Below are 55,478 nucleotides of genomic sequence, written 5' to 3'. Positions count from 1 at the left end.
GTGCGGACTGCGACATGCGTGGCTTACAGGTGCGGGGATGGGCGCGCGATTCGGGCAGGGCCGTCCCGGGCCAGTGCGGCGCGACGTGGCGTGTCGCCCGGCCGAGCCCGCGACGTGGCGTACGGTGCCACCAGGGTGTTCAGCAGTACGTGCGAGCGCCTGGCACGGCTGTCCTCGCCATATTGCGCCGGTTGCACGTCAGCGGATCGCGCCGATCACACGCTTCCGCACCGGGTGGCGGGCGAGGTGCCGGGAAAGGTGCCGGGATGACGGTCGATGCAACCTGCACGGGGCAACCCTGCGAACGCATCGCAGACGATCAGGGCCGTCAGCGTCACCCGCTGGCAGGGGTCAGGGTTGATCCGCCCCTGCGGCGCAAGGGCAGCGCCGCCTCCGCCTGATGCTCCAGCGGTCGTGGAAATCCGCTGGCCCCGCTTCAAGCGGAGGCGGACCCGGCAATGCACGGCTAGGGCGCCTCGAACCCGTGTTCGAAAATCGAATCCCGCTGCAGCACGTTGACCGGCACCGTGCGGTTGGTGGTGGTGTAGTCGCCGAGCTGTCCCGAACCGTTGCCGCCCCAGCAGCGCATCTGTCCGTCGGGCCGGTCGGCACAGGTGTGGTGGTGGCTGCTTGCGAGCACGGCCACGCCGCTGGACAGGCCTTCGACGTTCACCGGCGTGGTGCGCATCGTGGTCGTCGTGTCGCCGAGCTGGCCGGCGTTGTTCTGGCCCCAGCAGCGCACCGCGCCGGTCGACGTCGCGGCACAGGTGTGGAACAGGCCGCTGGCGATGAGGCGGCCACCGCTGCTGAAACCGCTGACATTCACCGGCGTGAGCCGCAACGTGGTGCTGCCGTCGCCGAGCTGGCCGTCCTGGTTGTATCCCCAGCAACGCACGCCGCCCGCGACCAGGACGGCGCAGGTGTGCAGGCCACCGGCGCTGATCGCGCGCACGCCGCTGGACAGGCCGCTGACATCGACGGGTGACGTGCGAGGGGTCTGCGTACCGTCGCCGAGCTGGCCGAAATCGTTGCGGCCCCAGCATTTGACGCCACCGCCCGTCGTCATTGCGCAGCTGTGGTACGAACCGGTGGTGATGGCGCTGACGCCGCTGGACAGCGAGGCCACGTTCGACGGTGTCGGTCGCAGTGTCAGCGTGTTGTCGCCAAGTTGGCCGTCGCTGTTCAGGCCCCAGCATTTCACGCCACCGCCGCTGGTCAGCGCGCAGCTGTGGAAGGCGCCGGCACTGACAGTCGCGATGCCGCTGCCGAGGCCGGTGACCGCAACGGGTTCGCCCTGGTCGAAGGTCGATCCGTTGCCGAGCTGCCCGGACGCGTTCCGGCCCCAGCAGTACGCCGCACCCGCCATGACCGCGCAGGTGTGATCGGCGCCCGCGCTGAAGGCGGTGACAAAGCCGCCCAGCGCACGCACGCGCGCCGGCAACGGCTGCATCGGTGCGCCGCTGCCGTCGCCGACCTGGCCGGCGGCATTGTTGCCCCAGCAGACCAGTGAACCGCTGGATAGCCGGGCACAGGTGTGCGTGCCGCCGGTGGCCATCGCCTCGACGTTGCGCAGCGGCGTCAGCACGAGGCCGCGTCCGGCATCCATCCAGGGATCCGACTCGGCTGCATCCACATCCACGGTCACCGCGACAGCCACGGCGGTCCACGTGACGGCGGCGGCGACGCGCGACAGCAGGCGACGTCCCGGCGGTTGCCGGCGTCCGCCATCGAGGCTGCGCAGGAATCCGGGTTTCGCGGGCTTGGAAGGAGACGGGCGCATCGAAACATCCTGTGTGGACGGCCGGGCGGCCAATGCCAGTCCAGACGCAAAAAACGACGCGTGACCGTCAACCGTCCATCATCCGTGGCCTGCCGGAGCCAGCCGCTGCTGGCGTTGCATCGCAACACGCCAGCGCGCGCCAGGACGATGGCGCCGCGCGACGCGCGCGTCCTGCCAGCCTTGCGGCTTCCGGGCTATGATCGCCGCGTCATCGGGCGCCACCGCCGTCCGCACAGGGAGAGCGAAACATGGGGATGCTGGCCAGACTGACCCGGCACAAGACGATTGAGCAGTTGCAGGCGGACCTTGGCGGTCGCCGCGATTTCCGCCGCGTGCTCGGCCTCTGGCAGCTCACCAGCATCGGACTGGGCGGCATCATCGGCGTCGGCATCTTCGTGCTGGCCGGCCAGCAGGCGGCAGCCAATGCCGGCCCGGCCGTGGCCCTCGCCTTCATCATCGCGGGCATCGCCAGCGCCGCGGCGGCGCTGTGCTACGCCGAGTTCGCCGGCATGATTCCGGTCACCGGCAGCGCCTACACCTACGGTTATGCCGTGCTCGGCGAGTTCGCCGCCTGGCTGATCGGCTGGGACCTGCTGCTGGAGTACGGGCTGATCGTCGCGGCCGTCGCCAGCGGCTGGTCCGGCTACGTGCAGGACATCCTCGAGCGGGTCGGCCTGGGCCTGCCGGTCTGGGCGCAGGGCGCCTATGGCACTGGCGAAGGCCGGTACTTCAACGTGATCGCCGCATTCGTGGCGATGGCGATCGCCGTGCTGCTGACCATGCGTACCGAGATCGGCGCGCGCCTGAACACGCTGGTCGTGATCGTCAAGATCATCGGCGTGGCACTGATCATCGGCGTCGGCGTGTTCTATGTCGACCCGGACAACTGGGTCCCCTTCATCCCCGAGCGCATCGTCGATGCCGATGGCGTCGGCCGCTATGGTTTCTCCGGTGTCGTCACCGCTGCGGCCGTGGTGTTCTTCGCCGTATTCGGCTACGACACGCTGACGACCGCGGCCGAGGAAGCCAAGGATCCGCAGCGTGACCTGCCGCGCGCGATCCTGCTGTCGCTGGGCATCTCCATGGCGCTGTACCTGACCATCTCCATGGTGCTGACCGGTGTCGCCCACTACTCGACGCTGGGCAACGATGCGCCGGTCGCCAATGCCTTCACCTCCATCGGGCTGACATGGGTGAGCGCGGCAATTTCGGTTACCGCCATCACCGGCATCATCTCGGTGGTGTTCGCCTTCATGCTTGCCGCGGCGCGCATCTGGTTCGCGCTGGCGCGCGACGGCCTGCTGCCGGCGTGGTTCGCAAAAACTCACCCGAAATACGGCACGCCGTATCGTCCGACGCTGCTGCTGGGTGTGCTCACGGGGCTGGTCGCCGGTGCGCTGCCGCTGGGTGAACTGGCCGAACTGGTCAACATCGGCGTGCTGGCCGCCTTCATCGTCATCTGCAGCGCCATAATGGTCCTGCGTCGCACGCGTCCCGACGTGAAGCGCGGCTTCCGCACGCCGTTCGTGCCGCTGGTGCCGATCATCGGCATCGGCTTCTCGATCTGGCTGATCTCCGGCCTGCCGTGGCAGACCTACGAGCGCTTCGGGATCTGGCTGCTGATCGGCCTGGTCATCTACTTCGGCTACGGCATGCGCCACAGCAAGCTCAACCGCGAAGGCTGATGCACGATGTCGGCCCGCCTCAATAAGCGGGAACGGCTGCGCCTCGAAGGGTGGTGCTTCTTGCCGGGTTCGCCATTGCGCTTGTTCGGGTCGTTGTCGTTGCATTGTTGCCGTCAAAACGCGCAGGCGTCCTTTCTCCACCGGCTGGTCAGAACCGGCCAGTCTTGGGCATGGGCATCAATCCGTGCAGCGGGTACGACGGGTCCTGGGCAAAGGTTGAGGCCTCAATCGATAGTCACGTTCCGGGCGATGCACGACTGTCGATAACCGGAATGCACACGAATACGCTGGAGGCCATGGGTTATCGCCTGGTCGATGACCGGCTATTCATCGTCAGGCTGGACGGCGCATTGTGGAGAACCTGATGCGGGGCGAAGCAGAGCCGGACACATCGCCCGCTGGCCAAGGCGAGATCATTCATGGGGTCGATTTGAACCCACGATTGGCAAACGATCTTGTAAAGGTGGTTACAGAAGGCATCCGGCATGCAACGTCCGCACCGCACGACTACGGTGTTCTGGATGCGCCACTGATCAAGCTTCGCATATCGGGCTGGCTGTGCGGGGAGTTGGATGTGACGGCGGATGGAGTGGCTGCCGAGACTTTTCGCAGATTGGTGACCGAGGTCTTTGCGCTCGCCAAGCCGGATCGTCAGGATGACGCCGGGCAGGCTCTGGACGCCGCTGTCGGGCGGATGGTTGCGATTCTCGAGGCGCCATAGGCCGGACGACATCAAACCACCGTTTCACTACCTGGCGCGGGTCAGCGTGTCGCGTTGATTACGTTTTCGGCGGTGCATGTAACTGTCCCGGGCGCGCTCCGCTTACCCGGGCTACTTCCGGATGCCCGCAGCGCGATCAGCGCTCGTGGAGGGCAGGGTGCGCGAGGATATCCACGCGCAGGCCGGGGAAGCGTTCAAAGTCGCGGTCGAAAGTGCCCAGCGTCGCGCTGTGCTCGATGGCCAGTGCGGCCAGATGGGCATCGGTTACCAGGTCACCGCCACGTCCAGCTCCGATCAGCAGGCGCGCCAGCACCGCGGCATGACGATCGGTCGGATGCAGCAGACGCGCGCGTGGATGGTGCAGCCATGTATCCACCTGGCCCAATGCCTGATCCAGCGACAACGGGTTCGGGTAGATCCCGCGCCGTGTCGCGATGCGCACGAAGCCGAGCAGCGCGACCCAGGCGAACGCGATGCCGCCCGATTCGTCGTAGGCCTGTTCAAGCCAGCGCGTGGCGATGGCCTGCTGTGCGCAGTCGGCATTGACGGCGTAGAGCAGGATGTTGACATCGGGTGTTCTCATGGGCGGTATCGCGCCAAGGTGTCCTGATCGTCCAGTTCTCCCGCCAGCGCCAACGCTTTTGTCAGGTCGGTTCGCGGACGTCCCATGGAGAACACCTGTTGCCGGAATGGCGGTGGCGGACTCGCGGGCGTCGCCAGTGCCGACCGCACCGCGTCGTTGAGCACCTGCTTGAACGGGCGGCCCTGTTCGCGCATTGCCTGTTTCAGCAGCGCTTCGACATCCGGATCCAGAGTGATTGTGGTTCGCATGACAGCAATGGCATCAAAAACGGAATCATCATGATGCTACCGGGTGGCTACTGGATCAAGCCATTGGCTGCCCGTCACTCAGGAAGGGGGCAGGGTGCGACAACCCAGGGCGCTGAGCAGGTCGTGCAGGGCCGGGACGTGAATCAGCCAGGGGGCGAAGACGGTGAGGCTGCCGGCGGCGATGACCAGGGCACCGAGGCTGCGGCGCAGGCGTGGTTGCGCGAGGCGGCGGGCGAGGCGGGCGCTGCCCCAGGTGACGGGTACCATGGTCAGCAGTGTGCCGGTGCCGAAGGCGGCCATGGTCAGCGTGGCGTTGAGCGGATCGACGGTGAACAGCGCCACCAGCAGCATCGACCATGACAGGCCGCAGGGCAGCCAGCCCCACAGTGCGCCGAGGACGAGTCGCTTCCAGGCGCGGTCGGCGGGCAGCAGGCCGCGGCCGAGTTTCTGCAGCGTCGGCCAGATCGCGCGACCGATGCGGCCGACGGCACCCAGTCGGTCGCGGCCGCCGAGCAGGCGCAGGCCAACGAGTATCAGGACCAGGCCGACCGCCAGGCGCAGGGCGAACATCAGTCGCGGCAGGTCCAGCCCTTGCACCAGCACGGTGCCGAACACGCCGACCAGCAGACCGCCGATCGAATAGCCGATGACGCGGCCGATGTTCAGCGCCAGCGCCGCGTTCAAGGCGGCGCGACCGGTGACGGGCGCATCGCCTGGAGCGCGGCTGGCGGCGGCCAGTCCGGTGGCGACGCCGCCACACATCACCAGGCAGTGCACGCCGCCGATCAGTCCGGTAAGCAGCGCGGCGCCGAGGGTGATGAGGTCGATGGGCACGGTTCAGTCGCCGCGCTGCGCGCCATGGCCATCGCGCCTGCTGTCGCCGCTGGCGCGTTCGTCGTCGTCGCCCGGCTTGGGCATTGCGCCGCTGCCCAGCGGCGGCGGGTCTTCTTCGAGAATGCGCAGCGCCGGGGTTTCCAGATCATCGAACTGGCCATGGTTCACTGCCCAGAAGAACGCCCATACGGCGAAGCCGATGAGAAGCAGGCTGACCGGGATCAGCACCAGCAGGATGTTCATGCCGCGGCGCGCTCCGTAGCTTCGTGGCCCGATGGTAGGCGCGCCATGGTGACCGCAGGTGAACGCGACAGGCGCAGCGCGTTGCCGGTGACGATCAGCGACGACGCGGCCATGCCCAGCGCGGCGAGCCACGGCGTCACCAGGCCAAGCGCGGCGATGGGCAGGGCGATCAGGTTGTAGGCCGCGGCCCAGGCGAGATTCTGGCGGATGACACGGCGGCAACGGCGGGCGATATCGATGGTCTGCGGCACGCGCAGCAGCGAATCACCCAGCAGCACGATGTCGGCGGCGCGATGTGCATTCGGCGCGCCGTGGCCAAGGGCGATGGAGACGTCAGCGCCCGCCAGCACCGGCGCATCGTTGATACCGTCGCCTAGCATCGCGACGACGTGGCCTTCGTCCTGCAGTGCACGCACGGCGTCGAGCTTGTCCTGCGGCCGCTGACGCGCGCGCCGGTCGGCGATGCCGAGACGCGCGCCGACATCGGCGACGGCGGCGGGTCCGTCACCACTGAGGATGACCAGTTCGAGCTGCTGCGCGCGAAGTCGTGCCATGGCGTCGGCGGCGCAGGGACGCAGGTCGTCGCCGACACGGAAGCCGGCCAGCGCCGTCGGCGTGTCGTCGTTGTCGATGCGCGACAGCCAGATGCGGTCGCCATCGACGCGTGCGGCCGGACCCAGTGCGAAATCGGCGCGGCCGAGGCGGTAGTGGACGCCCGCAATGCGGCCTTCCAGGCCGGCGCCGGGCGTGATCGTCACGTCGCCGGCACGCAGCGGCGTTGCGCCTGCGTTGGACGTGAAGGCCGAAGCGATGGGGTGGCTGCTGTGCCGCTCCAGCGCGGCGGCGATCGCCTGCACCTGCGTCGCGTCGAGATCGCCCCGCGTTTCGATGTCGTCGATGCGCTGGCGGCCGGTGCTCAGCGTCCCCGTCTTGTCGAGCACGATGATGTCGGCGCGTGCCAGCGTGTCCAGCCCTTCGTTGCCCAGCACCAGCACGCCCATGGACGCCAGGCGCGCATGGCTGGCGGCCAGCGCGGCGGGAATCGCCAGCGACAGCGCGCAGGGGCAGGAAATGATGAGCAGCGCCAGCGTCACCTCAAGCGCGCGATCGGGCTGGTGGAAGCGCCAGGCGACGGCAATCACCACCGCCGAGAGCAGAAGTCCGAGTACGAAGCGGCTGGCGATGGCGTCGGCGACCCGCGCCAGTTGCGGCCGCTGCGCCTGGGCCTGTTCGACCAGTCGCACAAGATCGGACAGCACCGTGTCCTGGCCGGTGCGCTCGACGCGAAGTCGGGCCGGACTGTTCACCGCCAGGCTGCCGGCGAGGACGGTGTCACCGGGCTGGTGCAGCACCGGCCGTGATTCGCCGCTGAGCAGCGCCTCGTCGAATTCGCCGGGCGCTTCGAGCAGGATGCCGTCGGCCGGTACGGTATCGCCGGCACGCACGCGGGCGATGTCGCCGATGGCCAGCGCGTGCAGCGGCACCTGTTCACTCTGGCCGTCATGCGTTTCCCGCCAGGCCAGCGCCGGACGCGCGCGTGCCAGCGTGTCGACGGCCGCCTGCGCGCGTTGTCGCGCCATGCGCTCCAGGTAGCGGGCGACCAGCAGGAACAGCACGAACATCACCGCGGCGTCGTACCAGACGTGCGGTCCGCCGCGGAACGTTTCCAGCACGCTGGCGGCCCAGGCGATGAGCACCGAACTGGCGATCAGCGTATCCATGCCAAAGCGACGCAGGCGCAGCTCGTTGGCCATGCCGCGCAGGAAGGGTTGCCCGGAATAGAACACCACCGGCGTCGACAGGGCGAAACACAGCCAGCGCATGAAGTCGCGGGTGGCGACCGGCATGGTGTTGTGGAAATCCAGGTACAGCGCCTCGGCCATCATCATCGCCTGCACCGTGCCCAGGCCGGCAACCAGCAGGCGCTTGAGCAGGTCGCGGCGTTCGGCGCGGCGGGCCTGTTCGGTGGCTTCACCGGTGGCGAGGTGCGGCCGGTAGCCGAGGCTGGCCAGGCGCTGCAGCAGCACGCTCAGCGCGGTCTTTTCCGGCTGCCAGCGCAGCTGCAGGCGACCGGTGACGGCGTTGGCTTCGGCTTCGACGACGCCGGGCATCGGCGACAGCGCGCGGCCGATCAGCCAGGCACAGGCGGCGCAGCGGATGCCTTCGACCAGTACGGTGATCCCGCGTTCGCGCTCGTCGCCGCGCGCATGCGCGGCAAGGACGTCGGCACGATCCCAGGCCGAGAAATCGCTGTCCGCCACGTCGACGCGCAGGCCGTCGGCGCTGCGCAGGCGGTAATAGTCGTCGAGCCCGGCGTCGCTGATCCAGCTCGCGGCGGCGGCGCAGCCGCTGCAGCACATCGGGTGGTCGTGGTCGCCGATGCGGACGACGACCGGCGAAGCGGGCAAGGGTTCGCCGCAATGGAAACAGGAAGCCGTATCCATGCCGGCCATGCTAGCGCTCATGGCTGGCGGGGCGCGGTCCAGTCAGCGAAACGCGGGCTGTTCACCGCCCCAGCGCGGGTCGCAGGTCGGCGCTGTCCTGGTCCTGCACCAGACGGCCCACCAGTCGCCAGCTGCCGTCGGCGGGCGCCAGCTGCACGTTCCAGTCGTGGCTGGCCTCGATGATCGCTTCGGCGCTGAAGACACGGTCGTCCGTGCGTACCAGCGCGATGGACTGGTCCATGGAGCCGGCGATGGGATGCGCCAGCGTCAGTGTCAGCGCATCGACGGGCGGCAGCGCGCCTTCGACGCGCACGACCACGTTGTCGCCATCGGCGGTGCCCCGCGACAGTGTGGCGGCCAGGCCGAACGCCTGCGTGCGGCGGTCGGCGGCGAGGTCGCGTTCCTGGATCTGCGCCGTGCGTTTCACCGGATCGATGACGGCGTCGCTGCTGCCGGAGCCGAGCGCGATGAACAGCGTGGTGACGCCGGCGACCACCGCCATCAGCGGCAGGACGACGACCATCCAGGCGAGCACGCCGGCATCGCGGAATCGGGAGCGCTTGCCTGTAGTCATGGCGGTGCGAAGAAGGCGGTGGTGTGGTCGACGCTGATGGCGTCGTCATCGCTGCGCACGACGCGCAGCAGGATTTCGGTGCGACCCTGGCCGCGGCCGGCGTCGGCCTGCAGCGTCAGCGGCAGTTCAAGCGTGGACTCGGCGCCGATCTCGCGCTCCAGCGGCGCACCAACCAGTTCGACGCCGTCGGCGCCGACCAGTTCGATGCGGAAGCTGCGCGGCTGCACGTCCTTGTTGGAGATCTTCACCGTGTAGGCGTTCTCGACGCGGTCCTCCACGACCCGGTACAGCGCGTTGCGGTCGCGCAGCACATCCACGATCAGCGGCGTGCGCTGGCTGATGCTGATCGCCCAGGCCGTGAAGATGCCGACCAGCAGCGTGGCATAGACGAGGATGCGCGGGCGCAGGACGCGCGTCGGCTTGCCGTCGAGCGCGTTCTGCGTGGTGTGCCGGATCAGGCCGCGCGAGAACCCGACCTTGTCCATCACCTCGTTGCAGGCGTCGATGCAGGCGGCGCAGGCGATGCACTCGTACTGCAGGCCATTGCGGATGTCGATGCCGGTAGGGCAGACCTGGACGCAGATCGTGCAGTCGATGCAGTCGCCGAGTTCGGCCGGCGGCACCGTGGTCTGCTCCGCCTCGCGGGCCGCGGCGGCGAGATCGGGCTGGTCTTCCAGGGTACGTTCGAAGAAGTCGCTGGTCAGGCGCACGCCTTCGCGGCCGTATTTCGCGCGCGCCTTGTCGTAGGCGGCGACCACCCAGGCCATCGCCTTGTCCAGCGGCAGCAGGCCGCGACCACGCGCAAAGACGTCGCCAAGGCCACGCTTGCGTGGGCCGCGCGGTTCGCCGCGCATCGGGTCATAGGCGATGATGAGCGTGTTGCGGTCGAACATCGCGCTCTGGAAACGCGCGTAGGGACACATGTACTTGCAGACCTGCTCGCGCAGGAAACCGGCATTGCCCCACGTGGCGAAGGCGTAGAACAGCACCCAGAAGGTTTCCCAGGCGCCCCAGTCGAACGGCAGCAGGCGCGCGCCGAGGTCGCGGATGGGCGTGAAGAAACCGACGAAGGTGAACCCCGTCCACAGCGCGAAGATTACCCACAGGCTGTGCTTGGCGCCCTTGCGCAGGATCTTCTCGCGGTTCCACGGGCCGGCGTCGAGCTTCATGCGCTCACGGCGGTCGCCTTCGGTCCAGCGTTCCATCCACAGGAACACTTCCGTCCACACCGTCTGCGGGCAGGCGTAGCCGCACCACAGGCGTCCGGCGAGCGCGGTGAAGAAGAACAGCGACAGGCCGGCCATCACCAGCAGCAGCGCCAGGTAGATGAAGTCCTGCGGCCAGAAGGCGAGGCCGAAGACGTAGAACTTGCGCGCCGGCAGGTCGAACAGCACCGCCTGGCGGCCGTCCCAGGACAGCCACGGGAATGCGTAGAACATGCCCAGCAGCCAGAATACCGCGGCCACGCGCAGCCGCTGGTAGCGACCACTCACGTCACGCGGATAGACCTTGCCTTCACTGGCGTAGGGCGAGTCGTCCTTCTCCAGGACGACGTCGATAGCCTTGCTCATTGTCTTGACCGAATCAGGATGACCGGCCGATATCGCGTCCGGGTCCGCGGTTGAAGCGGCTGCGTGGCCGCAACAGCCACCAGGTGAACAGACTGGACAGGCCGGTGGCCAGCCAGAACATGAAGAAGCCGATGGTGTATCCCGCCTCGCGGCTGACGGCCCAGTCCACGGTGCTGATGTCGCGCAGGTCGATCGGGTCGACGAAGGCGAAGAACACCATCGTCGACACGCCGGCGGCAAAGAAGCTTGGCCACAGGATCGCGCCCAGCCGCTGCGCCAGCGGGCGCGGCGGATGGTCTATGTCTTGCGCGATCCTGTGGTCGGTCATGGCGTTGCTGCCGTTCCTTCGGGTTGCGACTGGGCCCAGACCCATGCGGCGACGAGTCGGGCACGAACCGGACCGATGATATCGCGGTGCGCGGGCATCTGCCCGTGACGGCCTTCATTGATCGCCTTGCGGATGGCATCGAGGCTGCCACCGTACACCCAGATGTCGTCGGTCAGGTTCGGTGCGCCGAGGGCCTGGTTGCCGGTGCCGTCGGCGCCGTGGCAGGCGATGCACAGGGTGTCGTAGCGACGCTTGCCGGCGGCGGCCATGGCCGGATCGACCTTGCGGCCGGACAGGCTCTGCGCGTACACCGCCACTTCGGACACCGCCAGGTCGGAACCCAGCGCAGCGGCCAGCGGTGGCATCAGGCCTTCGCGACCATCCAGCACCGTGGCGAGGATGTCGTCGGGCGTGCCGCCCCACAGCCAGTCGGAGTCGGTCAGGTTCGGGAAGCCGATGGCGCCACGGGCGTCGGACCCATGGCACATCGCGCAGTAATTGCCGAACACCGAGCGACCCAGGCGCAGTCCGTCGGGATCGCGGGCGATCTGCTCGATGGGCATGTTCTCGAAGCGGGCGAACAGCGGCGCCAGCCGGGCTTCGGCCTCGTCGCGCTGCGCGTCATGCTCCTTGGCCGAGGTCCAGCCGCTGAGACCGGCGAAGTTGCCCAGGCCCGGGTAATACGCGAGGTAGCCGATGGCGTAGATGATCGTCGCGTAGAACAGGAACAGCCACCAGCGCGGCAACGGCTTGTTGTACTCGCGGATGTCGCCGTCCCAGACATGGCCGGTCGTCTCGCCTTCGCCCTTGATCGGCCGCGACGTGGACCAGAGCAGCCAGGTGCAGCCGACGATCATCAGCACGGTGAGGATGATGACAAATATGGACCACGCACTGCTCATGGACGCTTCTCCTGATCCCCATCCAGCGGCAGGCGTGAAGCCTGCTCGAAATCCTTTCTACGCCTGCTACTCCAGGCCCACAGCACGCCGGCGACGAAGGCCACCAGCAGCACCGCGGTCAAGATGCCCGAGAACAATCCGCTGCTCATGGATCACCTCGTTCTCGGCGCATTGCGTCCGAGTCCCTGCAGGTAGGCGATGAGCGCATCCAGCTCGGTCTTGCCGGCCACGGCATCCGGTGCGGCGGCGATTTCCTCGTCGCTGTACGGATGGCCCATGAAGCGCAGCGTGCGCATGCGCCGGGCGACGTCGCTGCCGCTGATGGTCGAGTCGGCCAGCCACGGATAGCGTGGCATGTTCGACTCCGGCACCACGTCCCGCGGGTTGATCAGGTGGACGCGGTGCCATTCGTCGCTGTAGCGGCCGCCGACGCGCGCCAGGTCCGGTCCGGTGCGCTTGGAGCCCCACTGGAACGGGCGGTCATACACCGACTCGCCGGCCAGCGAGTAGTGGCCGTAGCGCTCGGAGTCGAAGCGCAGCGTGCGCACCATCTGCGAGTGGCAGCCGTAGCAGCCTTCGCGGATGAAGACGTCACGGCCGGCCAGTTCCAGCGCCGGGTAGGGTTTCACGCCCGGCAGCGGTTCGACCGCCTCGGCCTGGAACATCAGCGGGACGATCTGCGACAGGCCGCCCAGGGAAATGGCGATGGTGACCAGCACCATCATCAGGCCGACGTTCTTCTCGACTTTCTCGTGGTTGTTCATGGCTCGGCGTTTCCTCAGGCGTGCGCAGGCGCGGGCACCGGCACGGGCGCCAGTTCGGCATTCGGGTTCATCTGCCGGGTCTTCCAGACGTTGACCGCCATCAGCAGCATGCCTGCGACGACCAGCACGCCACCCAGCATGCGGATCAGGTAGTACGGATACGTGGCCGACACCGACTCGGCGAAGGTGTACGTCAGCGTGCCGTCGGCATTCGACGCCCGCCACATCAGGCCCTGCATCACGCCGGCGATCCACATCGCCGCCGCGTACAGCAGCACGCCGATGGTGTGCACCCAGAAGTGCACGTCGATCCACTTCGTCGAGTACATGCCCGCCGTGCCGTACAGGCGCGGGAACAGCGCGTACAGCGCGCCGATGGAGATCATGGCGACCCAGCCGAGCGCACCGGCGTGGACGTGGCCGACGGTCCAGTCGGTGTAGTGCGACAGCGAGTTGACCGTCTTGATCGACATCATCGGCCCCTCGAAGGTGGCGATCATGTAGAACGACAGCGCGACGATCATGAACTTCAGCACCGGATCGGTGCGCAGCTTGTGCCAGGCGCCCGACAGCGTCATGACGCCGTTGATGGCGCCACCCCAGCTCGGAGCCAGCAGGACCAGCGAGAACACCATGCCCAGCGACTGCGCCCAGTCAGGCAGCGCGGTGTACTGCAGGTGGTGCGGGCCGGCCCACATGTAGACCGCGATCAGTGCCCAGAAGTGCACGATCGACAGGCGGTAGGAATAGATCGGGCGACCGACCTGCTTCGGCACGAAGTAATACATCATGCCCAGGAAGTTGACGGTCAGGAAAAAGCCCACGGCGTTGTGGCCGTACCACCACTGCACCATCGCGTCGACCGCGCCGGCGTAGACCGGGTACGACTTCCACATGCCGGCCGGGATGGCCAGGCTGTTGAAGATGTGCAGCAGGGCGATGGCGATGATGTAGGCGCCGAAGAACCAGTTGGCCACGTAGATGTGCTTGACGCGGCGCTTGATGACGGTGCCGAAGAAGACGACGCCGTAGGCGACCCAGACCAGCGCGATCAGGATGTCGATCGGCCATTCCAGCTCGGCGTATTCCTTGCCGGACGTGATGCCCAGCGGCAACGTCAGCACGGCGGCGACGATGGCCGCCTGCCAGCCCCAGAACGTGAAGGCGGCGAGCTTCGGCAGGAACAGCGGCACGTGGCTGGTCCGCTGCACCGCGTAGTAGCTGGCGGCGAACACGGCGTTGCCGCCGAAGGCGAAGATCACGGCATTGGTGTGCAGCGGACGCAGGCGCCCGTAGCTCAGCCAGGAAATGCCGTTGAACAGGTCCGGCCAGTAAAGCTGGGCAGCGATGAGCACGCCCACCGCCATGCCGATGATGCCCCAGATCACGGTCACCACCGCGAACTGGCGTACTACCTTGTCGTTGTAGGTTTCCACGGGGGTATGCGTACTCATCCGATGAGCTCCGGTTTGGCCGTCGAGTATGGTCGCAGGGCGGCGGGCCGCGGACCTTGACGTGGATCAAGGCCGGCCCCGCCGGCCAGGACGGGCGGGTCACCGGCCGTCCTCGCGCAAGGCGCGGCCGGCCGGATCACGCGCCTAAGATCAGAAGCGGTAGCCGACGAACACGCCGTAGACGATCGGGTCGATGTTGGCGGTGCCGACGTCGGCGCCGTTCACCGAGACGTCGGTGTCGATGTCGATCCAGCGCACGTCGGCGCCCCACATCCACTTGTCGTTGATCTTCACGTCAAAACCGGCGTGCAGGGCCAGACCCCAGGAATCGTCCAGTTCCAGGTCGGTGCCGGCGATCGGACCGGCCGACTTCTCGCTGAAGAAGGTGGTGTAGTTCAGGCCGGCGCCGATGAACGGCTGGAACTTGCCGGCAGGGTTGAAGTGCCACTGCAGCGACACGGTCGGCGGCAGGTGCTTGGTACTGCCGGCGTGGGCGCCGTTGAGGCTGATGTCGTGCTGGAACGGGAGCGCGGCGATCACTTCGACGCCCAGGCTGCGGTTGATCATGTATTCCAGCATGACGGTCGGACGGATGCTGTTGTCGACGTCCACTTCCAGGGTCCCGGCGGCCAGGCTGCCGTTGTCGGAATCCGGGGCGACGTTGTGGGCGCCGAAGCGGACGATGAGGTCGCCGGCTTCGTGGGCCGATGCGGACAGCGGCAGGGCCAGCGCGGCGGCGATGGCGACGCTCAGGGTCAGGGCGGTTTTCATGTTGTTCTCCAGAGGCAGTTGGGGTTTTTCAATAGCGGCATTGTCGAAACCGCGCGCGATAGTGCCCTTGACTTGCGTCAAGCACATCGGGGCCGTCTTCATGCCGGATGCCTTCCGTTCAGCGCTTTGAAAGCTTGCGTGAGCGCTGCGCCCGACATTCACGCCTGCGCACGCGGCGGGCGGGAAAACCGGACGAAGTGGCGTTTGTCGTCCAGCAGGATCGCGCGGCAGTACTCGACGGTCGGTGCGCGAAAACCCCTTGCGGTGAAAGGTGATCCCGGCCCAGGCGGGATCGGTACCTGTCGCCCTCGCGTTCGCCGACCGGTGGGCGGGAGAGGTGTCCTGGTGGCGGCCGGTTTCGCCTTCACGGTGTCGACCTCGCAGTGGATGCCGTCCGCGGCCGTGCGACGGACGGCTTTCTCATGGAGACAGGTGGCCGATGCGCCATCCGTCTGGACCGTTGCACGGGTGGGCCGCGAGCGATGTCGAGGCGGCATGCATCCGCAACCGGCATGAGGCACGCGCCCGATGGTTGTTCCCGGATGCCGCTCTTCCAGGCAGCCCAGGTTGATCGGGGTAAGCTTCGCCTTCGATGACGACGACACCTGCCCATGTGGTCCACCGCTGACGACGGCGCTTTGCGCGCCCTGTTCTGGTTCCTCGATGGCGAGGGCGCGACGCTGCCCGACGGGCCGCGGCTGTTCCTCGGCGCCGTACCCGGTGACTGGGTCGGGAATGCTGTTGCCGGCGGCTGGCTGTGCGAGCAGCCTTTCGCGCCTTTCGCCCGCTCGCTGCAGGGGCAGGGCATCGATGCCCAACCGCGGGTCGACGCGACCGGCGTGGCCGTGGCACTCGTCCTGCCGCCGCGACAGCGCGACGCCGCGCGCGCGCTGATCGCACGGGCCGCACGGGCGACCCGGGCCGGCGGCATCGTCGTGGCTGCCGCCGGCAACAATGACGGGGCGCGCTCGCTGGAGTCGGACATGCGGTCGCTGTTTGGCAGTGTCCACGCCGATTCCAAGCACAAAAGCCGCGTCGTTCGTGCCATCGTCGGTGCGGATAAGCCGGACGCCGGACTTTTGGCGCAGTGGCTGGCGCTGGCCGAGCCTTGCCGCGTCGGCGAGGGAGAAAACGCCTTCTGGTCGCGTCCGGGGTTGTTCGCCTGGGACCGCATCGATCCCGCCTCGGCGCTGCTGGCGTCGCAGCTGCCTGCAACGCTGGGTGGGCGCGTCGCGGACCTGGGCGCCGGCTGGGGCTACCTGTCCATGCACATCCTGCGCGCCTGTCCGGGTGTGACGGCCATCGATCTGTACGAGGCCAATGCCGCCGCGATCGAGCCGGCACGGCGCAACCTTGAGGCGCTGTGCACGCTGCGCCCCGATGTGCACTGCGAAGTCCACTGGCAGGACATAAGCGCCGGCATGCCCGACGGCTACGACGTCGTGGTCAGCAATCCACCCTTCCATATAGGACGGGCCGATGCGCCGGAGCTCGGTCGCGCCTTCATCGCCACGGCGGCCGCCGCACTCGAACCGCGTGGCGAGGCCTGGTTCGTCGCCAACCGCCATCTCCCCTACGAAGCGCTGCTCGCCGAACGGTTCCGCACAGTCACCACGCCCGCGCAGCGCGACGGCTTCAAGGTCCTTCACGCGCGCGAACCGAGGCGTTGACGGAGAGGATTGCCGATTAGCCAGCAGCGCGACCTGAAGTCTCGCCCGCTGCGAGCCATTTGCCGCCCGAGGTTGAACACTGGCAGGACTTGTTGACGACTGTTCCTGATCCAGGCAAGCGGGCAAGCCGTCGCCCATGATTACCGTGGGCGGTTGCCTGGATCCCTGGAAGATACGCACATGGAATGCTGGTGCGGCCGCGAGGTAACTAAGGGGTGGCTTGCATGGCGGTGCGAACCACATGACCAGCGCCCTCTTCCGGAAAGTCCTTGCCGGCCTGGTGGATGGGATTCAATAGGGACTCCCGCCGGGGATGGTCGGATCAGTCGTTTCGCCGTTTTCTCTGTTCAGGCCGGGCAAACCTGGTCGCCATGCATTACCTTTCCGCGTACAGGGACAACAGGATGTGCGCCATGAGCATGCGAGTGGTTCTTTGGATGTCTTTGGCGTTTTTGTGTGTTTTTTCCGAAAACGGTGCAGCCCGATCTGCCCCGACATCTGAATATCTGACGGAACTGACATTCGACATGGGTGGGCGCACCGTCTAGTTGATCGTTCCGAGGACCGGTTTAAGCAAGCGTGTTCCGAGAATGCCGATAAAAAACGTCGTCGACGTGGCGGCGATACATGGTACAAAAATAATTTTTGTGGATCTATGGGGTTGGCCGGGAAAATTCTGGCGCGGGCCGATTGGTAGTATGCAGGTCATAATCGACGTGCGCAGGCCCAAGTACGAGGCGCGACTGGATTGTATCGATGGCCTCCAGCGCTACCTGGAAGTTCAATTTGATGGGGATCGTAGATACCACACATCAAAGGGCGGGGATCCGAATCAAGTTGTTTCCATGGTTATAGCCCCCGACCCCCAATTTGGTGGGTCAGGCGCGCTAAGGTACCACCGTGAAACGACCTGGCGTCGGGATGGTTTTGCGGTTCCCGTGTCGGAAAAGGCATATCTGATTGTTCATGTCTCTATCCTCGCTGTCGACGAAAGATACTCTGTACAAGACGTCCTTCGGTGGGAGAGTCGAGCCAAGGCAGTCAGGGACGCGGTAATAAGGTCAATCAAACTCGAAGGGCCTTGGGAAAGGTTGTCCGAAACGTGTGTTCAGGGCTGATGACGTGGGACTCCACACGACGGAGCGCTGGACTGCCGGGTGAGCCAGGCCGCATCGCTTCCGCCATCGTGGTGAGAAAGCGGGGTTAGAAAGATCCTGGTCGCAACCGTGCATGTGTTTCCCCTGTACAGGACATGCGTAGTCGATCCGCCCCGAGTGGTTCGATCCAGCGATATCGAGCCGGTTGGGGTATGCGGGATAGCGCTCCCGGATTCTTCCGGCGCGCGCAAGTCCATGCTCAAGCGGGCATGGCGTCCCAGCAGTCGGCTGGCAACGCCATGCCAGGCACCGCCGCGGTCATTCGACGCGGCGGTTTATCTGGATTGACGCGCTGTTCTCGCCGGCCAGCGTCAGGATGCGGACTTCGGATTCGAGGTCGCCGGATTGCGCCTGGGCCTGGCCGGCGCGCGAGATGCGCGCGGTGAGGGCGACTTCGGCACCTTCCTGCATGTGGAGGCCGTCGATCATGCTGTCGGCCGTGCCCAGCGTGAGTCGAAGCGGGAACAGCGGTTCGGGGATGCGCCTGATGGCCAGTGGCGGCCCACCGGTGGGCGCACGGACGAACACGAACAAGGTATCGGACGCTTTCACGTCGTCGGCCAGCGATGGGTCAAGCTCGACGGTGACCGCCAGGCGTGGGCCGGCCGCAGCCTCGTCCGGTGCCGCCGGATCAACGGAAGCGGGAGCGGAGTTGGATGGAGATGCTGGTAGAACGGGACTCGAGGCACCCGCCATCGGACCGTTGCCGGCATTCATGGCCAGCGCATTGGCGATCTGCTGGTCGATGCTGAGGGCAACCGGGTCCTCGTCAGGGATGAGTGCGCGCAGGCGCCGCCAATACGCGACCGCTTCGGGCGCGCGTTGCGCCTGCAGTTCGGCGACGCCGAGCAGCCACAGTGATTTCTGGTGCTGCGGATCGGCGGCGAGCGCCGTTTCGAGCAGCTGGCGCGCTTCCGGTCCGAAACGGCGGCTCGGGCCCGCCAGGGTCAGTGCCTCGGCGTGCTCGGCCATGATGTCCGGGGTCTGTGGCGACAGCGTGTAGGCACTGGAGGTCGCGCGCAGCATGTCGTCGAAGCGCTCCAGCGAACGGTAGGTGCGCGCCAGCAGCAGCCAGCCGTCGATGTCGTCGGGCTTCTGGCGCAGGCGTTGTTCCAGCGCGGCGATGGCCTGGTCGAGGTCGCGCGGCATGCCCTCGGGCATTGCTGCAGCGCGTGCAACCGCGCCGGGATCCAACGCGCGCGGCTGGCCGACGGTGAAATACAGCGCCAGCGCCGCGGCCGGCAAGGCCAGCGCCAGGGTCAAGGCCAGTCCGCTGGCCGGGGCCGGGCCGCGCGTTTCGATGGCTTCGATGAGGCGCTGGCTCAGGACGTCGCGCTGCTGCGTGTAGGACGCGGCGTCGACCAGGCCGGCCTCGTGCCGCGTCTTCAGGTCAGAGAGCTGGCGTTCGATCTCGCGATGCCGGCGCCCGGCGGCGCCAAGGCGAAGCAGCGGCGGCAGCAGCAACGCCAGCGCGGCCAGGCACAGCAGCATGGCCGTGATCCAGAAGACGAAAATCACCATTCCTCGTCGTCCTTGGGTTCGAGAGCGCGGGTGTCGGTGCCAGCCAGCCGCCGGCGCTGGCGGACGATCAGGGCGACGGCGGCGAGGGCGATGACGACCAGTACGCCGGGTGCGATCCAGAGCCACCAGGTCCGCCCATCGAAGGGCGGACGGTAGAGCACGAACTCGCCGTAGCGGTCGGTCAGGTAGGTCTTGATCTCCTCGTCGCTGCGGCCGCTGCGCATCAGCTCGTGCAGTTCGCGCCGCAGGTCCTTCGCCAGTGGCGCGTCCGAGTCGGCGAGACTCTGGTTCTGGCACACCAGGCATCGCAGTTCGGCGGCCAGCGCATTGAAGCGACGTCGCTCGCCATCGTCGGCGAACTGCAGCGGTTCGATCGCGGCGCTGGCGAGGGTGCTGAACAGGGCAACGATGAACATCAGCGCCATCCGCGGGATATGCGACCGCGCGCCACCCGGACGCGCGCCAGGCAGATGCTTCATGAACCGGCCTCCTCGCGCAGCGTCGCCAGCAGTGGCAACAGGATGGTCTGGACGTGGCGCTCGGTCACCGGCCCGACGAACTTGTGGCGAATGACGCCACGGGCGTCGATGACGAACGTTTCCGGCGCGCCGTAGACGCCGTAATGCAGCGCGACCCGGTTGTCCGGATCGGTGGCAATGGCCCGGTAGGGGTCACCGAACTGCGCCAGCCAGCGCAGCGCATCGCCGCGTTCGTCCTTCCAGTTCAGGCCGACCACGGTGATATCGCCCCTGCGGGCCAGCGCTTCGATCACCGGATGCTCGACGCGGCAGCCGGCGCACCAGCTGGCCCAGACATTGAGCAGCCAGGGCTTGCCGAGGAACTGCGTGCTGCTGACCGGTCCTTCGCCATCGCGCAGTCCGTCAAGCGTGAATTCGGGCGCGGGCTTGCCGATCAGCACCGAGGGCAGTTCACCCGGAACACGGTCGCGGCTGAGCCGGATGCCGAACGCCAATACGACCGCCAGCAGGACGAATCCGATCAGGGGAGCCAGGCGCCAGATCATGCCGGCACCCTGTTGGCGGCATTGGCGGCGTCACGGCGCTTCATGGCATAGCGGCGGTCGGCCGCGGCCCAGAAGCCACCGAGCATCATCAGCAGCGCACCCAGCCAGATCCAGCGGATGAAAGGCTTGTGGTAGATGCGCAGCGCCCAGCTGCCGGCGTCGTCGATCGGTTCGCCCATGGCGACGTAGACGTCGCGGGTGAAGCCGGGATCGATCGCGGCTTCGGTCATGGTTTCGCCTCGGCGGTAACGACGCTTTTCCGGATGCAGCTCGGCGACGACGGTGCTGCCGCGCGAGACGACGACGGTGCCACGCTCGGCGGCGAAATTCGGGCCGTCACGATGCTGGCTGCCGTCGAAGCGGAAGCTGTAACCGGCGACCTCGACCGTTTCACCCGGCGACATCGCCACGTCGCGTTCGATGCTGGTGGATTCGGTCACCAGCACGCCGACCACGAAGATGCCGATGCCGATGTGTGCCATTGCCATGCCGGTCATTTCGCGCGTGAACAGCTTGCCTTCGCGGTGCCGGCGCCACAGGAACACCAGCGTGCCAGCAACCACCCAGGCACCGCCGAGGACGCCGACCGCCGAACGCAGCGGCGCACCGGCGAGCAGCAGGACGACCAGCGCCAGTACGATCGCTGCCGCCGCCGCGGGCATCAGTGCCTTCACCGGCCCGGACACGGGCTCGGCGCGCCAGCGCGTCAGCGGTCCGAAGGGGATCAGCGCCACCAGCGGTGCGGTGAGCAGCACGAACATCAGGCCGTAGTAGGGCGGGCCGACGGAAATGCTGTGGCCGAAGATTTCCAGCACCAGCGGCGCCAGCGTACCGATCAGCACCATTGCGCAGGCGACGCTGAGGAACACGTTGTTGACCAGCAGCAGCGTCTCGCGCGATGCCGCGGCAAAGGGTTCGCCCTGGACCATGCGCGGTGCGCGCAGCGCGTACAGCAGCAGCGAGCCGCCGACGGCGATGCCGAGGAACACCAGCACGTAGAGGCCGCGTTCGGGGTCGCTGGCGAAGGCATGCACGCTGGTGATGATGCCCGAGCGCACCAGGAAGGCGCCGAGGAGGCTCAGCGAGAACGCCGCCATCGACAGCAGCAGCGTCCAGGCCATGAAGCTTCCGCGCTTGTCGGTCACGGCCTGCGAATGGATGAGCGCGGTGCCGACCAGCCACGGCATGAAGGAGGCGTTTTCCACCGGGTCCCAGAACCACCAGCCGCCCCAGCCGAGTTCGTAGTAGGCCCACCACGATCCCAGTGCGATGCCCAGCGTCAGGAAGGCCCAGGCAACATTGGTCCAGGGTCGCGCCCAGCGCACCCATTGCCGGTCCATGCGGGGTTCAAGCAGCGCGGCCACCGCGAAGGCGAATGCCACGGCGAAGCCGACGTAGCCGGTGTAGAGCATCGGCGGATGCACGATCAGTCCGAAATCCTGCAGCAGCGGATTCAGGTCGCCGCCGTCCGGAGGCGCGGGCAGCATGCGCGCCAGCGGGTTCGACGTGAACAGGGTGAAGGCGATGAAGCCGATGCTGATCACGCCGAGGATCGCCAGTACATGGCTGGTGTAGCGCTCCGGCAGGTGACGCGTCAGCGCGGCCACCGCCACCGACCAGATCGACAGCACCAGCACCCAGAGCAGCAGCGAACCCTCGTGAGCGCCCCATACCGCGGTGATGCGGTAGTACCACGGCAGGTCGAGGTTGGAATTGTGGGCGACGTAGGCGACCGAGAAATCCTGGACGACGAACGCGTAGGCGAGCACCAGGAAAGCGAGCAGCACGAACACGAACTGGCCCAGCGCGGCCGGACGCGCCAGCGCGTGCCAGGCGGGCCGGCGCAGCAGCGTGCCGAGCAGCGGAATCGCCTGCGCCGCCGCCAGCAGCAACGCCAGCACCAGGGCGAACTGGCCAAGCTCGGGGATCATGATCCGCTGTCCTCGGAGCCCGTGGTGCCACTGCCTTCGGCGCTGCCGCCGTCCAGGTTTTCCTGCGCCTTGCGCATCGCTTCCATCACTTCCGGCGGCATGTAGGTTTCGTCGTGCTTGGCGAGGATCTTGTTGGCGACGAAGACGCCGTCGGCGCCCAGCTCGCCGTGGGCGATGACGCTCTGGCCCTCGCGGAACAGGTCGGGAAGGATGCCCCGGTAGGCGACTTCGCGATCATGCACGCGGTCGGTCACGGTGAAGCGCACGTCCAAGCCTTCGACGCGGCGGATGCTGTTCTCCAGCACCACGCCACCGAGGCGGAAACGATGGCCGGGCTGCAGGCCCTCGTCGATCATCGTGCTCGGGCTGTACAGGTAGTTGAGGTTGCCGCTCAGCGCCGTCAGCGCCAGCGCGACGGCGACGGCGACGCCGGCCAGGATCAGCGACGTGGCGATGAGGCGGCGTTTCTGCTTCGGTGTCATGTCGGTGTGTGTTCACTGCGGCGGGAGGGGCGCGCCGGCCGGCGCCGGCGCAGCTCCCGGCGCTTGCGCCAGGGCGCGACGATGTCCCAGGCAAGGACGATGAAGCTGGCCAGGTAGGCGCCCCAGACGTAGCCGCCATAGCCGCCCATGGCAAACCACTCAGCCATGACGATCTCCCTGCGTGAGCGCCTGCACCCAATCGGTGCCGGCATGCTGTTCCAGCAGCGCGACGCGCGTGCGCGCCATCCAGCTGGCGATGAAATAGAGGTAGGCGGCGATGGCCAGCACCAGCAGCGGCCATTTCATCGACGAGTGGATGGTCGACTCGCTGAAGACGCGGATGGTGGAACCCTGGTGCAGCGAGTTCCACCACTTCACGGCGAAATGGACGATGGGCACGTTGACGATGCCGACCAGTGCCAGGAAGCAGGCCGCGCGCGCGCCGGCGCGGCGGTCCTCGAACGCCTGCGCCAGCGCGATCACGCCCAGGTACAGGAAGAACAGCACCAGTTCGGAGGTCAGGCGCGGATCCCAGTCCCACCAGGTGCCCCACATGGGGCGGCCCCAGATCGAGCCGGTGACCAGCGTCATCAGCGTGAAGGCCGCCCCGATCGGCGCAGCGGTCAGCACCATGGTTTCAGCCAGTTTCATGCGCCAGACCAGCGCGATGAACGCGCAGACGGCCATCAGCCCGTAGCCGGCCATCGACATCCAGGCGGCCGGGACGTGCACGTAGATGATCCGGAAGGCGTCACTCTGCTGGTAGTCCGGCGGCGCCAGCACCAGCCCGCCGTAGAGGCCCCACAAGGTCAGGCCAGCGGCAAGCACGTACAGCCATGGCATCAGGCGGCCGGCGAAGCGGTAGAACGTCGGGGGCGATCCGAGGCGGTGGAACCAGAGCGGCAGTTTCATCGGTGCAGGGCGGCTTGTCAGGAATCCGCGGAACAGGGCGGGCGGCAGGCCGTGACGGCGCCCCTGCCGGCTGGCGGCATCGATCGCAGGACGATGTTGCGCCCGCAAGTCGATGAAAGTCGGGGGCTAGTGTAACGGTTTGCACCTGCCGGTCGGATGGCGGAACGGTGAACGCCCGGCTCCATGCTGCAGACGGCAGGACGGATCGCGGCCGCCACATTGTCGGACAGGCGCGGGCCACGCCGGTTGATCCAGGTCAGATCCCGGTCAGCGCAGGCCCAGCCGAAGGGCCACGGCGCACGCGAACGGGCCGATGCTGCAGGCGGCAATGGCGCCGGCGCCGAGCAGCAGCAGCGGCGACCGCATCGGCAGGCCCTGCAAGGCCGCGTCGACGGTGCCGATCGCCGCGATCAGCACAGGCACGGTCAGGGGCAGCAGCAGCAGCGCCAGCAGCGCGCCGCCGCGGCGGGCCTGGACGGTCAGTGCGGCACAGATGGCGCCCAGCCAGGCCAGGCAGGGCGTCGCCAGCAGCAGCGTGAGCAGCAATGGCAGCCACTGCGTCCCCGGCAGGTGCAGCATCGATGCGAACAACGGCGCGCAGACGATCAGCGGCAGCATCACCACCAGCCAGAACGCCAGCACCTTGGCGAAAACCAGTACCGGCAGCGGGGCGGGTGCGGTCAGCATGAGTTCGAGGCTGCCGTCTTCGGCATCAGGGCGGAACAGGCCGTCGAGCGCCAGCAGCAGCGCCAGCAGCACGGCGATCCAGGTCACGGCCGCCGCCAGTCGTCCCAGCAGCGCCGGTTCCGGGCCGATCGCCAGCGTCGTCAGCAGGCACACAAGCAGCGCGAAGTACAAGGGCTGCAGCAGATCGAAGCGGCGGCGCATGGCCAGCTTCAGGTCGCGGCCGAGCAGGGCGAAGAACGCACGCATCATGGCAGCGCATCCAGGTCGAGCAGCTGGCGTGGACCCTCGAAGGCGGCCTGGTCCGGACGGTGGACGCTGAGCACGACACTGCCGCCGTTGCGCAGGTGGTGGCCGATCAGGCGATCGACCAGTTGTGCGCCCCGTGGATCGAGGTTCGCGTAGGGCTCGTCGAGCAGCCACAGCGGTGCCGGCGACAACAGCAGGCGCGCCAGCGCCACGCGCTTGCGCTGGCCGGCGGACAGTTCACGCGTCGGCACGTGTTCAAAGCCGTCCAGGCCGACCGTTTCCAGCGCGCTGGCCGGCGTCATGCGGCGCCGGCGTTCATGCATTCCGCCGCTCCAGCGCAGGTTTTCGATCACGCTCAGGCCGGTCTTCAGCCCGAGGTGGTGTCCGTGCCAGGCCAGTGCGACCGGTTCACCGGTCGTGTGTTCGATGGCCCGCTCGATGCTTCCGCTGTCGGGCAGGAGCAGGCCGGCCAGCAGGCGCAGCAGCGTGCTCTTGCCACTGCCGTTGCTGCCGCACAGGACCAGTCCGGTTCCGGGGCGCAGGCAGAGGTCGAGGTCGCGGAACATCCCGTGTTCGTCGTAACCGAACGCGAGTCCGCGGGTGACCAGCAAGGGGGGGAGTTCGCTGTTCAATCCGGCCATTGCAGTCGATTGTCGCAGACGGATGGCTGCAGCCAGTGGAGGCGGTGGATGCGCAGGCGGCACAGGCCGTCGTCGGCGATCGTGACGCTGGCGTTCTGCCCGAACATTCCGGCCAGGTCGTCAAGCAGCGACGACGGGATGGCGGTGATCCAGCACGAGGGTTCGAGCCAGCCACCACCGGGGGCGCGGTTCACGGCCGGTCGCCAGTGCAGGCCCCGTGCATCGAGTTCGGCGTGCAGCCGCGCCTGCCGCGCGCCGTTTTCGTGGTCGTCGAGCGCGACCGATCCGGGATTGCAGGCGGTCAGGACGGCGTGCACGCGGCCGCAGGGCGGTGCGACGACATCCGGGTGCGAACCGGCAACCAGGCGCAGCGTGCCCGCGGCGCCGGGTACTTCGTACACCGCTCCGAGATAGGCCGTGAGCAGATCATCGGCCGCTGCAGGGCTGCGGCGACCGGACGGTTCGTGACAGGGCATCGGTGCGACCGGCGGCCTGGTGATCAGCCCTCGTCGGACGAGGAGCCGCCGCCTTCGGGGCGCTTGCCGGGACGCTTGCGCACGCGGCCGAAAGGACCACGCCGCTGCCGGTTGTCGCCTTCACCTGCAGCCGGCGCGGCATTGCCGGCGTTTTCACCCGGCGCGCGTGCGGGACGCGGCTTGCCCGGCTTGTTGCGACCGGCCCGGTTTCCCGGTGCGCGCGGCGCGACGTTGCCGTTGTTGCCTTCACGCGGGGCGGCATTGCCGTTGCCGTTTCCACTGCCGTTGCCCGGTGCGCCCGCCCGCTGGCGGCGCGGCTTCGACGGGGCGCGGTTGCCGTCGGCATCGCCGATGCGGTTGCCGCGGTTGTCATCGTCATCGAAACGGTTGCCCGGCGAGGCGACGTTGCCGCCGGCGTCGCCCGGGTACCAGGTCCGGAACAGCATTTCGTTGCTGTCCATCGGACCTGTCATCGTGCGTGTCTTGCGCTGCCGGCGAACCGGTGCGCCACTACCCGCCGGACGCTCGGCGCGGTTGCCGCGTTCGATGCGTTCGCCCGCCGCGCCCGCCGCGCCCGCCGCGCCCGCCGCGCCACCGGTGCGGCCGCGACCCCGGCCTGCGCCGGCGCCTTTGCCACGCGGACCGGCTCCGGCACCTGCGGCACCCGGCTTGCCACGGCCCGGCGCTCCGGCAGGGCGCTGCTTGCCGCGCTTGCCCGGCGCACCGGACACGCGCTTCTTGCGGCGGCCAAGACCGTCGTCGAGCAAGGGACGGTCGAAGGCGCGCAGTTCCCGCGCTTCGTCCATGCTGGTGCCGGTCCAGGCGCGCTGCGCCTTCGGCTCGGGGCGGTATTCGTTGCTCGGGCGCACCGGCGCGCGACGCTGGCCGACGATGGGTTCCAACGTCAGGGACTGCGGCGCGTCGTCCAGGCCGACGCTGTGGCGCAGGGCGCGGACCTGTTCGGCATCGAGGGCGCGGTAATGGCCGCGGCGAAGTTCGCGCGGCAATTCTATGATGCCGTAGCGGATGCGCTTGAGGCGGCTGACCATCAGGCCCATCGCTTCCCACAGGCGGCGGACTTCGCGATTGCGGCCTTCGCTGAGCAGCACGCGGAACCAGGAATGGCGTTCGTCGCGGTGGATCTCGACGATGTCGTCGAATGCCGCCGGACCGTCCTCAAGCTGCACGCCTGCCTTCAGCTGGGCGAGGTGCTCATCGGTGACTTCGCCGAACACGCGGCAGACATATTCGCGCTCGACGGCCTTGCTCGGATGCATCAGCGCGTTCGCCAGCTCACCGTCGGTGGTGAGGAGCAGCAGGCCGGTCGTGTTGATGTCGAGGCGGCCGACACTGACCCAGCGCGCACCCTTCAGGCGTGGCAGCTTCTCGAAGACGGTCGGACGGCCTTCCGGGTCGTCCTGCGTCGTCACCAGTCCTTCCGGCTTGTTGTAGACGAGGACGCGGACTTCTTCCGGCGTGCAGGGCACGGCCGCAAACCGGCGGCCGTCGATCTCGACGCGGTCGCCATTGTTGAGCTGTGCACCGATCTGCGCGACATCGCCGTTGATGCGGATCTCGCCGGCGGCGATGCGCTCCTCGATGCTGCGGCGCGAACCCAGGCCGGCATTGGCGAGCACCTTGTGCAGGCGTTCGGTGATCTGCGGCAGGCCGGCCGTGTCGCGGCGCAGTGAAAGGACTTTGCGTTCGGTGGTCATGGGTGGGTCATTCAGTTGCGTGGCGTGTCGCCATCGTCTTGGTCATCGACGCCGTCCGCGGATGCCTGGTCGGCAGCCGGTGTCCCGTCGGCGTGGGCGTGGTGTTCGATTGGTGCCCGGCCGTCGTCGGAGGCGTCATCCGGGTCGTCGTCATCGGCGTCGTCGTCCTCGTCGGCGTCGTCCTCGTCGGCGTCATCGTCATCGGAGTCATCGTCGTCGGAGTCATCGTCGTCGGAGTCATCGTCGTCGGAGTCATCGTCGTCGGAGTCATCGTCGTCGGAGTCATCGTCGTCGGAGTCGTCGTCGTCGGAGTCGTCGTCGTCGGAGTCGTCGTCTTCAGCGTTGTGCGGGGCGTCGATGGAGGCGGGGTCGGGCTTCCCGGCATTGCCGTAAGCATCAGACGGGTCGCCGTCGACAGCGGCGCCATCGGAATCGTCTTCGCTGCGCGCGTCCGGGCCGGCTTCCGGCGCAGCCTGTTCCGGATCGAGGTCTTCCGGCGGCAATTCCAGCGTGCGCGGCACCGGAGGTGCATCGATGTCGAGCGCCAGCTCCGGCTCGAGGTTCTCGAGGTCGCGCAGCGCCGACAGCGGCGGCAGCTCGTCGAGGCTGCGCAGCTGGAAATAGTCCAGGAACGCACGCGTCGTGCCGTACAGCGCCGGCTTGCCGGGTACGTCGCGATGGCCGACGACGCGCACCCATTCGCGCTCTTCCAGCGTGCGCAGGATGCTGGTGGCGACGGCGACGCCGCGGATCTGCTCGATCTCGCCGCGCGTGATCGGCTGCCGGTAGGCGATCAGGGACAGGGTTTCGAGCAGCGCGCGCGAATAGCGGCTCTGCCGTTCCGTCCACAGGCCGGTCAGGTGCTGGAACACGTCCGCCTTGACCTGGAAGCGGAAACCCGACGCGACTTCGACGAGTTCGATGCCGCGCTGCGCGCAGTCCTCGCTCAATGCGTGAAGCGCCTGGGCGATCTGGTCGGTCGTCGGGCGTTCGGCTTCGTCGAACAGCTCGGCGAGGCGCGCGATGCTGATCGGCGAAGTGGAAGCGAGCACGGCCGCTTCGATAATGGGTTTCAGGCGCTCGGTATCCATGTCCCGTCGCTGGTCTGGTTGGAAATGTCTTCGGACCCGTCGTCAATCCCGTCGACGGATTCCTGCGGATGGCCGCCGGCGCTGCGCAGGTAGATCGGACCGAGCGTTTCCTCCTGCACGATCTCGATCAGGAATTCCTTGGCCAGCTCCAGCATCGCCATGAAGGTGACGACGACGCCGCGACGGGTCGTCGCGCCTTCGAACAGCGATTCGAAGCGGTGGAAGGCGCCATCGGACAACGAGGCCAGCACGTCGGTCATGCGCTGGCGCACGGACAGCGTGTCGCGCTGGATCTCGTGGTGGCTGAGCAGGTCGGCGCGCTTGAGGACATCCTTGAGCGCCAGCAGCAGTTCGCGCAGTTCCACCGGCGGCGGCAGGCGCACCACCTTGTGGTCGCCGGGGTCGATACGCACCGGCATGAAGTCGCGTTCCTGGCGCGGCAGCGCGTCCATGTCCTGCGCCGCCTTCTTGAAACGCTCGTATTCCTGCAGGCGACGGACCAGCTCGGCGCGCGGATCCTCTTCGACGGCCTCTTCCTCGGGCGGTCGCGGCAGCAGCAGGCGCGACTTGATTTCGGCGAGGATGGCGGCCATCACCAGGTATTCGGCCGCCAGTTCCAGCTTCAGGTCCTGCATCAGCTCGATGTAGTCGGTGTACTGCCGGGTGATCTCGGCGACCGGGATGTCGAGGATGTCGAGGTTCTGGCGCCGGATCAGGTAGAGCAGCAGGTCGAGCGGGCCTTCGAAGGCTTCGAGGATGACTTCCAGTGCATCCGGCGGGATGTAGAGGTCCTCCGGCATCTTCACGAACGGCTGCCCGTGCACGACGGCCAGCGGCATTTCCTGCTGCTGCGGCGTCGTCGCCGGCGGGGCGGGCGTATCGGGCGTGGACGTATCGGTGCTCATCCGGAGCGGGTCGGCCTTGCGGGAATGCGCTGGCAACGGGCAGCAGGCGCTGCGCGTGCGCCGGCGTGGGTGCGTGTCGAGTAGGGCGTTGGCGCGTTGCGCCGGTCGCGGACCGCGACGTCGTCGTCGCCAGATGGCGGGCATCCCGCGTGGGACGGTCGACGCTGTGCCGCCTAGACTAGGGGCAGGCCCGGGCCTTGTCAAAGCCTCTCACGGCGCGGGTTCAGGCGGCTTCCACCGTCGCCGCCGCCGGACGCTTCGCCGACTGTTGCCAAGTGCGATGTGCCCGACACGAAGCGCCCGCAGCCGGACAGCCGTCCTTCCGCGAATCCGGGCAGGGCCCGCTGGCCGGGACCGTGGCGCAACGGATTACCGCCCCTTCGCCGTTTCCGCCGTGCCCGCCTCATCGTTGGCGCTGCCGCACGCGCCTGCCCGGCTGTGCGCCGACCCACGCGGGGCCACAACGGCCGTCGGCCTGTGCCGGCTTGTCGGCCCGCGGCCGGGTTTGCCGTATCCCGGGATGGCCCCACCGCCTTGCGGGGCGATCAGGCCACATCCGGCGAAGCGGCAGTTTTCGACTCCCGGCAACCCCAGCCTCCCAAGGACACCCGACATGAAAATACGCAGTTTCCCCTTCGTTGCAGGACTGGCCTGCGCCGCCGCCGTGGCGGCGATGTTTGCGTTCGCGCAGCCTGCAGCCGCGCAGACCTGCGCCAGTCCGCTTGAGCTTCCGGCCGTGGGCTGGGCCTCCGGAAACACCTGCGCGCTGACGAACAGCCTGCCCTCGCTGCAGGGGATCCCCAGTCCGCAACCCGATGCGGTGTACCGCATCCCGCGCGGTTACGGTACCCAGTTCATTGCCCTGCAGGCAGGGTCCAGCAGCCTGACCGCCTTTGTCATCAAGCCCTGTGGAACCAGCGGCAACATCCAGGCGGTGACCGACATCCCCGCCCAGGGCGCGGCCAACCTGACCGTGACCAAGTCACCCTCGGCCGACAGCTATCTGGTCGTCACCGGCAACCCGGCGGACCCGCCGGTATCGTGCGGCACCTATTCCGTGAGCCGCAAGCCGATGCCGACGGACGCGTGCCCGGATGCGATTCCGCTGCATTCGGGGCAAAGCTACGCGGGAGACACCTGTTCGGCGGCACCGCTGTCGCTGGCCATGGGCGGTTTCGCCGTGAACAACCGCGCGGAGGTGTATCGCTTCAATCCCGCCGACCTGACCGACCGGCAGTTGTATTTCCAGGCAGCCGACTTCGATCTGGAGGTCCTGGTGGCGACCAGCTGTTCAACGGCCCCGGTGGCCGTGGCAGCCATTGCCGCGGGAAACTCCGGCGTACTGGATGTCTCCGCACTGGTGTCGGGCGAGTACCGCCTGGTGGTCACCGGTGACCTGGCGACGATCCCGGGTGATTGCGGTGCCTATTCGATGAGCGACCGTGCGCCGGGTGTCGTCTACGACCGCGCGACCCTGCTGGCGCAACTGGCTCCCGGCTACTACAGCGAAGCATTCAGCGCGGTTCCACAAGGTGGATATCCCGGGTCGCTCACGTTCAGCCAGGGAACGTTCGCCTTCTCGGTGTCGGCCGCCGGCAGCCCGCCTTCGGGCCTCTGGAATGGACCGGGCGTCATTTCCACGGCTTCCGCCTCGGACGCGCTGCGGATCGATTTCATTGCGGCACCGGTATTGGCGTTCGGGGCAAACGTGTGGGCAACCGACGCCGCGTTCAACTTCGCCGCTGCACCGGTCACGGTCACGCTGGACGACGGCAGATCCTTCAAGTTCCACCCGGGCGGCAGCGACGACTTCCGGGCGCTCCGGTTCGACGCGCCCGTGCAGTGGCTGACCATCTCGACGCAGCCGGGCAGCGGCACATATCCGACTTTGGACAATGTCGTGATCGGGCAGTGATCGTACAGTGAGCGGGCACATCGCCGGTAAGTCGCGTTCACCGACGGCCACGCTTGCAGCGGGCCGCGTCCCTGTTGGTACGCCCGACCCGATGGGGTCGGCGGCTCTCCGGGACGCGCGCCCGCGTCTTGCGGCCGGGTCGGGTCCGCCTTGGGAACGGGCACCCGGATCGTGGCCGGTCCTGGCGTCCGCTTCCTTGCGTATCAGTCCGCGTGATAGGCCGGCCCGGATTCGCGCACCGCGGCGATGGCGGCTGCCCTGAATGTACGCGCGACCAGGTGTCGATGGTCGCTCTCCGCAACGCGCGCCCGCGTCTTGCGGCCGGGTTGGGTCCGCCTTGGGAGCGGGCACCAGGATCCTTGCGGATCCTGGCGTCCGCGGCCGTTGCGCACTAGTCCGCGTGATAGGCCGGGCTGAGTTCGTGCACCGCGGCGATGGCGGCGGCCAGGTGCGCCGGCGGCACTTCCGGCGTGATGCCATGGCCGAGGTTGAAGACATGGCCGGGGCCATGGCCGAACTCGGCGAACACGCGCGCCACTTCGCGGCGGATGGCGTCCGGATTCGCGTACAGCAGGGTCGGGTCGAGATTGCCCTGCAGCGCCACGCGACCGCCGGTCAGGCGTCGTGCCTGGTCCAGGCCGATGGTCCAGTCGATGCCGATGGCATCGGTGCCGGTGTCGGCCAGGGCCGGGAGGTGGCAGTTGGCGCCCTTCGGGAACAGCACCAGCGGCGCACGCTGGTCGCCATCGCCGCGCGGCAGTTCGTCGGCGATGCGCTGCAGGTAGCGCAGCGAGAATTCCCGGAAGTGCGCCGGTGCGAGCACGCCACCCCAGGAATCGAAGACCATCAGCGCCTGGGCGCCGGCGCGGTACTGCGCCGCGAGGTAGGCGATGACTGCGTCGGTCAGGATGTCGAGCAGCCTGTGCATCAACGCCGGCTGTTCGGCCAGCATCGCCTTGGCGATGCGGAAATCACCGCCGCCCTTGCCTTCGATCATGTAGCAGGCCAGCGTCCAGGGGCTGCCGGCGAATCCGATCAGCGGCACGCGCCCGGCAAGTTCGCGACGGATCACGCGCACGGCATCCATGACGTAGCCGAGGTCCCGCTCCGGGTCCGGCACGCCCAGGCGTTCGATGTCGGCGGCAGTGCGCAGCGGGCGAGCGAAGCGAGGTCCTTCACCTTCCGCGAAGCTCAGACCCAGGCCCATCGCATCGGGAATGGTCAGGATGTCGGAGAACAGGATCGCTGCGTCCAGCGGGAAGCGCGCCAGCGGCTGCATCGTCACCTCGCAGGCCAGCTCCGGCGTCTGGCACAGCGCCATGAAGCTGCCCGCGCGTTCGCGGGTGGCGCGGTATTCCGGCAGGTAGCGGCCCGCCTGGCGCATGATCCACACCGGCGTGCGGTCCACGGGTTGCCGGCGCAGGGCGCGCAGCAGGCGGTCGTTGAGCAGGGTATCGGTCATGGTCGATGTCGGGCATGGGCGGCGCGCAGGGGCGCCGCGGTTGAAGGGCAATCGCGTCAGGCCGCCTGCGGCGGTTGCGCGCCTTCGGCAAAGGTGATCCGCAGGCCGCGCTTGATCTCGCGGTCGCGGGCGTCCTGGAACGCGGCGACGGCACTCTCGCGATCCAGGTGGACGCTGCGCCGCAGCTGGCTGCGGCCGCCGATCTCGCCGGTTTCGCGCAGCAGCACATAGCCGCCCAGCAGGTCACCCTGAAGGGTGAGCTGGCAGAAGCGGGGCGGTACGCCGGCCGCCGGCGGTTGCTGCAGGAACACGCGCATGGGCCTAGTTTACCTGTCTCCTTGCCTGCTGCGACGCATCGCAAGGCGCCGACACCCCGTCGCGTCGCAGGTTTGTGGCAGTCTGGAGACTTCACGGACGGCCCGGCGGAGGCGGACATGGTGACAGTGGTGATGGACGGGCATGTCAAGGACCTGGGTGACGGCTTCCGGGTACGCCGCCTGCTGCCCGATATTGCGCTGCGCAGCGTCGGGCCTTTCGTGTTCTTCGACCACATGGGGCCGGTGGATTTCACGCCCGGGCAGGGACTGGACGTGCGTCCGCATCCGCACATCGGCCTGGCGACGGTGACCTGGCTGTTCGAAGGCGCGATCCGGCATCGCGACAGCCTGGGCACCGTGCTGGACATCGAGCCTGGCGCCGTGAACTGGATGATCGCCGGGCGCGGCATCGTGCATTCGGAGCGTTCGCCGCCGCGGGTCCGCGAAGCGGGACATCGACTTCACGGCATCCAGACCTGGGTCGGCCTGCCGCTGGCCGACGAGGCGATGGCGCCGCAGTTCGTCCACGTGCCAGCCGCCGATGTGCCTCGCCGTCGTGGTGATGGCGCCGATGTCGCCGTCATTGCCGGCGACGCCTGGGGCCTGCGCTCGCCGGTGCCGGTGCGCAGCCGGACGCTGTATCTCGCCGTGAACCTGGACCGTGAGGCGGTGCTGGCGCTGCCGGAGAACCACGCCGAGCGCGCCGTGTACTGCGTGAGTGGCCGCCTCGCGCTCGGCGACGCCGTGCTGGAGCCGGGCCGCATGGCGGCCCTGCAAAGCGGGCCGGCCAGTTTGCGTGCGCTCGACGGTCCGGCGCTGGCCGTCGTCCTGGGTGGCGATCCGCTGGATCCGGGGCCGGAGAATTCCTCCACGCAGCCCCGTCACCTGCGCTGGAACTTCGTCGCCTCGGACCGTGCCCGCATCGACGTGGCGTCGGCCGCGTGGCAGCGCCAGGATGCAACGATGTTCCCACCGGTGCCCGGGGAAACCGAGTTCATTCCGCTTCCCGGCTGAGGAACGCGTCCTCGGCACGGCCGGTGGCCTCAGGCTTCGAGTACGGCCAGCACTTCCGCATCGTCGATGTCGGCCCGCAGTTCCGCCTTGCCGATGCCGTGCCAGACCACGAACCGCATGCCGCTGGACAGCGCCTTCTTGTCCAGCCGCATCAGGTCCAGCAACTGCATCGCATCGAGGCCGGCCGGCGGGTGCACCGGCAGGCCCAGGCGTTCCAGGAGGGCGGCCATGCGGTCGCCGTCGCCGCGTGGCGCCAGGCCGAGGCGTTCGCTCAGCCGTGCCGCCTGCACCATGCCGATGGCAACGGCTTCGCCGTGCAGGTAACGCCGGTAGCCGGTGGCCGTTTCGATCGCGTGGCCGAAGGTGTGGCCGAAGTTGAGCAGCGCCCGCTCGCCGCTCTCGCGCTCGTCGCGGGCGACGATCGCGGCCTTGTGGCGCACGCTGGTGGCGATGGCATGCACCAGCGCTTCGCGATCACCCACGACCAGTGCCCCGGCATGGTCTTCCAGCCAGGCAAAAAACGCCGCGTCGCCGATGGCGCCGTACTTCACCACTTCGGCCAGGCCGGCCGCCCGCTCGCGTGCAGGCAACGTGGCCAGCGTGTCGATGTCGGCGATCACGGCTTCGGGTTGGTGGAAGGCGCCGACGAGGTTCTTGCCGAACGGCAGGTTCACGCCGGTCTTGCCGCCGACAGAGGAGTCCACCATGGCCAGCAGGGTCGTCGGCACCTGGACGAAGCCGATGCCACGCATCCAGCAGGCGGCGGCAAACCCGGCCAGGTCGCCGATGACGCCGCCACCCAGCGCGATGATGCCGGCGTCGCGGCCGGCGCGCATCGCCGCCAGCGCCTCGAAGACGCGCGTGCACTGGTCGAGCGTCTTGCTGGTTTCGCCCGCTGGAATCGTCACGACCGGGAGCTGATGGTCCGGCACGAATGCCTGCAGGGCCGGCAGGTAAAGCGGGCCGACGTTGTCGTCCGTCACCACGAGAAGGTGGCGGCACGCGCGCAGCGCCGACCATGGCGCGTCGTCGGCGAGCAGGCCGGCGCCGACGGACACGATGTAGGTACGCGTCCCCAGGTCGACTTCAATGTGTTCGCTCATTCCTCACCCGCCGGTTCGTCGGCGCATTCGCCGCCGCCGGTCCTCGTTGCCGGTACGAGGTCGTTTGGCAGGCGTTCGATGATCCTGCGCGCACTCGCGCAGGGGCCCGAGCCGTCGGCGCTGAACACCAGGTCCGCGGTGGCGGCGTAGAGCGGGGCGCGCTCCCGCGCCAGTTGTTCCATCCGCGCCCGACGGTCCCCGGTCTGCAGCAGCGGCCGGTTGCGGTCCCGCGCCAGGCGCTGGGCGAGCTCGTCGATGCTCGCGTCCAGATGGACGACGAAGGCGCGATGACGCAGGTCGCGCCGGTTGTCGGCGTCGAGGACCACGCCGCCACCACAGGCGATGACGGCGCCGCCGCCCTGCAGTGCGACGCACAGCGCATCGCGCTCGCGCCGCCGGAAGCCGGCTTCGCCTTCCTTGTCGAAGATCCAGGGGATGCCCGCGCCCGCTTTCTCCTCGATGCAGCGGTCCAGGTCGATCAGCTGGCGCGACAGCAACTGGGCCAGGTGGCGGCCGATGCTGCTCTTGCCGGCCCCCATCGGTCCGATGAGGGCGATGTGGCGCTGATCGCTCATGCGCGAATGGTAATCCAGCGGCCTGCCGTCGCGAGCAGGCGTCGCCGCGGGTCCGCGCCCGTAGCGCTGGGGTTAGAATGCCGCCATGCAACGATTCGTCCTGGTTTTCCTCGCCCTGCTGGTCGGGCTGTTCACCTTCAGCCAACTCCCTTGGGGGCAGCGCTGGTTCGTCGAGCCCTTCACCACCGGGCTTGCCAGCTTCTGTACGGCGCTGGTGTCGCTGTTCGACGCCGAGGTGGCGACCTGGGGCAAGGTCATCCAGAGCACGCGCAACGGCTTCGCCATCGAGATCATGGCTGGCTGCAACGGCGTCGAGGCGATGATCGTGCTGGCGTCGGCGGTGCTGGCTTTCCCTTCGACGTGGCGGCACAAGCTGCTCGGGATCGGCCTGGGCTTCGTCGCGATCCAGGCCCTGAATGTGGTGCGGATCATCAGCCTGTTCTATCTCGGCCAGTGGAGCCTGACGGCGTTCCAGTGGTTCCATCTCTATATCTGGCAGGCACTGCTGATCCTCGAGGCGCTGCTGTTCTGGCTGATCTGGCTGAAGTACGCGCCGCGGCCGGGAGGAAACGGACCCGACAAGGCTATGGCCTCGGCCGCCGGCTTGGGCTAGTCTTGCGACGACAGTCTCAGAGAGGAGGTTTAGTGATGTCGGCCCAGGTCGCGAAAGTCATCGAACTCAACTGCTCCTCCCCGAAAGGCATCGAGGATGCCGTCGAGAAGGGTCTGGAAAAGGCCGCGCAGTCCGTCAAGAACATCAAGGGTGCGTGGGTCAACGAAATCAAGGTGGTGACCGGTCCGGATGGCAAGGTCACCGAGTGGCGAGTCAACCTGAAGGTCACTTTCGTTGTTGACTGACTGATCCGTCCACAGGGGGTGCTGTGAGTGATGGTTCGGTAACTGTCGGCCTGGTCGAGGACGATCCCGATCAGGCCGCGCTGGCGATGCACTGGCTGAACGCGGCCGGGTATCGCTGCAACCACTACGCCAATGCCGGCGAGTTCCGTCGTGGGCGCGGCCGCCATGCCGCGGATCTCATCCTGCTCGACTGGGAACTGCCGGACAGCGACGGCGTCACCCTTTTGAGCGAGGTGCGGACCGATCCGGCCACCGCCGCCACGCCGATCATCATGCTGACCGTTCGTGCCGACGAGGACGACATCGTCAAGGCGCTGCGCGGCGGTGCCGACGACTACATCGTCAAGCCGGCGCAGCGCGGCGTGCTGCTGGCGCGCATAGACGCGGTCCTGCGCCGCACCCAGCTCACCACCGGCAGCGACGAGATCGATCTGGGGCCGTATGTCATCGACAGCGAACGTGCGCGCATCCTGATCAATGGCGAGGACACCGACCTGACCCAGCGCGAATTCGAGCTGGCGGTGTACCTGTTCCGTCGCCATGGCCGCATCATCCGCCGCGAAACGCTGCTGGAAAGCGTCTGGCAGATCGCCGCCAGCGTGCCGACGCGCACCGTCGACACGCACATCAGCCGCCTGCGCCGGAAACTGCAGCTGGATGGCGCCTTCGGCTGGCGACTGGTCGCGGTGTACCAGCACGGTTACCGCCTCGAGAAGTTCGTGCCCAACGCGCTGTCCGCCGACCGCGCCTGAGCGCCGCGCCTGATTCGATGGAGTCCACCGTGGTGACCCTGCCTGCGGTCGTGGTCGACCGTTTCCATGAACTGCTGGCGCGGGCGATCGCCGCCGGTGAGCCCGAACCCACGGCGATGAGCGTGGCGACCGCCGATGCCGATGGCCGGCCCTCGCTGCGCGTCGTGCTGCTCAAGCACCTCGATGCCGACGGATTCGTGTTCTACACCAACACGCTCAGTGCCAAGGGCCGGCAACTGGCTGCCAATCCGCGGGCGGCGGTCTGCCTGCACTGGAAGCACCTGGACCTGCAGGTCCAGGTGCGGGCCGAAGGGCGGGTCGAACGGGTCGGCCCGGAAGAGGCCGATGCCTATTTCGCCAGCCGTCCGCGCGGCAGCCAGATCGGCGCCTGGGCATCGCTGCAGTCGCAGCCGCTGGCCTCGCGGGACGAGCTTGAACGCCGCATCGCCGAGGTCGAAAGCCGCTTCGAGGGCACCGATGTGACGCGGCCGCCGCACTGGTCCGGGTACCGCCTGCGCCCGGATCGCGTCGAGTTCTGGCACGGTCGGGAATACCGCCTGCACGACCGGCATCTGTTCACCTGCGACGGCGGAGAATGGCACGAGCAGCGCCTGTTCCCCTGAGGCCTGCCGCGCTTGAATCCCACCTGGCGGAGGCGTATGGTGCCTCGCCGCCTGCCCACCCCGGTTTTTCCGGCCGCCTCGCACTTCGACACCGCCACGTTCGTGGAAGCTCCCCACCATCCTTCGCAGCCCCTGCTGCCATTGACCATTGCCGCCATCGGCATCGTCTATGGCGACATCGGCACCAGCCCGCTCTATGCCATGCGCGAGGCCTTCAGCGGCCGCTTCGCCATGGCGCCGACGGAGACCAATATCCTCGGCGTGGTGTCGCTGCTGTTCTGGGCGATGCTGCTGGTGATCTGCCTGAAATACCTGACCGTCATCCTGCGCGCCGACAATCGCGGTGAAGGCGGCATCCTGTCGCTGATGTCGCTGGCGACCCGGCATTGGCACGGCAGCACGCGCAGTCGACGGATCCTCACGCTCATGGGCGTCTTCGGTGCCACGCTGTTCCTCTGCGATGGCCTCATCACGCCGTCGCTGACGGTGCTTTCGGCGGTCGAGGGCCTGCACATCGTCACGCCGGTTTTCGACGCCTGGGTCGTGCCGATCGCACTGGGCATCCTGATCGCGCTGTTCTCGGTGCAGCGCTTCGGCACCGCGCGTGTCGGCAGTCTGTTCGGTCCGGTGATGGTGCTGTGGTTCCTGATCCTGGCCGCGCTCGGGGTCGGCAGCATGCTGGAGAACCCCGATGTCCTGCGCGCGCTGAGCCCGCACTACGCGGTGATGTTCTTTGTCGAAAACCGCGTCGCCGGCCTGGTGGTCCTGTCCGCCGTGTTCCTGGTCGTCACCGGTGGCGAAGCGCTGTACACCGACCTCGGCCACTTCGGGCGACGGCCGATGCGCTATGCCTGGTTCGGCCTGATCATGCCGGCCCTGCTGCTCAATTACCTGGGCCAGGCGGCATTGCTGCTGCGCGATCCCACGGCCGCGGTGAACCCGTTCTACCTGATGGCCCCGTCATGGGCGCTGGTGCCGCTGGTCGTGCTGGCGACGTTCGCGGCGGTCATCGCCTCGCAGGCGGTGATCACCGGCAGCTTCTCCGTGGTCCGCCAGGCCATCCAGCTGGGCCTGCTCCCGCGCATGGACGTGGAACACACCTCGGCCAGCGCGATGGGCCAGGTCTACCTGCCCATGGTCAACCGCTTCCTGCTGGTGGGTGTCGTCGGGCTGGTGCTGTCGTTCCAGTCGTCGTCGAGCATCGTCGCCGCCTACGGTATCGCGCTGGCGCTGACGATGGTGGTGGAAACGATCCTGGCGATGGTGGTGGCGCGGACGATCTGGCGCTGGGGCTGGGCCGGCATGGTCCTGTTCTCGCTGTTCCTGGTGGTGGACCTGCTGTTCCTGGGCACGAACTCGCTGAAGATACCGTCCGGTGGCTGGCTTCCCATCGTCCTCTCGCTGTTCATCCTCTTCCTGATGACGACCTGGCGGCAGGGCCGCCGGCTGGTTCAGGACAAGATGCGCAACGCCACCTTCCCGCTGCACCTGTTCCTTTCCAACCTCGATGGCATCACCCGCGTCGAGGGCACCGCCATCTTCCTGACGCCGGACCCGGAAGGCCTTCCGCAGACGCTGCTGCACAACCTCAAGCACAACAAGGTGCTGCACCAGCGCGTGGTGCTGATGACACTGGTCACCGAGGAGGTGCCGCGCATCGCCGACGACGAGCAGATCACGGTCGAGGACATGGGCGAGGGCCTGTACCGGGTGGTTGCGCGCTTCGGGTTCATGGAAGACCTCGATGTCGCGCACGTGCTCGAACTGTGCGTGCCACACGGGCTCGTCTTCGATCCGATGGATACGACCTTCTTCCTGGGTCGCGAAACCCTGCTGTGCACCCGGGGCGAAGGCATGCCGGTATGGCGCGAGCGCGTCTTCGTCATGATGTGGCGCAATGCCACGCGGGCGATGGAATACCTGCGCATTCCGCCGAACCGTGTCGTCGAGCTCGGCGCACAGGTCGAGATCTGATCGCTGGACCGGCGGCGGCCGCCGGCACGATTGCGTTACGCTGGCGGCAACAACCGCGAACGTTCGGAGGACGTCCATGGAGCCGCGCGCGACGCCGACGCAGCCTCGATCCATCCTGCTTGCCACCGACCTGGGCCATCGTTGCGATCGCGCCCTGGACCGGGCGATCACCTGCGCGCGGTCCTGGCGGGCAAGCGTGCTGTGCGCCGTCGTCAGCGAAGAGGGATTCGCCGGCGAGGCGCAGCGCAGCGCCAGCGAACGCGCTGTGCAGGCGGACCTGCGTGAAGAGCTGCAGGCCGATGACGTCGAATTGGACGTGTGCCTGCACGAAGGCGATCCGGGCGATCGGGTCGTGGCGATGGCGGCGGGTGCAGGCAGCGGCCTGGTCGTGACCGGCATCGCCCGCAGCAGTCCGCTGGCCGGCATCCTGCTGGGGCGCACGGTCGACCGCGTGCTGCGCAATTCGCCGGTGCCGGTGCTCGTCGTGCGTCGTCGCGGGCGCATCGGCTATCGGCAGATCGTGGTCGGCACGGACCTTTCGGAGCCGTCGCGACAGGCGCTGCTGACGGCGCTGTCCTGGTTTCCCGGCGTGCCCGTGCTGCTCTTCCATGCCTACCGTCCACCGATGTCCAGCGCGACCACGGTCTCCGAGCAAGGCCATGCGGAGCTGTACGAGGCGGCGATGGTCGAATGCCGCGGGTTCGTGGCGTCCAGCGGGCTGTCAGCCGAGGACCACGCGCGGCTCACGCTGCGCGCCGAATACGGCGATCCCGAGACGCACCTGGCCCGATGCCATCACCGTTTCGGTGCGGACGTGCTGGTGCTGGGCAGCCAGGGCCGCGGCGCGGTGTACGAAGCGCTGATCGGTTCGACGGTCCGCAGGCTGCTGGATGATGTCGATGCCGACGTGCTGGTGGTGAAAAGCGGCGCCGGTGGGCTGCGCTAGGCACCCGGATGCGGATTCGCCGGCGAGAGGCTGGCCAGGCGGATGAATCCGTCCACCGGGATGCGTTCGGCACGGTCGCCGGGGTCCAGTCCGGCCGCTTCGACGGCTTCCGCGGGCACGACGCCCTGCAGCGCGTTGCGCAGCGTCTTGCGACGCTGGCCGAACGCGGCCTTGACGATGGCGGCGAAACGCTTCGGATCGGCGATCGCCACCTCCGCCGGCGGCCGCGGGCGCAGGCGCGCGACTGCCGAATCGACCTTCGGCGGCGGGCGGAAGGCGCCTGGCCCGACGTTGAACAGCGACTCGACTTCGCACCAGGCCTGCAGCATCACGCTCAGCCGGCCGTACTCCTTGCCGCCCGGTTCGGCCGCCATGCGGTCCACCACTTCCTTCTGCAGCATGAAGTGCATGTCCACGATGGCATCGAGGTGCGCGAGGGCATGGAACAGGATCGGCGACGACACGTTGTAGGGCAGGTTGCCGACCAGGCGCAGCGGGCCGCCGAGGCGCCCGGCAAGGGCGCGGAAGTCGATGTCGAGCACGTCCGACTCGATCACCCGCAGTCGCGGAGCGTTGCGCCCGCGCAGGCGCGCGGCCAGATCGCGGTCCAGCTCGATGACGTGCAGGTTGGCGCCGGTCGCCAGCAGGGGATTCGTCAACGCGCCTTCGCCGGGACCGATCTCGACCAGCGGTTGTCCCGGAACCGGGGCAATCGCGGCAACGATCCGCTGCAGCACGCCCGGATCGTGCAGGAAGTGCTGGCCGAAACGCTTGCGCGGAATGTGGGCGTCTGAGTTCATGGTTGCCTGCGTGCCGCGATCGCGAGGGCCAGCTGCGCCGCCGCCAGCGTGCTGCCGGCTTCGGCCCGGCCCGTTCCGGCGATGTCCAGGGCCACGCCGTGGTCCACCGACGTGCGCACGAAGGGGAGCCCGAGGCTGACGTTCACGCCGCCACCGAAGCCCAGCGCCTTGAGCACCGGCAGGCCCTGGTCGTGGTACATCGCGAAATAGGCGTCGTATCGGGCGCGTCGTTCCGGTACGAAGGCGGTATCGGCGGATAGCGGGCCGTCCAGGTCCAGGCCTTCCTCGCGAAGGCGCGCGAGGGTGGGCGCGATGATCTCGAGTTCCTCACGGCCAAGATGGCCGCCTTCACCGGCATGCGGATTCAGCCCGAGCACCGCGATGCGCGGCGCCGCGATCCCGAAGTCCCGGCGCAATCCGGCATGCAGCAGGCGCAGCCGCGCAGCCAGCCGTGGGGGTGAAATCGCGTCGGGCACGCTGCGCAGGGGCAGGTGGGTCGTCGCAAGCGCCACGCGCAGGTCGCCCGCGACCAGGAGCATGAGCACGGCGCTGCCGCTGCGGTCGGCAAAGAATTCGGTGTGGCCGCTGAAGGCGATTCCGGCGTCGTTGATGACGCCCTTGTGCACCGGCAGCGTCATCACGGCATCGAACTCGCCGGACAGGCAGCCGTCTGCCGCGCGCGCAAGCGTCGCCAGCACCGCGCGGCCATTGCCGGCGTCGACGCGACCGGGGGTGGCCGGCGCCGCCAGCCGCTGGTCCAGCAGGCGGGCTGCGCCCCTTCCCCGTGCCGACAGGGTGGTGCCTGGATCGTAGGCGGTGAGGTCGATCGGCTCGCCCAGGTGTGTCGCGGTGGCCGCCAGCAGGTCTGCGTCGCCGATCAGGACCAGATCGGCGGCGATGTCGCTGTGGGCAAGCCGGACCGCCAGCTCGGGACCGATGCCGGCGGGTTCGCCCAGCGTGACCGCCAGGCGGGGCAGCTTCGCCATCGGCCTGGTCCGGTCAGCTTTCGCTGTCCGAAGCGGAAGCGCCGCGGGCCAGACGGTTTTCGATGTAGGCCTCGCCGCGCAGCTGGCGGAGGTAGCGGTCGTACTCCTCCTCGGCCTTGCGGGTGCGGATCATTTCCGACGCCTGGCGCCGCATCAGCTCCTCGGTGCGGTCCTGCTCGCGCGAGCCCAGGCGCTGCAGGATGTGCCAGCCGACATCGGTCTGGAACGGCTGCGAGATCTGCCCATCGGTCAGATGGCCCAGCTCGTGTGCGACGGCAGTGCCATAGCCGTCGATCGGGAACCAGCCCATGTCACCGCCCAGGGGCGCGGTGTTGTGGTCCTTGGAATGTTCACGCGCCAGTTCGGCGAAATCGGCGCCGTTCTGCAGCAGTCCATACAGACGCTCGGCCTCCGCCCTTGCTTCAGGCTCGGGCGTGAGCTCGTCGATGCGGATCATGATGTGGCGGGCGTTGAACTCCTCGACCATGCGCAGCGACTGGGCGCGGCGATCGAACAGTTTGAGGATATGGAAGCCCGAGGGACCGCGGATGGCGGGCGTCACCTCACCGGGCCGCATCTGCTCGACGATCTCCGAAAACGCGACCGGAACCTCGGTCAGCGCGCGCCAGCCCAGGTCGCCGCCTTCGAGCGCGTTCGGGGCATTCGAGTAGCGGATCGCCGCGGCATTGAAATCCATGCCGTCCTCGATCAGCTTGCGCACGCCCTCGGCCTTTTCGCGGCCGACCTGCACGGTCTCCGCGTCGGCGCTGTCCGGGACCGAGATCAGGATGTGGCCCAGGTGCACGTCGCCGCGCTGCAGCTGGCCACTGGCGAGCAGGTTGTCGATCTCGCTCTCGCTGACCGCGACCTGGGACTGCACGAACCGGCTGCGCAGGCGCTGCAGCAGCAGTTCCTCGCGCATGGTTTCCCGGAATTCGTTGTAGTTGAAGCCGTCCTGCGCCAGCGAGTAACGCAGCTGGTCGAGCGTCATGCCGTTCTGGTTGGCGACGTTGCCGATCGCGCCGTCGACCTCGACCTCGCTGATGCGGATGCCGGTCTCGCGTGCGCGGGTGGCCTGCAGCTTGATGAGGATGATGCGGTCCAGCACCTGGCGCTCGAGGACATCGCGCGGGGGCAGCTGGTCGCTGCGGCCGCTGTATTGCGCGAGGATGTTGTTGAGCGCGCGGTCCAGTTCACTGCGGAGGATCACGCTGTCGTCAACCACCGCGATGACGCGGTCCAGCGACTGGGTGGCCAGCGTTTGCGCGAACACGCTGGTGCCGACCAGCAGCAGGATCGGAAGCAGCAGGCGTTTGAGGGCGTTCATGGTCATCATGTGTGGCTGACGTATGGGGATGGATGCGTCGGGGTGGCCGGCACCTTACCGGAGCGCCGGTTTCCCGGCGTCACTCGCCGTAGCGGCTGTAGCCCAAGATAGCACGGCGCAGCAGGTCCTCGGACTTGCGGCCGAGCGCACCCAGGCCCTTGAGTTCGACTTCCAGGTAGATCGCGTTGCTGCGATCGCCTTCGACGTTGCGGACGTAGTGGCGGCCGAGCAGGCGCACGGCGTAGCAGCAGCTCTCGTATTCCACGCCAGCCAGCGCTTCAAGGCTGGCGGAGTCGCGGATGGACCAGTTCCAGCGGCCGATGAGGCGCCAGCGGTCGTTGAGCGCATAAAGGGCAGAGGTATCGACCTGCTCGAGGAAATTGCGGCGGTAGCGGTAGGCGAAGTTGACGACGCCGCGCTCGCCCAGCCGCTTCTGCAGGCGGAAGCTCGACAGGTCGGTGCGGCTGGTTTCCGGATTCCATTGCGTGCCGACGGCGGCATACCAGTCGTCGCTGAGGCGCAGGTCCACCTCGGCGACATAGGCGGACGCCGAATGGTCGATGGCCGGCACGTTCGGCAACTGCACGCGCTGGTCACGGAAGTAGCGGATCTGGCCCAGGGTGGCGCTGACGCGCTCGCGTCCGTCCCCGGCATCGAGCAGGCGGCTGGAAACGGCCAGCGTCGCCTGGTTGGCGTCGCCCTGGCGGTCGGCGCCGACGAAGCGGTTGGTCCGGAACAGCTGGCCGACGCCGAAGGTCAGGGCCTGGGTGTCGAAGACCGGCAGTTGCGACTGGTCCTCGTAGGGCACGTTGAGGTAGTACAGGCGCGGTTCCAGCGTCTGCAGCCAGTCGCGGCCGAACCAGTCCACCGGTCGCTCGAACACCAGGCCGCTGTCGAGGCTGAAGATCGGCAATCCGCGGCTGGCGCTGCGGCCGCCCTGGCCGAGGTCGTAGTCGTAATGCGTCTGCCGCCAGCCCAGCTCCGGCCGCACGAACCAGCCGGCGCGTTCGACGGGCATGGCGATGTACGGATACAGGTCAAGGCGCGTGCCCTGCTGCGGGCCGTCGTTCTTGTCGAAGTGCACCAGTTCGCTGTCGATGCCGGCTTCGAGGTTTCCGGCGAATCGGTCGCTGGCGTCGAAGGTGATGCGCGGCAGGCGGCGATACGGTTCGGCGGAACGCGGAATCAGCGGATCGGTGATCTTGTAGGCGTCCAGCGTGATGGCGGCGTCCCACCAGTTGCCGCGTCCGTACACGCCGGCGCGCGAGGGCAGCACGCTGGTCGCGGCAATGCTCAGCGAGTCGCCGAAATCCTCGAAGTAGCGGTCATCGGACACCTGTCGGATGTCGGCGTTGAACCACCACTGCGGACCGAGACGGCTGTGGTGGCGCCATTCGAAATAACCGCGGCTGTCGCGGTATTTCTCGTCGTCCGGTAGGTAGGTTCCATACACCTGGCCGTTGTGTCCGGGTGCCATCAGGTAGCGGAATTCCGCGCCCATCATGTAGCCGCGCTCGCTGATGATGCGCGGCGACAGCGTCAGGTCGTAGTTCGGCGCCAGGTTCAGGTAATACGGCAGCATGAAGTCGACGCCGCCATTGTTGGAACGGCTGATCGTCGGCAGCAGCAGACCCGACTTGCGGCGCTCGTCGATCGGGAACTGGCCATAGGGAATGTAGAGGAGCGGCACGCCGAGGAAACGCAGCGTGGCGCCGCGCGCCGTACCGATGCCCTTTTCCTGGTCGATGTCGATGCGGCGGGCACGCAGCTCCCAGTCCGGGTCATCGATGTCGCAGGTCGAGAAGCGCATCTGTTCCATGCGCGAGCGTTCCGGATCCAGCAACTGGATCCGCTCGGCCTGGCCGTTTCCGCGCGAACCGAGGAACTGGTAGCGCACGCCGTTGAGGTCGGCGGTGCTGGTCTCCAGGTTGCCGCTGCCGCTGTCGGCCGACAGTAGCAGGCCGCTGTCCTGGTAGGTCATGCGCGAAGCGACGCTGTAGGCGCCGGTGGCGGTGTCGTATTCCAGGCTGCCGGTGCGCAGCAGCTGGTCGGCGCGCTCGACTTTTACATCGCCCTCGATGCGCACGCGCTCGCGATCGCTGATGTCGAAGCGGGCGCCGTCGATCAGCGTTTCACTCTGCTCGCGCAACTCCGCCGGCGGCAGCCCGGGAACATGGAAGTCGAGCAGGCGATTGACGCGGCAGAGCGCGTAACGGCGGCGCTCGACCCTGCAATCCTCGTCATCGGGTGCGCAGAGGTCCTGTGCCACGGCCTGCGGGGCAGCCAGGGAGACGGCGATGGCGGCGGCCAGCGTGGCCAGCGGGAAGACGTCGTGGAGGCGGCGCAAGGTCGGGGTCGGCAGGCTCAGGGCGACGTAAGATGGCACAGCGGCCGCGGGCACTCAATCAGGCCGCTTCGCGCGGACCGTTGCCGGTCCGCGCGCCGCAGGAAGGAAAACCGGGGAATCAGGCGGCGTTGACCGCCTGCGGCGTGTCCTTGGCGGGTTCGTGCAGGAAATTGCCCTGGACGAAGTTCACGCCGCACTGGTAGAGCACGCTTACGCTGGCCATGTCGGCAACGTGCGGGGCGATGACCATCATGTTGCTGGCGTGCGCCTTCTCGCAGATCTCCGTGACCTTCTTCTGGAACTCGGTGTTGCCGGCGAAGTCGGCCAGGTAGTTCTTGTCGATCTTCAGGTACTGGGCCGGAACGTGCTTGAGCAACTGGTAGGACGCCAGGCCGGCACCGAAGTCCTTGATCGCGAAGCCGATGCGCAGCTGCGTGAGGTGGTGCAGCAGGGCCTTCAGCGGCTTGACACTGGTCGCCGCCTCGCTCTCGGAGAGCTGCAGCACCAGGCGGTCACCGGAAATCCGGTGCACCTTGATCTGCTCGGCCAGCCAACCCGGGAAGGTCTCGTCCTCGAGCGTGTCGCTGCTCAGGCTGACGAACAGTGTCGGCGGTTTCTTGCCGAAGGTCAGCAGCTTGCGTATCGCGTGCAGGATCACCCAGCGGTCGATCTGCGCCATCAGGCCTGCCTGCTGCGCCGCCGGCAGGAAGTAGCTGGGCAGGATCTCGCCACGCGGGCTGTTCATGCGCAGCAGGACTTCATGGTAATCACCGACGCCGCCCTGCAGGCAGACCACCGGCTGGAAGAACAGCGCGAAGCCGTCTTCCTGCGCCAGTGCTTCCTTAACCAGCTTCAGCCAGTGCGCGTTGCGCGTCGATTCGGCGCGCTCCTCCGCATACGGGTCATGGACATTGACGCGGTTGCCGCCTTCGTCAAGCGCGGTGCGCAGGCTGGACGAAGCCTGGTTGAGCAGGGCAGGCACGCGATTGAGCTTTTCGCACAGCAGGGCACCACCGACGCTGAGGGTCAGCGACACTGAGCTCTGTCCGACCTCGAAGATGTGGTCGCTGATGCGCTGGCGCAGGCGCTCGGCCAGCGCCTTGGCGGTGTCGACGTTGGCGCTCGGCGTCAGCACGGCGAACTGGTGGTCGCCGAAGCGTGCGGCGACATCGTTTCCGTCGAGGATGTTCACCACAGCCTTGGCAAGGTCGGCGAGCAGCAGGTCGCCCTGGCCGACACCGATATTGGCCAGCACGTTGGCGAAGTTGTCCGGTTCGATCAGCAGGACGCCATGGTTGCGCTTGCCACCGGCGGCCTCGTCGGCGGCCTTTTCGAGCAGGCCGGTGAAATAGACGCGGTTGAACAGCTCGGTGACGAGGTCGCGCTCCTTCAGGCGCGTCAGCTCGGCAGCCAGCGCCGGGTCGGCCTGCGGCTTGCGGATCACCAGCTGCAGGCAGTGTTCGCCGGCATAGGTGGCGCTGGAGAATTCCATGCGGCCGGGAAACAGCTCGCCGTTCTGCTGCCGCAAGTGCAGTTCAAGGTGGTCCGGCGGCGGCTCGCCCTTTGCGAGGCGCTTGAGCAGCTGCTTGAACTTGTCGGCGTCGGCCGGCGCGATCAGGTCGAGCAGCGGCTGGCTTTCGATGTCCTCGAATTCCTCGAAGCCGAACATTTCCAGATAGGCGCGGTTGGCACGGATGTGCATGCCTTCGTGCACGTAGGCGATCGGATCGCGCGAGCTGTCAAGCAGGGCGTCGCAGCGGCGTTCGCTCTCGCGCAGCGCCGTTTCCAGCCGGCGGACGTCGCGGCGGGTGCGCAGCTGTTCGAACTGGCGTTTGACGACGGACACCACCAGCGCCGGCTGGCGCAGCTCGACGGCGATGGCGCCTTCGTCGAACGCATGCAGGCGCACGTCGGTGTCCATCTTGTCGGTCAGCGCGATGACGGCGATGTCCTTGCCGGCCTTGCCGATCTGGTCGGTGATCTCCGTCAGGCTGATCGGGCCGGGCAGGGCGGCGAGGATCATGTCCGGAACGTCGCCGGCCAGCAGTTCGGCCAGCGTTTCGCTGTCGCGTGCGTGGTTGGGACGTACGGCCAGCCCGGCGTTGCGCAGCACGCTGACGAGGCGTTCGGCGTCCTCAAGCTGGTCATCCACGAAGCAGATGCGGAGAGGCGTCGTCGACATGAGGGCATGGGCTCCCAGGCAGGTTTATCGTGGCGCCAAGCCGCCACGATCATCGGCCAGCGCATCCTTCGCTGCCGCAGGTATGCGCAGTATGTACAGATTTTGTCTGGGAAAGCCAGTCACGACAATGCGTGACGGCCGTCACAATGGTGTCTTGGAGCGCTCGCCGGGAATTTCCCGGACGAGGCGCGGAACCAGGTAGCCGGGCAGGCGCGCCAGGAGCGCGGCGTGCAGCTGGCGCGCGGTTCCGGCATCGACCTCGAAATGCCCCACGCCGCGCACGCGGTCCAGCAGGTGCAGGTAGTAGGGCAGCGTGCCGGCGCCGTACAGGCGTTCGCTGAGCGTGGCCAGGACATCGGCGTCGTCGTTGACGCCAGCCAGCAGGACCGCCTGGTTGAGCATCGTCGCGCCGGCCTGGCGCAGGGCCAGCAGCACATCGCCGACCTCGTCGTCGATCTCGTTGCCATGGTTGGCGTGGACGACGACGGCGACCGGCCACGGCAGGGCGCGAAGCCAGGCGAGCAGGCCGTTGTCGACCCGCTCGGGCAGGACGATGGGCAGCCGGCTGTGGATCCGCAGCTGGCGGACATGGCCGATGCGCGCCAGTCCGTCGGTCAGCTCGGCGAGCTTCGCCGTGCCCAGCGCCAGCGGGTCACCCCCGGACAGGATGACTTCGCCGATGGACGCATCGGATGCGATGTAGTCGAGCGCCGCGCGCCAGCGTTCGCGTGCCGCCAGTTCCTCGCTGTAGGGAAAATGGCGGCGGAAACAGTAGCGGCAGTTGACGGCGCAGGCCCCGGTGGCGATCAGCAGCACGCGCCCGTGGTACTTGTGGATGACGCCCGGCGTGCGGCGGGCGGCGAGGTCGCCGACGGCGTCATCGACGTATCCGGTCCGGTCGACCAGCTCGGCGGCGCCGGGCAGCACCTGGCGCAGCAGCGGATCGGTCGGATCCCCATGGCGCATGCGGCGCACGTAGCTTTCCGGCACCCGCATGGGAAAACCGGTGTCGCCGGCGGGCAGCAGTTGCCCGGCAAGATGGCCCAGGCCCAGCCTCTCCAGCAGCGGCAGCGGTTCGGTCAGGGCGTTGCGCCAGGCAATCCGCCAGTCGGGCTGCGGGGTGAACGGGCTTGCAGGTATCATGGGCGGTCTGGCGGCGGGCTGGGGCGCATTGTAGCGTCCGGCCGCCCCGACCCCATTCGATTCCAATTGGAGCACCTATGGCGACCTACGGCCTGAACGACGTCAAGACCGGACTGAAGATCCTGGTCGATGGCGAACCCTATGTCATCGTCGAAGCGGACTTCATCAAGCCGGGCAAGGGCCAGGCCTTCACCCGCATCAAGATCCGCAACCTGAAGAACGGTCGCACGACCGAGAAGACGATGAAGTCCAGCGACTCGGTCGAGGGCGCCGACGTCATCGACACCGACATGCAGTACCTGTATTCCGACGGCGAGTACTGGCACTTCATGCAGCAGGAATCCTTCGAGCAGTACCAGGCCGACGCCGCCGCCATGGGCGAAGCCGCGCAGTGGCTGAAGGGCGAGGAAGAATGCGTGGTGACGCTGTACAACGGCGTGCCGATCTCGGTGACGCCGCCGAATTTCGTCGAACTGCAGATCGTCGAGACCGATCCGGGCGTGCGTGGCGATACCGCCAGCGGCGGCGGCAAGCCGGCCAAGCTGGAAACCGGCGCCACCGTGCGCGTCCCGCTGTTCGTCGAGAACAACGAGATGATCAAGATCGACACCCGCACGGGTGCCTACGTCTCGCGCGTCGGCAAGTAAGCCCGCCGCGAACAACGGGTTCACCAGCATCGGGCGCGGTCACGCGTCTGGTGCGACGAAGGACGGTGCCGCCAGCGGAACGTCCAGCGCGCCGGGGTGGCGCGCCCCGTTAAGCAGGCACGGCCCAACGGGCGAGCATCATTACCCGCAACCGCCGCCACACCTCAGGGTGGGACGGGCGGCATGTCCGCGAAGAATCGCCGCGGCGTCTCCGTTCGCCGTGGGCGCCTCATGCAGCCGCCGTTCGGCTTCGGACCGGCGAGCCTGCGGGTCATCACGTAGAATTGCGCGATGACAAACCAGACTGATCCGAAGACCCGCGTCGACCTGCTGGTCGAACCGGAATGGCTGATCCAGGTGGAACCGTCGGTCGCGGCCCTGTCCGGCCAGGCGGTCGCCGTTCACGACGGCGCCATCGTGGCGGTGCTGCCCGCCACAGATGCGCAGGCGCGCTATGACGCCGACGAACATGTCCGTCTCGCCGGCCATGCCTTGATGCCAGGCCTGGTCAATGCGCACAACCACAATCCGATGACGCTGCTGCGTGGCCTGGCCGACGACACGCCGTTGATGGTGTGGCTGAACCAGCACATCTGGCCCACCGAGGCGCGCGTCATCGGCCCGGAGTTCGTGCGTGACGGCGTCGAACTGGCGATCGCGGAAATGCTGCGTGGCGGCACGACCTGCTGCAACGAGAACTATTTCTTCCCCGACGTGATGGCGGCGACCTATCGCCGGCACGGCTTCCGCGCCCTGGTCGGCCTGCCGGTGATCGATTTCCCGACCGCCTGGGCGGCGACGGCCGACGAGTATTTCGACAAGGGCCTGGCCCTGCACGATGCGCATCGCGGCGATGCGCTGGTGTCGACCTGCTTCGCGCCGCATGCGCCATACACCGTCTGCGATGCCTCGCTGGAGCGCATCCGCGTGCTGTCGGACCAGCTTTGCGTGCCGGTGCACATGCATGTGCATGAAACCGCGCAGGAGGTCGAGGAGTCCCGGCAGAAGTACGGGCAACGACCGCTGGCGCGACTGGATGGGCTCGGCCTGGTCAACGAGTGGCTGCTGGCCGTGCACATGACCCAGCTCACGCAGGCCGAGATGGAGCGTTGCGCCCAGGCTGGGGTCACCGTCGTGCATTGCCCGGAATCCAACCTCAAGCTGGCCAGCGGTTTCTGTCCGACGCATGGGTTGCACCAGTGCGGCGTCCGGCTGGCGCTGGGCACTGACGGTCCGGCTTCCAACAACGATCTCGACATGTTCGGCGAGATGCGCACGGCCGCGCTGCTGGCCAAGGCGGTCAGCGGCGATGCCGCGGCATTGCCGGCGGCGCAGGTGCTGCGCATGGCCACCATCGAAGGCGCGCGGGCGCTGCGCATGGACGACCGCATCGGCTCGATCGAGGCTGGCAAGCGTGCCGACCTCGTCGCCGTGGATCTTTCGTCGCTGGAGACGCAGCCGGTGTACGACCCGGTGTCGCAGCTCGTCTATGCGGCCGGCCGCCACCAGGTCCGCGAAGTCTGGCTGGATGGGCGCCGGCGCCTGCGTCACGGCGAACTGGTCGACATGGATGTGCCCGGTATCCTGGCCCGCGCGCATGCCTGGCGTGAACGCATCAGCGCGGGGAGCTGAGCCATGACCGCTGTCCGTTCCAGCGTCAACGCGCATTCCAGCGCCAATGTCGATCCGGCCGAGCTCGACCGTTTCGCCCGCCTGGCGGCCGGCTGGTGGGATCGCGATGGCCCGATGCGGCCCCTGCATGATCTGAATCCCGTCCGGCTGACGTTTATCGAAGGCCAGCAGTCGCTGCGTGGCGTGCGCGCACTGGATGTCGGTTGCGGCGGCGGCCTGCTCAGCGAAGCGATGGCGCGCGCCGGTGCGACGGTCACCGGCCTGGATCTGGCAGGACCGCTGCTCGACGTGGCACGTTTGCATGCGAGCGCGGAGCGGTTGCCCGTCGACTACCGTCTCGAACCCGTCGAGGCGCACGTCGCCGATCACGAGGGCAGCTATGACGTCGTCGCCTGCATGGAAATGATCGAGCATGTGCCCGATCCGGCGGCGATTGTCACGGCCTGCGCGCGGGCGCTGAAACCGGGCGGCGTGCTCTGCCTGTCGACGCTCAACCGCACGGTCAAGTCGTTCCTGCAGGCCATTGTCGGTGCCGAGTACGTCCTCGGCCTGCTGCCGCGTGGCACGCATGAGTACGAACGGTTCATCCGCCCCGGCGAACTGGCCGGCTGGTGCCGCAGCGCCGGGCTCGACGTCGTCGACATCGCCGGCCTGTCCTACAACCCGTTTTCCCGTCATGCGGCGCTGGCCCGCGATGTCGGCGTGAACTACCTGCTCGCCGCACGCAAACCGGCATGAACCCGCCCGATTCCATGCCGGCAGCTGGAACCTTCCGCTGCCGGGCGGTGCTGTTCGACCTCGATGGCACCGTGCTCGACACCGCGCCCGACCTGCTGCGTGCGCTCAACGTCGTGCGCGAACGCCGCGGTTTGCCGATGCTGGACGATAAGGGTTTCCGGCTGGAGATCTCGCGTGGCGCGCGCGCCATGCTCGGCTACGGACTGCCCGGATTCGCCTCGGGCACGGACGAGGATCGGCGCCTGCTGGTCGAGGAATTCCTCGCCGTCTACCAGGATGACGTCTACCGGGACACAATCCTGTTTCCCGGCATGGCCGCGCTGATGGATGCGCTGGAGGCGGCGGGCATCGCCATGGCCATCGTCACCAACAAGCCGGAGCGCATGGCGGTCGCCCTGCTTGAAGCGATGGGACTGGCGCCGCGTTTCCCGGTGATCCTCGGTGGCGACAGCCTGCCGGAGCGCAAGCCCCATCCGATGCCGGCGCGGGTGGCCTGCGATCGCCTCGGCGTGCACCCGGCTACGGCGCTGTTTGTCGGCGACGATCCGCGCGACATCGACTGCGGCCGTGCCGCCGGTTGCCGCAGCATCGCCGTGCGCTGGGGCTATACCGACACCGGGGACATCGAAGGCTGGGGCGCCGATGCCATCGTCGCGCACCCCCGGCAATTGCTGGCGATGGCCGCACCATGAGCACACCGGCACCGCACCAGGCGTTCATCGACAAGTGGCTGGCCGCCGAACCCTGGCATCGGCTGCTGCTGGTCTTCGAATCCTCCGCCAGGCGTGACCTCCGTGCGGTTCTGGAATGCATCGGTTTCGAACTGCGCCAGGCGGCCCTGACGCGCAGCGATCCACGCGTGGCCGCCGTCAAGCTGGAATGGTGGCTGCAGGAATGGACGGCGCTCGCCGAGGGCGCGCCGCGCCATCCGTTGACGCGCGTGCTGCCGGCTTGCGCTGACGCATCGCTGCAGGCTGCCGGTGCCGGATTGGTGCAGGCCGCCCTGGGGCTGGCGAGTGAAGACAGCGAAGCCGACCTCGCTGGCCTGGTTGCACGCTGGCGGCGCTTTGCCGACGCCCAGGCCGCGCTCGACGCGCACTGGCTGCCCGAGGCCGCCGCCGCGGAACTGCACGCTTTTGCCCTCGTCGCCGAGCAGGTGCCGCATGCCTCTGGTGAGCTCGGCCGGGGTCGCCTGCCGCTGCCGCTGTCATTGCTGGCGCGGCATGGCGGCACGCGCACCACGCTGCGGGACGACCCTGCGATCGCGACCGCGGTGCTGGCCGACCATGCACGCGCGTTGCTGGACTCGGCGCCCGCCGTTGCGGCGGAGGGCGAAGACTATCGTCGGCGCCAGGCCGCGCTGGCTCGCCTGCGGTTGGCCTCGACCCTCCGTGATCCGCGGAGGGCCTGGGCCGGCGACCTCCGCCTGCCGGCGCTGCGGGCGCTCTGGTCGGCCTGGCGCGCGCGCTGACAGCCGGCCAATGACGGATGTCACTGGCTGGCAGGCCCGTACGCCTTAACATGGCGGCACCTTCCCACTTTTCCGAGGAGATCCGAGCATGACGTTCCGAATCCTGCTGGCCGCCGCCCTGGCGCTGCCGTCGCTGGCGCAGGCTGCCGATGCCCCGCCGCTGGACGAAGTGCTCGACCGCCACTTCCAGGCGCGCGGCGGGCTCGATGCCATCCGCGCCCTGGACAGCTACCGTACGACGGGCACGATGACCACCGCCGGCATGACCATGCCCTACGTCACCGAAGCCAAGCGCCCCGGCAAACTGCGCGTCGAGTTCTCGGCGCAAGGCATGACCGGCATCCAGGCGGTGGATGGCGACAGCGGCTGGCAGGTCATGCCGTTCATGGGCATCCTGCAGCCGACGCCGATGGGTGAGGAGGACCTGCGCAATTTCCGCAGCCAGGCCGACATCGATGGGCCACTGGTGGACTGGGAGGCGAAGGGCCACCAGGTGGAAGTCGTCGGCTATGGCGAAGTCGATGGCGCCGAAGTCGTGACCTTGAAGATCACGCTGAACAATGGCGGCGAGATCCTCAGCCACCTCGACAGCGAGCGTTACCTCGACCTGAAGTGGCAGATCTCCACCACCATGCAGGGCCGCCCGGTGAAGGTCGGCATCGATTTCGGCAACTTCCGCCGGGTGGGCGCGCTGACGCTGCCACATTCGATGACGCAGACGATCGAAGGCATGCCGGGTGCGCAGTCGTTCGTGATCGAAAAATACGAACTGGACGCACCCATCGACGACAGCCGTTTCCTCATGCCGGCCGCCGCCGGCGCGAAGACAGAAGAGGCTGCATCCGCGGGAGAATGACCCGGTGATGGCCGGTGCAAAGCGGGCGCTACCGGGCGGCCGCTTCGCCGGAAAGCGTCCAGAATCCGCGCGTGGAGCCGGAATCCGTTGAAATCGCGGCCAGCCGACCACAACTGAACGGACATCGCCGCTGCGTTCGTGCATCGCAGCATCCCGTTTCCCGCTGTGGCATCCTGCCGCACCGGTCTTCAAGGTAGCCCTGCTGTGTCAAACTCGGCCCGTTCCCTGCCTGACGTCGCGTACGTCGCCCAGCCCGGCCTGTCCGGTCGGCTCGACTGGGTCGGCATGGACGACATCCAGGCGCCGGTCATGCTGGTTGGCGAAGATGATCAGCCGATGCGGTTCCCGGCGCGTGTCGGGGCTTTCGTCGACCTGGCCCGGCCCGACCAGCGCGGCATCCACATGTCGCGCCTGTACCTGCATGTCGACCAGGCCCTGAGTACGCAGGCC

The 55,478-nt window shown here is 68.0% G+C and carries 55 protein-coding genes (1 of these 55 only partly in view); 18 read left to right on the top strand and 37 right to left on the bottom strand.

What is annotated here, in order from left to right; translation table 11 throughout:
• Window positions 1-466: 466 nt before the first annotated feature.
• Window positions 467-1,780: an RCC1 domain-containing protein gene (locus tag EDC25_RS05200; protein ID WP_132577280.1), complete on the bottom strand. Its 1,314-nt coding sequence runs from the start codon at window positions 1,778-1,780 to the stop codon at window positions 467-469.
• A gap of 248 nt (window positions 1,781-2,028) precedes the next feature.
• Between EDC25_RS05200 and EDC25_RS05195 the strand changes: the two genes are divergently transcribed.
• Both EDC25_RS05195 and EDC25_RS05190 read left to right on the top strand, forming a co-directional pair.
• On the top strand, window positions 2,029-3,465 hold the full coding sequence (locus EDC25_RS05195) for an amino acid permease (RefSeq protein ID WP_123520890.1): 1,437 nt from the start codon (window positions 2,029-2,031) through the stop codon (window positions 3,463-3,465).
• A gap of 364 nt (window positions 3,466-3,829) precedes the next feature.
• A complete protein-coding gene (locus EDC25_RS05190; RefSeq protein ID WP_123520891.1) occupies window positions 3,830-4,186 on the top strand; it encodes a hypothetical protein in 357 nt (118 codons plus the stop codon).
• Between the two features lie 136 nt (window positions 4,187-4,322).
• Here EDC25_RS05190 and EDC25_RS05185 read toward each other — a convergent pair whose 3' ends face one another.
• The 13 genes from EDC25_RS05185 to EDC25_RS05125 all read right to left on the bottom strand — a co-directional run bounded on the left by EDC25_RS05185 (window position 4,323) and on the right by EDC25_RS05125 (window position 14,902).
• On the bottom strand, window positions 4,323-4,769 hold the full coding sequence (locus EDC25_RS05185; protein WP_123520892.1) for a TA system VapC family ribonuclease toxin: 447 nt from the start codon (window positions 4,767-4,769) through the stop codon (window positions 4,323-4,325).
• A complete protein-coding gene (locus EDC25_RS05180) occupies window positions 4,766-5,017 on the bottom strand; it encodes a ribbon-helix-helix domain-containing protein (RefSeq protein ID WP_123520893.1) in 252 nt (83 codons plus the stop codon). The genes EDC25_RS05185 and EDC25_RS05180 overlap by 4 nt, the downstream gene beginning before the upstream one ends.
• A gap of 78 nt (window positions 5,018-5,095) precedes the next feature.
• Window positions 5,096-5,851 carry a sulfite exporter TauE/SafE family protein gene (locus EDC25_RS05175; protein ID WP_123520894.1) on the bottom strand — a complete coding sequence of 252 codons (756 nt, stop codon included), beginning with the start codon at window positions 5,849-5,851 and terminating at the stop codon, window positions 5,096-5,098.
• A gap of 3 nt (window positions 5,852-5,854) precedes the next feature.
• Window positions 5,855-6,094 carry a cbb3-type cytochrome oxidase assembly protein CcoS gene (gene ccoS, locus EDC25_RS05170; protein ID WP_123520895.1) on the bottom strand — a complete coding sequence of 80 codons (240 nt, stop codon included), beginning with the start codon at window positions 6,092-6,094 and terminating at the stop codon, window positions 5,855-5,857.
• Complete coding sequence (locus tag EDC25_RS05165) at window positions 6,091-8,559, bottom strand: heavy metal translocating P-type ATPase (RefSeq protein ID WP_123520896.1); 2,469 nt, start codon at window positions 8,557-8,559, stop codon at window positions 6,091-6,093. The genes ccoS and EDC25_RS05165 overlap by 4 nt, the downstream gene beginning before the upstream one ends.
• Before the next feature lie 40 nt (window positions 8,560-8,599).
• Entirely contained in the window at window positions 8,600-9,112 is a 513-nt protein-coding gene (locus tag EDC25_RS05160) for a FixH family protein (protein WP_123520897.1), read from the bottom strand.
• Window positions 9,109-10,683, bottom strand: a complete 1,575-nt coding sequence (locus tag EDC25_RS05155) for a 4Fe-4S dicluster domain-containing protein (RefSeq protein ID WP_123520898.1) — start codon at window positions 10,681-10,683, stop codon at window positions 9,109-9,111. The genes EDC25_RS05160 and EDC25_RS05155 overlap by 4 nt, the downstream gene beginning before the upstream one ends.
• 13 nt (window positions 10,684-10,696) lie before the next feature.
• On the bottom strand, window positions 10,697-11,011 hold the full coding sequence (locus EDC25_RS05150; protein WP_123520899.1) for a hypothetical protein: 315 nt from the start codon (window positions 11,009-11,011) through the stop codon (window positions 10,697-10,699).
• Entirely contained in the window at window positions 11,008-11,913 is a 906-nt protein-coding gene (gene ccoP / locus EDC25_RS05145; protein WP_123520900.1) for a cytochrome-c oxidase, cbb3-type subunit III, read from the bottom strand. Before ccoP ends, EDC25_RS05150 begins: the two co-directional genes overlap by 4 nt.
• Window positions 11,910-12,062, bottom strand: coding sequence for a cbb3-type cytochrome oxidase subunit 3 (locus EDC25_RS05140; protein ID WP_123520901.1), 153 nt, complete (start codon window positions 12,060-12,062; stop codon window positions 11,910-11,912). The genes ccoP and EDC25_RS05140 overlap by 4 nt, the downstream gene beginning before the upstream one ends.
• Before the next feature lie 3 nt (window positions 12,063-12,065).
• Complete coding sequence (ccoO, locus tag EDC25_RS05135) at window positions 12,066-12,677, bottom strand: cytochrome-c oxidase, cbb3-type subunit II (RefSeq protein WP_123520902.1); 612 nt, start codon at window positions 12,675-12,677, stop codon at window positions 12,066-12,068.
• Between the two features lie 14 nt (window positions 12,678-12,691).
• Entirely contained in the window at window positions 12,692-14,131 is a 1,440-nt protein-coding gene (gene ccoN / locus EDC25_RS05130) for a cytochrome-c oxidase, cbb3-type subunit I (protein ID WP_123520903.1), read from the bottom strand.
• 150 nt (window positions 14,132-14,281) lie between these two features.
• Window positions 14,282-14,902: an OmpW/AlkL family protein gene (locus tag EDC25_RS05125; protein WP_123520918.1), complete on the bottom strand. Its 621-nt coding sequence runs from the start codon at window positions 14,900-14,902 to the stop codon at window positions 14,282-14,284.
• Between the two features lie 611 nt (window positions 14,903-15,513).
• Here EDC25_RS05125 and EDC25_RS05120 point away from each other — a divergent pair.
• Window positions 15,514-16,572, top strand: a complete 1,059-nt coding sequence (locus tag EDC25_RS05120) for a class I SAM-dependent methyltransferase (protein ID WP_123520904.1) — start codon at window positions 15,514-15,516, stop codon at window positions 16,570-16,572.
• Between the two features lie 1,415 nt (window positions 16,573-17,987).
• Here EDC25_RS05120 and ccmI read toward each other — a convergent pair.
• From ccmI to EDC25_RS05055, 13 genes are all read right to left on the bottom strand, one after another.
• Window positions 17,988-19,250 (bottom strand): c-type cytochrome biogenesis protein CcmI, encoded by a 1,263-nt coding sequence (ccmI, locus tag EDC25_RS05115; RefSeq protein ID WP_123520905.1) that lies wholly within the window; start codon window positions 19,248-19,250, stop codon window positions 17,988-17,990.
• Window positions 19,244-19,729 carry a cytochrome c-type biogenesis protein gene (locus EDC25_RS05110; protein WP_123520906.1) on the bottom strand — a complete coding sequence of 162 codons (486 nt, stop codon included), beginning with the start codon at window positions 19,727-19,729 and terminating at the stop codon, window positions 19,244-19,246. The genes ccmI and EDC25_RS05110 overlap by 7 nt, the downstream gene beginning before the upstream one ends.
• Entirely contained in the window at window positions 19,726-20,274 is a 549-nt protein-coding gene (locus EDC25_RS05105) for a DsbE family thiol:disulfide interchange protein (RefSeq protein ID WP_123520907.1), read from the bottom strand. The genes EDC25_RS05110 and EDC25_RS05105 overlap by 4 nt, the downstream gene beginning before the upstream one ends.
• Window positions 20,271-22,205, bottom strand: a complete 1,935-nt coding sequence (locus EDC25_RS05100) for a heme lyase CcmF/NrfE family subunit (RefSeq protein WP_123520908.1) — start codon at window positions 22,203-22,205, stop codon at window positions 20,271-20,273. Before EDC25_RS05100 ends, EDC25_RS05105 begins: the two co-directional genes overlap by 4 nt.
• Window positions 22,202-22,687, bottom strand: coding sequence for a cytochrome c maturation protein CcmE (gene ccmE, locus EDC25_RS05095; RefSeq protein WP_123520909.1), 486 nt, complete (start codon window positions 22,685-22,687; stop codon window positions 22,202-22,204). The genes EDC25_RS05100 and ccmE overlap by 4 nt, the downstream gene beginning before the upstream one ends.
• Window positions 22,684-22,854, bottom strand: a complete 171-nt coding sequence (ccmD, locus tag EDC25_RS05090) for a heme exporter protein CcmD (protein WP_123520910.1) — start codon at window positions 22,852-22,854, stop codon at window positions 22,684-22,686. The genes ccmE and ccmD overlap by 4 nt, the downstream gene beginning before the upstream one ends.
• Complete coding sequence (locus EDC25_RS05085) at window positions 22,847-23,599, bottom strand: heme ABC transporter permease (RefSeq protein ID WP_123520911.1); 753 nt, start codon at window positions 23,597-23,599, stop codon at window positions 22,847-22,849. The genes ccmD and EDC25_RS05085 overlap by 8 nt, the downstream gene beginning before the upstream one ends.
• A 267-nt stretch (window positions 23,600-23,866) precedes the next feature.
• Window positions 23,867-24,535, bottom strand: coding sequence for a heme exporter protein CcmB (gene ccmB, locus EDC25_RS05080; protein WP_123520912.1), 669 nt, complete (start codon window positions 24,533-24,535; stop codon window positions 23,867-23,869).
• Window positions 24,532-25,164 (bottom strand): heme ABC exporter ATP-binding protein CcmA, encoded by a 633-nt coding sequence (gene ccmA, locus EDC25_RS05075; protein ID WP_243695101.1) that lies wholly within the window; start codon window positions 25,162-25,164, stop codon window positions 24,532-24,534. Before ccmA ends, ccmB begins: the two co-directional genes overlap by 4 nt.
• A complete protein-coding gene (locus EDC25_RS05070) occupies window positions 25,161-25,649 on the bottom strand; it encodes a DUF3293 domain-containing protein (RefSeq protein WP_123520914.1) in 489 nt (162 codons plus the stop codon). The genes ccmA and EDC25_RS05070 overlap by 4 nt, the downstream gene beginning before the upstream one ends.
• Window positions 25,650-25,672: 23 nt before the next feature.
• On the bottom strand, window positions 25,673-27,364 hold the full coding sequence (rluB, locus tag EDC25_RS05065) for a 23S rRNA pseudouridine(2605) synthase RluB (RefSeq protein WP_132577279.1): 1,692 nt from the start codon (window positions 27,362-27,364) through the stop codon (window positions 25,673-25,675).
• A gap of 11 nt (window positions 27,365-27,375) precedes the next feature.
• Window positions 27,376-28,455: an SMC-Scp complex subunit ScpB gene (gene scpB / locus EDC25_RS05060; RefSeq protein WP_123521581.1), complete on the bottom strand. Its 1,080-nt coding sequence runs from the start codon at window positions 28,453-28,455 to the stop codon at window positions 27,376-27,378.
• On the bottom strand, window positions 28,437-29,360 hold the full coding sequence (locus tag EDC25_RS05055) for a segregation and condensation protein A (protein ID WP_123521582.1): 924 nt from the start codon (window positions 29,358-29,360) through the stop codon (window positions 28,437-28,439). The genes scpB and EDC25_RS05055 overlap by 19 nt, the downstream gene beginning before the upstream one ends.
• A 613-nt stretch (window positions 29,361-29,973) precedes the next feature.
• Between EDC25_RS05055 and EDC25_RS05050 the strand changes: the two genes are divergently transcribed.
• On the top strand, window positions 29,974-31,275 hold the full coding sequence (locus EDC25_RS05050) for a hypothetical protein (protein WP_123521583.1): 1,302 nt from the start codon (window positions 29,974-29,976) through the stop codon (window positions 31,273-31,275).
• Window positions 31,276-31,666: 391 nt separating this feature from the next.
• Here the strand turns inward: EDC25_RS05050 and hemE are convergent, their stop codons facing one another.
• Both hemE and EDC25_RS05040 read right to left on the bottom strand, forming a co-directional pair.
• Window positions 31,667-32,737: a uroporphyrinogen decarboxylase gene (hemE, locus tag EDC25_RS05045; protein WP_123521584.1), complete on the bottom strand. Its 1,071-nt coding sequence runs from the start codon at window positions 32,735-32,737 to the stop codon at window positions 31,667-31,669.
• 56 nt (window positions 32,738-32,793) lie between these two features.
• Window positions 32,794-33,054, bottom strand: coding sequence for a WGR domain-containing protein (locus tag EDC25_RS05040; protein WP_123521585.1), 261 nt, complete (start codon window positions 33,052-33,054; stop codon window positions 32,794-32,796).
• Between the two features lie 117 nt (window positions 33,055-33,171).
• Here EDC25_RS05040 and EDC25_RS05035 point away from each other — a divergent pair, with 117 nt between their 5' ends.
• Entirely contained in the window at window positions 33,172-34,068 is an 897-nt protein-coding gene (locus EDC25_RS05035; protein ID WP_123521586.1) for a pirin family protein, read from the top strand.
• A gap of 29 nt (window positions 34,069-34,097) precedes the next feature.
• On the opposite strand, the gene aroB is transcribed toward EDC25_RS05035, so the two are convergent.
• Both aroB and EDC25_RS05025 read right to left on the bottom strand, forming a co-directional pair.
• Window positions 34,098-35,171 carry a 3-dehydroquinate synthase gene (aroB, locus tag EDC25_RS05030; protein ID WP_123521587.1) on the bottom strand — a complete coding sequence of 358 codons (1,074 nt, stop codon included), beginning with the start codon at window positions 35,169-35,171 and terminating at the stop codon, window positions 34,098-34,100.
• Window positions 35,168-35,746: a shikimate kinase gene (locus EDC25_RS05025; RefSeq protein ID WP_123521588.1), complete on the bottom strand. Its 579-nt coding sequence runs from the start codon at window positions 35,744-35,746 to the stop codon at window positions 35,168-35,170. The genes aroB and EDC25_RS05025 overlap by 4 nt, the downstream gene beginning before the upstream one ends.
• An 85-nt stretch (window positions 35,747-35,831) precedes the next feature.
• Between EDC25_RS05025 and xrtH the strand changes: the two genes are divergently transcribed.
• From xrtH to EDC25_RS04995, 6 genes are all read left to right on the top strand, one after another.
• Complete coding sequence (xrtH, locus tag EDC25_RS05020; protein ID WP_123521589.1) at window positions 35,832-36,359, top strand: exosortase H; 528 nt, start codon at window positions 35,832-35,834, stop codon at window positions 36,357-36,359.
• A gap of 35 nt (window positions 36,360-36,394) precedes the next feature.
• Window positions 36,395-36,604 (top strand): dodecin family protein, encoded by a 210-nt coding sequence (locus EDC25_RS05015; protein ID WP_123521590.1) that lies wholly within the window; start codon window positions 36,395-36,397, stop codon window positions 36,602-36,604.
• A gap of 23 nt (window positions 36,605-36,627) precedes the next feature.
• Window positions 36,628-37,356 carry a response regulator transcription factor gene (locus tag EDC25_RS05010; RefSeq protein ID WP_205984922.1) on the top strand — a complete coding sequence of 243 codons (729 nt, stop codon included), beginning with the start codon at window positions 36,628-36,630 and terminating at the stop codon, window positions 37,354-37,356.
• A 29-nt stretch (window positions 37,357-37,385) separates the two neighbouring features.
• Complete coding sequence (gene pdxH / locus EDC25_RS05005) at window positions 37,386-37,979, top strand: pyridoxamine 5'-phosphate oxidase (protein WP_377600257.1); 594 nt, start codon at window positions 37,386-37,388, stop codon at window positions 37,977-37,979.
• Between the two features lie 39 nt (window positions 37,980-38,018).
• Window positions 38,019-39,953, top strand: a complete 1,935-nt coding sequence (locus EDC25_RS05000; RefSeq protein WP_243695100.1) for a potassium transporter Kup — start codon at window positions 38,019-38,021, stop codon at window positions 39,951-39,953.
• 76 nt (window positions 39,954-40,029) lie between these two features.
• On the top strand, window positions 40,030-40,899 hold the full coding sequence (locus tag EDC25_RS04995) for a universal stress protein (protein WP_164483986.1): 870 nt from the start codon (window positions 40,030-40,032) through the stop codon (window positions 40,897-40,899).
• On the opposite strand, the gene rsmA is transcribed toward EDC25_RS04995, so the two are convergent.
• The 6 genes from rsmA to epmB all read right to left on the bottom strand — a co-directional run bounded on the left by rsmA (window position 40,896) and on the right by epmB (window position 49,684).
• Window positions 40,896-41,699 carry a 16S rRNA (adenine(1518)-N(6)/adenine(1519)-N(6))-dimethyltransferase RsmA gene (gene rsmA, locus EDC25_RS04990; protein WP_123521593.1) on the bottom strand — a complete coding sequence of 268 codons (804 nt, stop codon included), beginning with the start codon at window positions 41,697-41,699 and terminating at the stop codon, window positions 40,896-40,898. The genes EDC25_RS04995 and rsmA overlap by 4 nt on opposite strands.
• Window positions 41,696-42,685, bottom strand: coding sequence for a 4-hydroxythreonine-4-phosphate dehydrogenase PdxA (gene pdxA / locus EDC25_RS04985; protein WP_123521594.1), 990 nt, complete (start codon window positions 42,683-42,685; stop codon window positions 41,696-41,698). Before pdxA ends, rsmA begins: the two co-directional genes overlap by 4 nt.
• Window positions 42,686-42,698: 13 nt before the next feature.
• Window positions 42,699-44,012: a peptidylprolyl isomerase gene (locus EDC25_RS04980; RefSeq protein WP_165910878.1), complete on the bottom strand. Its 1,314-nt coding sequence runs from the start codon at window positions 44,010-44,012 to the stop codon at window positions 42,699-42,701.
• A 79-nt stretch (window positions 44,013-44,091) separates the two neighbouring features.
• A complete protein-coding gene (locus EDC25_RS04975; protein WP_165910877.1) occupies window positions 44,092-46,398 on the bottom strand; it encodes an LPS-assembly protein LptD in 2,307 nt (768 codons plus the stop codon).
• A 79-nt stretch (window positions 46,399-46,477) separates the two neighbouring features.
• Window positions 46,478-48,541 (bottom strand): EAL domain-containing response regulator, encoded by a 2,064-nt coding sequence (locus tag EDC25_RS04970; protein WP_123521597.1) that lies wholly within the window; start codon window positions 48,539-48,541, stop codon window positions 46,478-46,480.
• Window positions 48,542-48,682: 141 nt separating this feature from the next.
• Window positions 48,683-49,684 carry an EF-P beta-lysylation protein EpmB gene (gene epmB / locus EDC25_RS04965; RefSeq protein WP_123521598.1) on the bottom strand — a complete coding sequence of 334 codons (1,002 nt, stop codon included), beginning with the start codon at window positions 49,682-49,684 and terminating at the stop codon, window positions 48,683-48,685.
• Window positions 49,685-49,761: 77 nt separating this feature from the next.
• Here epmB and efp point away from each other — a divergent pair, with 77 nt between their 5' ends.
• From efp to folE2, 7 genes are all read left to right on the top strand, one after another.
• Window positions 49,762-50,331 (top strand): elongation factor P, encoded by a 570-nt coding sequence (gene efp / locus EDC25_RS04960; protein ID WP_123521599.1) that lies wholly within the window; start codon window positions 49,762-49,764, stop codon window positions 50,329-50,331.
• Window positions 50,332-50,622: 291 nt separating this feature from the next.
• Window positions 50,623-51,963, top strand: a complete 1,341-nt coding sequence (locus EDC25_RS04955; RefSeq protein WP_123521600.1) for a TRZ/ATZ family hydrolase — start codon at window positions 50,623-50,625, stop codon at window positions 51,961-51,963.
• Window positions 51,964-51,966: 3 nt separating this feature from the next.
• Window positions 51,967-52,701: a bifunctional 2-polyprenyl-6-hydroxyphenol methylase/3-demethylubiquinol 3-O-methyltransferase UbiG gene (ubiG, locus tag EDC25_RS04950; RefSeq protein WP_123521601.1), complete on the top strand. Its 735-nt coding sequence runs from the start codon at window positions 51,967-51,969 to the stop codon at window positions 52,699-52,701.
• Entirely contained in the window at window positions 52,698-53,393 is a 696-nt protein-coding gene (gene gph, locus EDC25_RS04945) for a phosphoglycolate phosphatase (protein WP_123521602.1), read from the top strand. Before ubiG ends, gph begins: the two co-directional genes overlap by 4 nt.
• Window positions 53,390-54,172: an isoprenoid biosynthesis enzyme family protein gene (locus EDC25_RS04940; RefSeq protein ID WP_123521603.1), complete on the top strand. Its 783-nt coding sequence runs from the start codon at window positions 53,390-53,392 to the stop codon at window positions 54,170-54,172. Before gph ends, EDC25_RS04940 begins: the two co-directional genes overlap by 4 nt.
• An 88-nt stretch (window positions 54,173-54,260) precedes the next feature.
• Window positions 54,261-55,028, top strand: a complete 768-nt coding sequence (locus EDC25_RS04935; protein ID WP_123521604.1) for a hypothetical protein — start codon at window positions 54,261-54,263, stop codon at window positions 55,026-55,028.
• Between the two features lie 204 nt (window positions 55,029-55,232).
• Window positions 55,233-55,478, top strand: the beginning of a protein-coding gene (folE2, locus tag EDC25_RS04930; protein ID WP_123521605.1) for a GTP cyclohydrolase FolE2. It continues 702 nt past the right edge of the window; only the first 246 of its 948 coding nucleotides appear in the window; the start codon lies at window positions 55,233-55,235; its stop codon lies off the right edge, out of view.

The organism is Pseudofulvimonas gallinarii (assembly GCF_004343305.1).
Lineage (GTDB): Bacteria > Pseudomonadota > Gammaproteobacteria > Xanthomonadales > UBA2363 > Pseudofulvimonas > Pseudofulvimonas gallinarii.
This window is presented reverse-complemented; position numbering and strand designations above follow the sequence as displayed.

Coding starts and splice junctions, on each gene's coding strand:
- EDC25_RS04980 (WP_165910878.1), bottom strand. CDS start 44,012: ATGAACGCCCTCAAACGCCTGCTGCTTCCGATCCTGCTGCTGGTCGGC.
- EDC25_RS05035 (WP_123521586.1), top strand. CDS start 33,172: ATGGTGACAGTGGTGATGGACGGGCATGTCAAGGACCTGGGTGACGGC.
- EDC25_RS05085 (WP_123520911.1), bottom strand. CDS start 23,599: ATGAAACTGCCGCTCTGGTTCCACCGCCTCGGATCGCCCCCGACGTTC.
- ccmB (WP_123520912.1), bottom strand. CDS start 24,535: ATGATGCGTGCGTTCTTCGCCCTGCTCGGCCGCGACCTGAAGCTGGCC.
- EDC25_RS05050 (WP_123521583.1), top strand. CDS start 29,974: ATGAAAATACGCAGTTTCCCCTTCGTTGCAGGACTGGCCTGCGCCGCC.
- EDC25_RS05165 (WP_123520896.1), bottom strand. CDS start 8,559: ATGAGCGCTAGCATGGCCGGCATGGATACGGCTTCCTGTTTCCATTGC.
- EDC25_RS05040 (WP_123521585.1), bottom strand. CDS start 33,054: ATGCGCGTGTTCCTGCAGCAACCGCCGGCGGCCGGCGTACCGCCCCGC.
- EDC25_RS05110 (WP_123520906.1), bottom strand. CDS start 19,729: ATGAAGCATCTGCCTGGCGCGCGTCCGGGTGGCGCGCGGTCGCATATC.
- EDC25_RS04940 (WP_123521603.1), top strand. CDS start 53,390: ATGAGCACACCGGCACCGCACCAGGCGTTCATCGACAAGTGGCTGGCC.
- EDC25_RS05195 (WP_123520890.1), top strand. CDS start 2,029: ATGGGGATGCTGGCCAGACTGACCCGGCACAAGACGATTGAGCAGTTG.
- EDC25_RS05150 (WP_123520899.1), bottom strand. CDS start 11,011: ATGACCGACCACAGGATCGCGCAAGACATAGACCATCCGCCGCGCCCG.
- EDC25_RS05160 (WP_123520897.1), bottom strand. CDS start 9,112: ATGACTACAGGCAAGCGCTCCCGATTCCGCGATGCCGGCGTGCTCGCC.
- hemE (WP_123521584.1), bottom strand. CDS start 32,737: ATGACCGATACCCTGCTCAACGACCGCCTGCTGCGCGCCCTGCGCCGG.
- efp (WP_123521599.1), top strand. CDS start 49,762: ATGGCGACCTACGGCCTGAACGACGTCAAGACCGGACTGAAGATCCTG.
- aroB (WP_123521587.1), bottom strand. CDS start 35,171: ATGAGCGAACACATTGAAGTCGACCTGGGGACGCGTACCTACATCGTG.
- EDC25_RS05180 (WP_123520893.1), bottom strand. CDS start 5,017: ATGCGAACCACAATCACTCTGGATCCGGATGTCGAAGCGCTGCTGAAA.
- ubiG (WP_123521601.1), top strand. CDS start 51,967: ATGACCGCTGTCCGTTCCAGCGTCAACGCGCATTCCAGCGCCAATGTC.
- EDC25_RS05185 (WP_123520892.1), bottom strand. CDS start 4,769: ATGAGAACACCCGATGTCAACATCCTGCTCTACGCCGTCAATGCCGAC.
- scpB (WP_123521581.1), bottom strand. CDS start 28,455: ATGGATACCGAGCGCCTGAAACCCATTATCGAAGCGGCCGTGCTCGCT.
- EDC25_RS05140 (WP_123520901.1), bottom strand. CDS start 12,062: ATGAGCAGCGGATTGTTCTCGGGCATCTTGACCGCGGTGCTGCTGGTG.
- ccoP (WP_123520900.1), bottom strand. CDS start 11,913: ATGAGCAGTGCGTGGTCCATATTTGTCATCATCCTCACCGTGCTGATG.
- EDC25_RS05015 (WP_123521590.1), top strand. CDS start 36,395: ATGTCGGCCCAGGTCGCGAAAGTCATCGAACTCAACTGCTCCTCCCCG.
- EDC25_RS05155 (WP_123520898.1), bottom strand. CDS start 10,683: ATGAGCAAGGCTATCGACGTCGTCCTGGAGAAGGACGACTCGCCCTAC.
- EDC25_RS05125 (WP_123520918.1), bottom strand. CDS start 14,902: ATGAAAACCGCCCTGACCCTGAGCGTCGCCATCGCCGCCGCGCTGGCC.
- EDC25_RS05100 (WP_123520908.1), bottom strand. CDS start 22,205: ATGATCCCCGAGCTTGGCCAGTTCGCCCTGGTGCTGGCGTTGCTGCTG.
- ccmE (WP_123520909.1), bottom strand. CDS start 22,687: ATGACACCGAAGCAGAAACGCCGCCTCATCGCCACGTCGCTGATCCTG.
- EDC25_RS05025 (WP_123521588.1), bottom strand. CDS start 35,746: ATGAGCGATCAGCGCCACATCGCCCTCATCGGACCGATGGGGGCCGGC.
- rsmA (WP_123521593.1), bottom strand. CDS start 41,699: ATGAACTCAGACGCCCACATTCCGCGCAAGCGTTTCGGCCAGCACTTC.
- epmB (WP_123521598.1), bottom strand. CDS start 49,684: ATGATACCTGCAAGCCCGTTCACCCCGCAGCCCGACTGGCGGATTGCC.
- EDC25_RS04935 (WP_123521604.1), top strand. CDS start 54,261: ATGACGTTCCGAATCCTGCTGGCCGCCGCCCTGGCGCTGCCGTCGCTG.
- pdxA (WP_123521594.1), bottom strand. CDS start 42,685: ATGGCGAAGCTGCCCCGCCTGGCGGTCACGCTGGGCGAACCCGCCGGC.
- EDC25_RS05070 (WP_123520914.1), bottom strand. CDS start 25,649: ATGCCCTGTCACGAACCGTCCGGTCGCCGCAGCCCTGCAGCGGCCGAT.
- ccmI (WP_123520905.1), bottom strand. CDS start 19,250: ATGGTGATTTTCGTCTTCTGGATCACGGCCATGCTGCTGTGCCTGGCC.
- EDC25_RS04995 (WP_164483986.1), top strand. CDS start 40,030: ATGGAGCCGCGCGCGACGCCGACGCAGCCTCGATCCATCCTGCTTGCC.
- EDC25_RS05055 (WP_123521582.1), bottom strand. CDS start 29,360: ATGAGCACCGATACGTCCACGCCCGATACGCCCGCCCCGCCGGCGACG.
- ccoN (WP_123520903.1), bottom strand. CDS start 14,131: ATGAGTACGCATACCCCCGTGGAAACCTACAACGACAAGGTAGTACGC.
- rluB (WP_132577279.1), bottom strand. CDS start 27,364: ATGACCACCGAACGCAAAGTCCTTTCACTGCGCCGCGACACGGCCGGC.
- ccoS (WP_123520895.1), bottom strand. CDS start 6,094: ATGAACATCCTGCTGGTGCTGATCCCGGTCAGCCTGCTTCTCATCGGC.
- EDC25_RS05120 (WP_123520904.1), top strand. CDS start 15,514: ATGTGGTCCACCGCTGACGACGGCGCTTTGCGCGCCCTGTTCTGGTTC.
- EDC25_RS05105 (WP_123520907.1), bottom strand. CDS start 20,274: ATGATCTGGCGCCTGGCTCCCCTGATCGGATTCGTCCTGCTGGCGGTC.
- EDC25_RS04955 (WP_123521600.1), top strand. CDS start 50,623: ATGACAAACCAGACTGATCCGAAGACCCGCGTCGACCTGCTGGTCGAA.
- ccmD (WP_123520910.1), bottom strand. CDS start 22,854: ATGGCTGAGTGGTTTGCCATGGGCGGCTATGGCGGCTACGTCTGGGGC.
- EDC25_RS05200 (WP_132577280.1), bottom strand. CDS start 1,780: ATGCGCCCGTCTCCTTCCAAGCCCGCGAAACCCGGATTCCTGCGCAGC.
- EDC25_RS04970 (WP_123521597.1), bottom strand. CDS start 48,541: ATGTCGACGACGCCTCTCCGCATCTGCTTCGTGGATGACCAGCTTGAG.
- ccoO (WP_123520902.1), bottom strand. CDS start 12,677: ATGAACAACCACGAGAAAGTCGAGAAGAACGTCGGCCTGATGATGGTG.
- EDC25_RS05190 (WP_123520891.1), top strand. CDS start 3,830: ATGCGGGGCGAAGCAGAGCCGGACACATCGCCCGCTGGCCAAGGCGAG.
- xrtH (WP_123521589.1), top strand. CDS start 35,832: ATGCAACGATTCGTCCTGGTTTTCCTCGCCCTGCTGGTCGGGCTGTTC.
- gph (WP_123521602.1), top strand. CDS start 52,698: ATGAACCCGCCCGATTCCATGCCGGCAGCTGGAACCTTCCGCTGCCGG.